Consider the following 56,016-nt stretch of genomic DNA (forward strand, 5'->3'; position numbering starts at 1 on the left):
CAGATGGTGCGCAATCCCGATATCCTTGCGACCATTGCCGGCCGGCCTGATCGCCCGTTCAGCGTGGGCTTCGCCGCCGAGACCGAGCACCTGCTCGACTACGCCACACGCAAGCTCAAGGACAAGAACCTCGACCTGATCGTCGCCAATGATGTGGCCAACCCCAGCATCGGCTTCAACAGCGAGGAGAACGCCCTGACCGTGATCGACCGCCAGCAGCACCAGACCCTCTTCGCGCAGACCAGCAAGGGCAAGATCGCCCGTCAGCTGGTTGCCTTCATCGCCGAACGGCTCAACCAGGTTCAATAAGTTACATGCACGCTCTTCAAGCCAAGATCCTCGACCCACGCCTGGGCACCGAATTCCCCCTGCCGCAGTACGCCACCCCCGGCTCCGCCGGCCTGGACCTGCGTGCCCTGCTCAAGGAGGACACCGTCCTCGAGCCGGGCCAGACCCTGCTGATCCCCACCGGCCTGTCGGTGTACATCGGCGACCCGGGCCTGGCAGCCATGATCCTGCCGCGCTCGGGCCTGGGCCATAAGCACGGTATCGTGCTGGGCAACCTGGTCGGCCTCATCGACTCGGACTACCAGGGCGAGCTGATGGTCTCCTGCTGGAACCGCGGCAACACCCCGTTCACCATCACCATCGGCGAGCGTATCGCGCAACTGATCCTGGTACCGGTGGTGCAGGCGCACTTCGACATCGTCGAGCAGTTCGACGAGACCCAGCGCGGTGCCGGCGGCTTCGGCCACTCCGGCACCCGCTGACCGTTCACGCCATGGATGGCGAACTCTCTGGTGATTCCACCGTCCAAGCGTTCAGTTTGTGCCTGCCCAGAAGCCCTTGACCTACGGAGCCCCAGAGATGAACGACATGGCCCACCTGGTACCCGCACTACCCGACAGCATCTTCCGCGCCTATGACATCCGTGGCGTGGTCGGCAAGAACCTGCACGCCGAAACCGCCTACTGGATCGGCCGCGCCATCGGCGCCCAGACCCTCGCCCAGGGCGAACCGCAGATCTCAGTCGGCCGCGACGGCCGCCTGTCCGGCCCGATGCTGGTCGAGCAACTGATCAAGGGCCTGGCCGACGCCGGTTGCCAGGTCAGCGACGTCGGCCTGGTACCGACGCCAGCGCTGTACTACGCCGCCAACGTGCTGGCCGGCAAGTCGGGGGTGATGCTCACCGGCAGCCACAACCCGTCGGACTACAACGGTTTCAAGATCGTCATCGCCGGCGACACCCTGGCCAACGAACAGATCCAGGCCCTGCTGACGCGCCTGAAAACCAACGACCTGACCCGCGGCGAAGGCCGGGTGCAGAAGGTCGAGATCCTCGACCGCTACTTCCAGCAGATCACCGGCGACGTGAAGCTGGCCAAGCGCCTGAAGGTGGTGGTCGACTGCGGCAACGGCGCCGCCGGCGTGCTCGCCCCGCAGCTGATCGAAGCACTGGGCTGCGAGGTGATCCCGCTGTTCTGCGAGGTCGACGGCCACTTCCCCAACCACCACCCGGACCCGGGCAAGCCCGAGAACCTGGAAGACCTGATCGCCAAGGTGAAAGAAACCGGCGCCGATATCGGCCTGGCCTTCGACGGCGACGGTGACCGCGTGGGCGTGGTGACCAACACCGGCAGCATCGTCTACCCCGACCGCCTGCTGATGCTGTTCGCCCAGGACGTGCTGGCGCGCAACCCGGGCGCCGAGATCATCTTCGACGTGAAGTGCACCCGCCGTCTCACCCCACTGATCGAGCAGCACGGCGGCCGCGCGCTAATGTGGAAGACCGGCCACTCGTTGATCAAGAAGAAGATGAAGCAGACCGGCTCGTTGCTGGCCGGCGAGATGAGCGGGCACATCTTCATCAAGGAACGCTGGTACGGTTTCGATGACGGTATCTACAGCGCTGCGCGCCTGCTGGAGATCCTCAGCAAGGCCGGCCAGGACGCCGAAACCCTGTTCGCCGCCTTCCCCAATGATATTTCCACACCGGAAATCAACATTGATGTGACCGACGAGGGTAAATTCAGCATCATTGATGCACTGCAACGCGACGCCGACTGGGGCGTGGCCAACCTGACCACCATCGACGGTGTACGGGTCGACTACCCGCACGGCTGGGGCCTGGTCCGCGCCTCCAACACCACACCGGTGCTGGTACTGCGCTTCGAGGCCGACAGCGAAGCAGAACTCGACCGAATCAAGGCTGTATTCCGCACGCAGTTGCTGCGAGTCCAACCAGACCTGCAACTGCCGTTCTGACGACTATCCGTTCCTTACCTGGAGCCCTGCATGACCCTCGATCGCGATGCCGCTTCCCATGTAGCCGAGGTTTTGTCCGAAGCACTGCCTTACATCCGCCGTTTCGTCGGCAAGACCCTGGTGATCAAGTACGGCGGCAACGCGATGGAGAGCGAGGAGCTCAAGACCGGCTTTGCCCGTGACATCGTGCTGATGAAGGCCGTGGGCATCAACCCGGTGGTCGTGCACGGTGGCGGCCCGCAGATCGGCGACCTGCTCAAGCGCCTGTCGATCGAGAGCCACTTCATCGACGGCATGCGCGTCACTGACGCGGCGACCATGGACGTGGTGGAGATGGTCCTGGGCGGCCAGGTCAACAAGGATATCGTCAACCTGATCAACCGCCACGGCGGCAGCGCCATCGGCCTGACCGGCAAGGACGCGGAGCTGATCCGCGCGCGCAAGCTCACCGTCACCCGCCAGACCCCGGAGATGACCACCCCGGAAATCATCGACATCGGTCACGTGGGCGAAGTGGTGAGCGTGAACACCGACCTGCTGAACATGCTGGTCAAGGGCGACTTCATCCCGGTGATCGCGCCGATCGGCGTGGGCGCCAACGGCGAGTCGTACAACATCAACGCCGACCTGGTAGCCGGCAAGGTGGCCGAAGCGCTGAAAGCCGAGAAGCTGATGCTGCTGACCAACATCGCCGGCCTGATGGACAAGCAGGGCCAGGTACTGACCGGCCTGACCACCGAGCAGGTCAACGAGCTGATCGCCGACGGCACCATCTATGGCGGCATGCTGCCGAAGATCAAGTGCGCGCTGGATGCGGTCCAGGGCGGCGTGAACAGCTCGCACATCATCGACGGCCGCGTACCCAACGCTGTGTTGCTGGAGATCTTCACCGACAGCGGCGTGGGCACCCTGATCACCAACCGCAAGCGTCACTGATCAGCCTTTCGGGCCTCTTCGCCGGCAAGCCGGCCCCTACAAGAACCGGCTTGCCGGCGAAGAGGCCCGAAACGGCAATGAAAAAGGCGACCGTTTGGGTCGCCTTTTTCATTGCCGAGCCGGAATCAGATCCCGTACTGCGCGCGATACGCCTCGACCGCCGGCAGGTGCTGCTTGAGCTGCGGATCGTCGGCCAGGAACTCCAGCACCTGCGTCAGCGACACGATGCTGACCACCGGGATGCCGAAATCGCGCTCGACTTCCTGGATCGCCGACAGCTCGCCATTACCACGCTCTTCGCGGTTCAACGCGATCAGTACACCAGCGGCCTTGGCCTGTTGATTGTTGATGATCTGCATCACTTCGCGGATGGCGGTACCGGCGGTGATCACGTCGTCGATGATCAGCACGTCACCGGCCAGCGGCGCGCCGACCAGGCTGCCACCTTCGCCGTGGTCCTTGGCTTCCTTGCGGTTGAAGCACCATGGCACGTCGAGCTGGTGCTGGTCTGCCAGGGCCACCGCCGTGGCCGCAGCCAGCGGGATGCCTTTGTACGCTGGGCCAAACAGCACGTCGAACGGGATCTTGCTGTCGACGATGGCCGCCGCGTAGCAACGCCCCAGCTGGGCGAGCGCAGAACCTGTGTTGAACAGGCCGGCGTTGAAGAAATATGGGCTGGTACGCCCCGATTTCAGGGTGAATTCACCGAAGCGCAGAACGCCGCGATCGATGGCAAAACGGATGAAGTCGCGCTGATACGGCTGCATGAAAGGTCCCGGACACCACGGATTTAGCTAAATGTGTTGAGCTCGGGTATCATACACGCACGAGATTTTTGGGGCCATTTATGCGGATCATCAGTGTGAACGTAAATGGCATTCAGGCTGCGGCCGAGCGTGGATTGCTCAGCTGGTTGCAAGCCCAGAATGCCGACGTCATCTGCCTTCAGGATACCCGCGCCTCGGCCTTTGAACTCGACGACCCAGCTTTCCAGCTCGATGGCTATTTCCTTTACGCCTGCGACGCGGAGGTGCCCACCCAAGGTGGCGTGGCACTGTACTCGCGCATGCAGCCCAAGGCAGTCATCACCGGCCTGGGCTTCGAGACAGCCGATCGCTACGGGCGTTATCTGCAAGCAGATTTCGACAAAGTCAGTATTGCTACCCTGCTGCTGCCTTCGGGCATGAACGGCGACGACGACTTGAACCAGAAATTCAAGTTGATGGACGACTTCGCCAAGTACCTGGACAAGCAGCGTCGCAAGCGACGCGAATACATCTATTGCGGCTCGTTCTACGTGGCGCAGCAGAAGCTCGACATCAAGAACTGGCGCGACAGCCAGCAGTCGGTCGGCTTCCTGCCGCCAGAGCGTGCCTGGATGGACGCCATCACCGGCGACATGGGCTATGTCGACGCGCTGCGCGAAGTCAGCCGCGAAGGCGACCAGTACAGCTGGTGGCCGGACAACGAACAGGCAGAAATGCTCAACCTGGGTTACCGGTTCGACTACCAGATCCTCACTCCAGGCCTGCGCCGCTTCGTGCGCAACGCCCGCCTGCCGCGCCAGCCGCGCTTCTCGCGCCATGCACCGCTGATCGTGGACTACGACTGGACCCTCACCATCTGAGGCCTCCAGATACAAGAAAGCCGACATGACGTCGGCTTTTTTGTATCTGCCAGAACGGTCAGTCGGCCAACGCGGCCTGCTGCAGCTCGAAGATCTCGCCCATGCCCTTCTGCGCCAACGCCAGCATGGCGTTGAAGTCTTCAGGCTGGAACGGCGCGCCTTCGGCGGTGCCCTGCACTTCGATGAAGCCACCGGCGCTGGTCATGACCACGTTCAGGTCGGTCTCGGCAGCGGAGTCCTCGAGGTAGTCGAGGTCGAGCACGGCCTCGCCCTGATACATGCCCACCGACACTGCGGCGATCATGTGCTTGAGCGGGTTGCCGCCCTTGAGCCCGCCACGCTTCTTGATCACTGCCAGGGCGTCACACAGGGCGACCATGGCGCCGGTGATCGACGCGGTGCGGGTGCCGCCGTCGGCCTGGATCACGTCGCAGTCGACGTACAGCGTGATGTCACCCAGCTTGCTCATGTCCAGCGCGGCGCGCAGGGAGCGGCCGATCAGGCGCTGGATCTCGAGGGTGCGGCCGCCTTGCTTGCCACGGCTGGCCTCGCGCTGGTTACGCTCGCCGGTGGAGCGCGGCAGCATGCCGTACTCGGCGGTCAGCCAGCCTTGGCCCTGGCCTTTGAGGAAGCGGGGAACACCATTTTCGACGCTGACCGTGCAGATGACCTTGGTGTCACCGAACTCGACCAGTACCGACCCCTCGGCGTGCTTGGTGTAGTTGCGGGTGATGCGGATCGAGCGGAGCTGATCGGCGGCGCGACCACTTGGACGTTTCATCTGGGATACCTGTACCGGGACTTTGAATCTGCCGAGCATTATAGGGCGCGACGCCCGGCGAGGACACGCCTATCGTCGCAGCCCGGGCAGTCTGTCGACTTTTCCCATCACCCCCCCGGTGCGCCTGTAGCATGGCTGGATTGGGCGCCCGGGCCGCACTGCGCTACAATCCTGCGCCTTGCAGCCGAAAGGCTTTCCCGCTCACCCGAATTACGCGAGGTACTCCCCATGGTGCACAGCATGACCGCTTTTGCTCGAGTCGAGCGCGCTGGCAGCCAAGGCACCCTGGTCTGGGAGCTGCGCTCGGTCAACCACCGTTATCTCGAACCGCACCTGCGCCTGCCCGAGGCCCTGCGCGATCTCGAGGGCGCGGTGCGTGAAGGCCTGCGCCAGGGCCTGTCGCGCGGCAAGGTCGAGTGCACGTTGCGGCTGAACGAGGATAGCACCGGCAAGCCGTTGCAGGTCGACCGCGAACGCGCCGCGCAACTGGTCGCCGCCGCCGAGGCCGTGGCCAGCCTGATCAAGCAGCCGGCCCCGCTCAACCCGCTGGAAGTGCTGGCCTGGCCAGGCGTGCTGGTGGCGGATGCCACCGACCCGCAGGCACTGAACGCCGAAGCCATCGCCCTGTTCGATGAAGCCCTGACCGAACTCAAGGCTGGGCGCCAGCGCGAGGGCGTCGAGCTGGCCCGCCTGATCAACGAGCGCCTGGACAACATGGCCACCGAGGTGGCGACCCTGCGCACCCTGGTACCACAGATGCTGGCCGTGCAACGGCAGAAGATCCTCGACCGCTTCAGCGACATGAAGGCCGAGCTCGACCCACAGCGCCTGGAGCAGGAGATGGTCCTGCTGGCCCAGAAAAGCGACGTCGCCGAAGAACTGGACCGCCTCAGCACCCACGTCACCGAGGTGCGCCGGGTGCTCAAGTCCGGCGGCGCCGCCGGCCGGCGCCTGGACTTCCTGATGCAGGAACTCAACCGCGAAGCCAACACCCTGGGCTCCAAGGCCTTCGACCCGCGCAGCACGCAAGCGGCGGTCAACCTGAAGGTGCTGATCGAACAGATGCGTGAACAAGTACAGAACATCGAGTAAGGCCACCCCCACCATGAACCACAGCAGCGGCACCCTCTACATCGTTTCCGCCCCTTCCGGCGCCGGCAAGACCAGCCTGGTCACGGCGTTGATCAAGGACGACCCGCGCGTCAGCGTTTCGGTCTCGCACACCACCCGCAACAAACGCCCGGGTGAAGAGCATGGCGTGAATTATCACTTCGTCAGCCACGACGAGTTCAAGGCGCTGATCGATCGCAACGACTTCCTCGAACACGCCGAAGTATTCGGCAACTTCTACGGTACTTCGCGCAGCGCGTTGCAAGAGGTGCTGGACAAAGGCAACGACCTGATCCTGGAAATCGACTGGCAAGGCGCCCGCCAGGTGCGCGAACTGATGCCGCAAGCTCGCTCGGTATTCATCCTGCCGCCCAGCCAGGAGGCACTGCGTCAGCGCCTGGACAATCGCGGCCAGGACAGCGAGGAGATCATTGCCGGGCGCATGAAGGAAGCGGTCAGCGAGATGGAGCACTACGACGAGTACGAGTACGTCATCATCAATGACAACTTCGACACGGCGCTGGAAGAGTTGAAGGCCGTGTTCCGCTCGAACCGCGAAGAGGGTGTGGATGCCGTGGCACGCGCCGAAACACTGAAACTGGAGAAACAGCAGCAGACGCACGGCGCCCTGCTGAAGCAGCTGATCGGCTGATGAACGCATCGCGGGGCAAGCCCGCTCCCACGCTGTGACTCGTGGGAGCGGGCTTGCCCCGCGATGGTTTCGAGGTTGTTATTCCTGCAACTGCAGCGTCGCCTGCTGACGCAGGGTAGCCCCCAGGAAATACGCCGGCGCCCGCAGGCGCGAGAGCATCATCAGCACGATCCCCAGCGCCGAGATGATCGCCGCGATCACGAACACCAGCCCCAGCCCACCCACATGCGAGCCGCTGCCGAAATCCGGCGAGGCGCTGTCGATTGCCGTGCGCACAAAGATCACCGACAGGATCACCCCACCCACCAGCGGGCACGCGCCGCGCATGAAGAAGTGGCGCAGGCTGTCGAACAGGCTGTGGCGGAAGTACCACACACAGGCGAACGCGGTCAGCGAGTAGTAGAAACAGATCATCATGCCCAGGGCGGTGATGGTATCGGCCAGCACGTTCTCGCTCAGGGTGCGCATGGTCACGTAGAACAGGCCAGCGGCGACACCGGCGCAGATGGTCGCGTAGCGCGGGGTCTGCGAACGCGGGCAGACCTTGGCGAAGCGCTGCGGCACGGCACCGTAGTAACCCATGGCCAGCAAGGTGCGCGCAGGCGAGACGAAGGTCGATTGCAGCGACGCTGCAGTACTGGCCAACACCGCGATCGACATCAGGATCGCCAGCGGCCCCATGACCGGACCGGCCAGGTGGGCGAAGACGTTTTCCTGGATGCGCGGGTTGTTCAGGCCCAGGCCATCCTCGCTGATCCCGGCGAATTGCAGGGTGGCGATGGCGGTGAGCAGGTACAACCCAAGGATCAGCAGTACGGTCCAGGTGGCGGCCTTGCCCGGCACCTCTTCACTGCCGACCGACTCTTCGCTGACGGTCAGGCACACGTCCCAGCCCCAGAAGATGAAGATCGACAGCGAAAGGCCCGCAGCGAACGCCGAGAACGACTCGACGCCGAACGGGTTGAACCAGGCAAGATCGAACGCCAGCGGCGGCGGCGCCGTGGTCTCGCTGAAGGCGGCGAACGCAAAGCCGATCAGCACCAGCAGCTGCAAGGCCACCAGCCCGTACTGCACGGTCATGGTGGTGGCCATGCCCCGGCAACAGATCCACACCGCCAGGGCGATGAACACGCAACACGTGACGACGTTGATCAACAAGTTGTCCGCCAGGGCCGCCAGCTCCTGGTTGCCGGTGATCTGGGCGATGAACAGGTAGAAGAAGTCGACCGCCACCCCCGCGAGGTTGGACAGCACGATGGTGGTGGCGACCACCAGGCCCCAGCCGCCGATCCAGCCGATCATCGGGCCGAAGGCACGGGCCGACCAAGTGAATGACGTGCCACTGTCAGGCTCCGCCGAGTTCAGCTCGCGGTAGCCGAGGGCGACCAGCAGCATCGGCAGGAAGCCGACGATGAACACCGCCGGCAGGTGCGCGCCGACCTCGCGCACGGTCGGGCCGAGCGCGCCGGTCAGGGTATAGACCGGGGCGATGGTGGAAATGCCCAGCACCACGCTGGCCAGCAGGCCGAGACGGCCTTTGGCCAGGCCCTTGCCACGCTGGATGCTGCCCGAGTCGGCCGCGTCGGGTGGGCGGCCGGCTTCTGTGTATTCGTTCATGAGTCTGTGCCGTAACTATTGGAATTGTTCTCACAGGCCCGCCGTAGAGGGCCCACTTTCACTCATTGAAAGCTTGCAATGGGGGCACGGTCATCCAGGACCTTCGGCTAACGTCACACTGTTATCGGACGCACACCTTCCCGTGCAGCATGGGCAATGCAGGCCTCGCGGAACGCCTCGAACAGGCGCAGCGAAACCGGGTTTTCGGCGAAACGCCATTCAGGGTGCCACTGCACGCCGAGTACAAAGCCCGGCGCATCAGGCATCGACACCGCTTCGATCAGGCCATCCGGGGCCCGTGCCTCGACGCGCAGGCCCGGGGCCAGGCGGTCGATGCCCTGGCTGTGCAGCGAGTTGACCTCGAACCGCGCAGCCAGGCCCAGGCGCTCGAACATCCCGCCCGGCTCGATAGCGACGGGATGACGAGGGCCGTATTGCACCTCCAGGGGTGCATCCTCAGGTTCACGGTGGTCCAGGTAGCCGGGCAATTCCTGCACGCGCTGGTGCAGGCTGCCGCCAAGGGCCACGTTCAGTTCCTGGAAGCCACGACAGACGCAGAACACCGGCACGCCGGCGGCAATCGCCGCCTGCAGCAGCGGCAAGGTCAGACGGTCACGGGCAAGATCGTGCCGGGTGCCTTCCGCGCTGGGCGCGCCATTGTAATGATGCGGCTCGACATTTGAAGGCGAACCGGTAAAAAGAATGCCATCCAGGTGCGCCAGCAGCGCCTGCGGGTCGCTGCCGCGATCACGCGCCGGCAGGATCAGCGGCAGCCCGGCAAAGCCCGCGGCCTCGACATACTTGTCGCCCACCGTGTGCGACGAGTTCTTCCCCACCTGCTGGCGGCAGGCGCTGACACCGATCAAGGGGACCGCAATTGCGCTCATGGGCTTACACCGTGTGCAGGTACCAGTTGTACTCGAGGTCGGAGATCGACACTTCGAACTCGGCCAGCTCGCTCTCCTTGCAGGCCACGAAGATATCGATGTAGTCCGGGCTGATGTATTGGTTGAGGACTTCACTGTCGTCCAGCGCGCGCAGGGCATCGCGCAGGTTGTTCGGCAGGCTCTGTTCCAGCTGTTCGTACGAATTGCCTTCGATCGGCGCATCCGGCTCGACCTTGTTGGTCAGGCCGTGGTGGATGCCGGCGAGGATCGCCGCGAGCATCAGGTACGGGTTGGCGTCGGCGCCGGCCACGCGGTGCTCGATGCGCACGTTCTCGCTGCTGTCGGTTGGTACGCGGACCGCCACGGTGCGGTTGTCCAGGCCCCAGCTCGGCGCGTTGGGCACATAGAACTGGGCGCCGAAGCGGCGGTAGGAGTTGATGTTCGGGCACAGGAAGGCCATCGACGCCGGCATGGTCTCCAGCACGCCGCCGATGGCGTGGCGCAGGGTGTCGCTCTGCTGCGGGTCCTCTTGGGCGAAGATGTTCTTGCCGGTCTTCTTGTCCAGCAGCGAGATGTGCACGTGCAGGCCGTTACCCGCCTGGCCCGGGTAGGGCTTGGCCATGAACGTGGTGTCCATCTCATGGTCGTAGGCGACGTTCTTGATCAGGCGCTTGAGCAGGATCGCGTAGTCGCAGGCCTTCAGCGGGTCGGCGACGTGGTGCAGGTTCACCTCGAACTGCGCCGGGGCGCTTTCCTTGACGATGGCATCGGCCGGCAGGCCCTGCTCCTTGGCCGCTTCGAGCATGTCCTGCAGACAGTCGGCGTATTCGTCGAGGTCGTCGATCAGGTACACCTGAGTGGACTGCGGGCGCTTGCCCGAGATCGGCGAGCGCGGCGGCTGCGGGCGTCCGTTGAGGTTGTCCTGGTCGATCAGGTAGAACTCCAGCTCGAACGCGGCGCAGATATCCAGGCCGAGATCGTCGAACTTGCTCACCACCTGGCGCAGCACTTCCCGCGGGTCGGCGAAGAACGGCGCGCCGTCCAGCTCATGCATGGTCATCAGCAACTGCGCGGTCGGGCGCTTCTGCCACGGCTCGTCCGACAGCGTGCCGGGGATCGGGTAGCAGATGCGGTCGGCGTCGCCAATGTCCAGGCCCAGGCCGGTGCTCTCGACCGTCGAGCCATTGATGTCCAGGGCGAACAGCGAGGCCGGCAGATTGATGCCCTTCTCGTACACCTTGTGCAGGCTGGCGCGCTCGATGCGCTTGCCGCGCACCACGCCGTTCATGTCGGAGATCAGCAGGTCGACGTATTGGGTATCCGGATGGGCATCCAGGAATTCATTCATCTCGCGGGAAGAACTGGCGCACGGAGAGACCGACGTCATGGCTGTACATCCTTTGATTCGGAGCGGCGATGTGGGGGCTACGGCTGACGCCTCGAAGGGCGACGATGGAATTGCTGTTGTTCTTTTCACTGACCCATCGTGGGGGCTGGTTGCCGACCGGCTGCATTGATTCCCGGGGGCCGTTCCACTATAAAATGGCCTCCACGCAACAGACATTGGCATTTCGGCAAGCAGAGCGTGCATCAATGCAATATCAGATCAACCACGCCGACCTCTCCCTGGTCCTGGCACTGGAGCGCGGCCGCTCGCTGGCAAAGGCCGCCGAACTGCTCAAGGTCGACGTTTCCACGGTGTTCCGCTCGATCCGGCGACTGGAGTCGGCGCTGGGCACCGCCTTGTTCGTCAAGAGCCGCAAGGGCTACCTGCCCACCGACACCGCCCAGGCCCTCGCCGAGCAGGCCGAGCGCGCCGAGCAGGCACTGGATGCGGCGCGCATCGCGCTGACCAGCGGCGAGCAGGTGGTCAGCGGCACGGTCCGCGTGACCTGCACCGAAGCCGTCCTGCACAGCCTGCTGCTGCCGGCGCTGGCCGAGTTCATGCCCAACTACCCCGCGCTGTCGCTGGAAATGGGCACTTCCAACACCTTCGCCAACCTCAGCCGGCGCGATGCCGACATCGCCCTGCGCCTGACCAACACGCCGCCTGAGCACCTGGTCGGCCGCTGCCTGGGCTCGACGTCCTACGTGATCTGTGGCCGCCCGGAGCTGCGCGAACGGCTCCAGGCTTCTGCCACCAGCGTGCCGTGGATCGCCCCCGACGACTCCATGCAGGACCATGCCACCGTGGTCTGGCGCAACCAGCATCACCCCGGGCTGGTACCGCGCTACCAATGCAGCGGCATGTCGACCATCGCCCAACTGGTGACCACCGGCCTGGGCGTGGCGGCGCTGCCCGACTACATGGTTCACGACCTGCCGGACGTGGAAGCGTTGAGCGGCCCGTTGCCCGGCTGCGACACGCAACTGTGGCTGCTGACCCGGCCGGATTGCCGAGCGTTGCGCTCGGTGCAGACGCTGTTCGAGGAGCTGACCCCACGCCTGCGCGACGCAATGTTGCGTTAACGCGCCAAGGCCGGTTGTTTTCGGGTAACAGGAACCGTTATCGTCGGCAGCAAGGCTGAGTATTGTGTGGGCCTTGTCGCGGGTAAACCCGCTCCCACAGGGACCGCGTAGCGCTCAAGGGGCATCAAATCTGTGGGAGCGGGTTTACCCGCGAATGGCCTCACTGCACGACCTGGGCAGGCACCCGACAAAACAGCCCTTCCCTATTGGCTGGTGATTTTTTAAACTATCGAGTCCGCCTGCCCATTCTGGGCGCACGCCTATCGCATTTGCTACTGAGGAAGACCATGGCCCGCGTAACTGTTGAAGACTGCCTGGAACACGTGGATAACCGCTTCGAGCTGGTCATGCTCTCGACCAAGCGCGCCCGCCAGCTCGCTACCGGCGGCAAAGAACCACGCGTTGCGTGGGAAAACGACAAGCCAACCGTCGTCGCCCTGCGTGAAATCGCCGAAGGCATCGTCACTCCAGAGTTCATCGCCGCCGAAGAGATCGTCACCGAGGATCCGGTATTCGCCGCGTTCGAGGACGAGAACAACGAGGCCGTCTGATTGATGCCCAGTCGACACCGTGCGGCGCAAGGCCCTCTTCTTCAGCAAGAGGTGAAACCATGCCGGGTATAGAAGCCCTCGCCGAACGGCTGTCGACTTATCTGGGCCCCGAACAGGTCAACCTGGTCCGGCGCGCCTACTTCTACGCCGAGCAGGCCCACGATGGCCAGCGCCGCCGCAGCGGCGAGCCCTACGTGACCCACCCGCTGGCGGTCGCCAGCATCCTCGCCGACATGCACATGGACCATCAAAGCCTGATGGCGGCCATGCTGCACGACGTGATCGAAGACACCGGCATCGCCAAGGAAGCCTTGAGCCAGCAATTCGGCGAGACCGTCGCCGAGCTGGTCGACGGGGTCAGCAAGCTGACCCAGATGAACTTCGAGACGAAAGCCGAGGCGCAAGCCGAAAACTTCCAGAAGATGGCCATGGCCATGGCCCGCGACATCCGCGTGATCCTGGTCAAGCTGGCGGACCGCCTGCACAACATGCGCACCCTGGAAGTGCTGTCCGGCGAAAAACGCCGGCGCATCGCCAAGGAAACCCTCGAGATCTACGCCCCCATCGCCAATCGCCTGGGCATGCACACCGTGCGCGTGGAGTTCGAGGACCTGGGCTTCAAGGCCATGCACCCGATGCGTTCGTCGCTGATCCACCGGGCGGTCAAGAGCGCGCGTGGCAACCGCAAGGAAATCGTCGCCAAGATCGAGACTTCGCTGGCCAACTGCCTGGCCGCCGACGGCATCGAGGGCGAAGTCAGCGGCCGGCAGAAACACCTCTATGGCATCTACAAGAAGATGCGCGGCAAGCGCCGCGCCTTCACCGAGATCATGGACGTGTACGCCTTCCGCATCATCGTCGACAAGGTCGACACCTGCTACCGCGTGCTCGGCGCCGTGCACAACCTGTACAAGCCGCTGCCGGGCCGGTTCAAGGACTACATCGCGATCCCCAAGGCCAACGGCTACCAGTCGCTGCACACCACGCTGTTCGGCATGCACGGCGTACCCATCGAGATCCAGATCCGCACCCGCGAAATGGAAGAGATGGCCAACAACGGCATCGCCGCGCACTGGCTGTACAAATCGAACGAGGAAGAGCAGCCCAAGGGCAGCCATGCCCGCGCCCGCCAGTGGGTCAAGGGCATCCTCGAACTGCAACAGCGCGCCGGCAACTCGCTGGAATTCATCGAGAGCGTGAAGATCGACCTGTTCCCGGACGAGGTCTACGTGTTCACCCCCAAAGGCCGGATCATGGAGCTGCCCAAAGGCTCCACCGCCGTCGACTTCGCCTACGCGGTACACACCGACGTCGGCAACAGCTGTATCGCCTGCCGCATCAACCGCCGCCTGGCGCCGCTGTCCGAACCGCTGCAGAGCGGTTCGACCGTCGAGATCGTCAGCGCCCCGGGCGCGCGCCCCAACCCGGCTTGGCTCAACTTCGTGGTCACCGGCAAGGCGCGCACGCACATCCGCCACGCCCTCAAGCAACAGCGCCGCTCCGAGTCGATCAGCCTCGGCGAGCGCCTGCTGAACAAGGTGCTGACCGGCTTCGACAGCAGCCTGGAACAGATCCCCCAGGAACGCATCCAGGGCATCCTCACCGAGTATCGCCTGGAACTGGTCGAAGACCTGCTCGAGGACATCGGCCTGGGCAACCGCATGGCCTATGTGGTCGCCCGCCGCCTGCTGTCGGCCGAAGGCGAACAACTGCCGGCGCCGGAAGGCCCGCTGGCGATCCGTGGCACCGAGGGCCTGGTGCTCAGCTACGCCAAGTGCTGCACCCCGATCCCGGGCGACCCGATCGTCGGCCACCTGTCGGCGGGCAAGGGCATGGTCGTGCACCTGGAAGACTGCCGCAATATCAGTGAAGTCCGCCACAACCCGGAGAAGTGCCTGCAACTCTCCTGGGCCAAGGACGTCACCGGCGAGTTCAACGTCGAACTGCGCGTCGAGCTGGAGCACCAGCGCGGCCTGATCGCCCTGCTGGCCAGCAGCGTCAACGCCGCCGACGGCAACATCGAAAAAATCAGCATGGACGAACGCGACGGCCGTATCAGCGTGGTCCAACTGGTGGTCAGCGTGCACGACCGCGTGCACCTGGCCCGCGTGATCAAGAAACTGCGTACCTTGACCGGCGTGGTCCGCATCACCCGGATGCGTGCGTAGTCCGCCAACCGCAAGGAGTCATCATGAGCAAGACTGTCATCAACAGCGACAAGGCCCCTGCCGCCATCGGCACCTACTCGCAGGCGATCAAGGCCGGCAACACCGTGTACATGTCGGGCCAGATTCCGCTGGACCCGAAAACCATGGAGCTGGTCGAAGGCTTCGAAGCCCAGACCGTGCAGGTGTTCGAGAACCTGAAGTCGGTTGCAGAGGCTGCTGGCGGTTCGTTCAAGGACATCGTCAAGCTGAACATCTTCCTCACCGACCTGAGCCACTTCGCCAAGGTCAACGAGATCATGGGCCGCTATTTCGAGCAGCCCTACCCGGCACGCGCCGCCATCGGCGTGGCAGCCCTGCCCAAGGGCGCCCAGGTCGAGATGGACGCCATCCTGGTCCTCGAGTGACACTTGGGTGACGGGCCCCACGCCCGTCACCACCCCTTCCTGCCCCAAGGTTTCCACCATGCGCCACGCACTGCCTCTCGCGCTGGCAGCCCTGCTCCTGGGCGGCTGCGCCAGCCACAAACCCGAAGACTTCAACGGTACCTGGATCAACCAGGCCGCCATCGACGCCGCCGCCAAAGGCACCAGCCTGCGCCAGGCCCTGAACGATCACGGGCCGGTGCTCGAATGGAAGATCGACGTCAAGAACCAGCAAGCCAGCTTCAGCAACGGCTTCGAAGCTGCTGAAGGCCGCCTGAGCGCCAACGAGAAAGACTGGCAGGTCAGCTTCGAGGGCGGCCTGAACGAGCAGCTCAAGCTTGATGGCAATGAACTGCAGGCTATAGACCCCTCGGGCCACGAACAGGTCTTTGTCCGCGCCAAGCCTGAGGACAGCAACGCGCCTCTGGGTGGCAGCTTCGAAAGAGCGCTGTACAAAACCTACCTGGGTGGCGACTGGAAGATCGTCGAGGGTCAGGGCAAAGGTGCCGTTGTGCGTTTCAGCGACACCGGCGGCGTGACCGGCCTGCCCGGCCCGGATCGCTTTGCCCTGTGCCTGGCCGGTGATTGCGCGACCATGGGCGACGGCAACGACAGCCTGTGGCTGGAACGCAACCAACGCGGTGCGCCGTGGATCTTCAAGCGCGACGGCGACACCCTGGAGATCTTCCAGGCGGTGAACCGTGCGCAGCCTGACGAGATGCCGCAACTGGCCGCAGGTGCGCGGCAGTGGGTACTGGAGAAGGACTGAAGCGCACACGATCCCTGTAGGAGCGGCCTGTGCCGCGAAAGGGCCGCAAAGCGGCCCGAAGACTCAAGGGTCGCGGCACAAGGCCGCTCCTACAGGGGGCGTATCAACCCTTGAAGGTTAGTTTTTACCCTCAAGAATCGCGGCATACCCCTCTTTATAGCTCGGATACTGCGGCACCCAGCCCAGCGCCCGCGCCCGTGCATTGCTGCAGCGCTTGCTGCCAGTGCGCCGCACGCGCTGCTCATCCGACCATTCGGTTACCCCAAGATACCCGCGCAACCAGGCCACCACGTCCGCCAGCGGCGCCGGGTCGTCATCCACACCGATATAGCAATCATCGAGCACCACACCCTGGGCATCAGACTGCAGCAAATGCGCCAGCAGACTCGCGGCATCCTCGGCATGGATCCGGTTGCCATACAGAGGCGGCTCCTCGGCTACGCGGTAGCCCTGACGAACCTGACTCAGCAGCCACTCACGGCCCGGGCCATAGATACCGGTCAGGCGCACGATGCTGGCAGGGATGCCACTTTCGAGGGCCAGGCGCTCCGCTTCCAGCATCACCTTGCCGGAATAGCCTTCAGGCGCGGTACTCGCAGTTTCGTCGATCCACTCGCCATCCTGCTGCGCATAGACACTGCTGCTGGAAACGAACAGCAGGCGACGGGGCGCCTGGCCGTTACGCTCAAGCCACCCCAGCACATGGCATAGGCCCTCGACATAGGCGGCCCGGTAGCCGGCCTCGTCATGCTGGCTGGCCGCCACGCAATACACCAGATAGTCAGGCGCGCGCTCGGGCCAGGCCTCAGGCTGGCGCCGGTCGGACAGATCGGCGGCAATCGGCCGAACCCCTTCGGGCAGCTGATCGACCGAACGCCGCAAGCCGCTGACCTGCCAGCCTTGAGCAAGCAGTTGGCGGGCCAGGCGACTGCCCACATCACCGCAACCCACGATCAAAGCTGAAACGTCTGACATACCAAATCTCCTAATTCGAAAGACGCAGGCTATCGGTTTAGCGCGATAACCGGCTATACCAAGGTCAAAAAAAGCAATCACATTACTTTTGTTAACAAGAATTACTTGCAATAATGGCCGCCTTGTCTGTTCTCGGCCCGCCTCGAGGCCTCGAAGAACTCAACCCATTTCTCTTCATCAGGTCCGGCCAGCATGACACGCACTCAACCTTCCGCTTCGCCTACCCCGTCGCGCGCCTGGCGCGCCATCGCCGCGCTGATGTTCAGCCTGGTGCTGGCCCCGGCAGCCATGGCCGATGAGCCAGCCGCCCAAACCGCCACCCCGGCCGCCGCCACTGCCCCGGCCACCGAGGGCCAGGCTCCGGTGCCCGAGCTGACGCCTGAAGCCCAGGCGCTGGTCGACAACCTGCAGAAGTCCGCTGAAGCCGTGATCGCCGAAAACACTTCGCTGGGCATGGCCCACGACCTGTCCCCATGGGGCATGTACAAGAACGCCGACGTGGTGGTGAAAGCCGTGATGATCGGCCTGGCCCTGGCCTCGATCATCACCTGGACCATCTGGATCGCCAAGGGCTTCGAACTGATGGGCGCCAAGCGCCGCCTGCGTGGCGAAATCGTCGCCCTGAAGCGCTCCGTGAGCCTGAAGGAAGCCAGCGACGTCTCGAACAAGGAAGGCACTCTGGCCCACACCCTGGTCCACGACGCCCTCGAAGAGATGCGCCTGTCGGCCAACGCCCGCGAGAAAGAAGGCATCAAGGAGCGCGTCAGCTTCCGCCTGGAACGCCTGGTCGCCGCCAGCGGCCGCACCATGAGCAGCGGCACCGGCGTGCTGGCCACCATCGGCTCCACCGCCCCGTTCGTCGGCCTGTTCGGCACCGTGTGGGGCATCATGAACAGCTTCATCGGCATCGCCAAGACCCAGACCACCAACCTGGCCGTAGTCGCCCCAGGTATTGCTGAGGCCCTGCTGGCCACCGCGCTGGGCCTGGTCGCGGCAATCCCGGCCGTGGTCATCTACAACGTCTTCGCTCGCTCCATCGCCGGCTACAAGGCGCAGGTCTCCGACGCCTCCGCCCAGGTACTGCTGCTGGTCAGCCGCGATCTGGACCATCAGGGCAGCGAGCGCGCCGCCCCGCACATGGTGAAAGTGGGGTAAGCCATGGGCCTGCATCTCAACGAAGGTGGCGACGACCTCGCCGAGAACCACGAAATCAACGTCACGCCGTTCATCGACGTGATGCTGGTGCTGCTGATCATCTTCATGGTCGCGGCGCCACTGGCCACGGTCGACATCAAGGTCGACCTGCCCGCCTCGACCGCGAAACCCGCCCCGAGGCCCGAGAAGCCGGTGTTCGTCAGCGTCAAGGCCGACAAGAAGCTGTACGTCGGTGATGACCCGGTGGCCCAGCCCGACCAGCTTGGCGCGATGCTCGACGCCAAGACCAAGGGCGACAAGGAAACCACCATCTTCTTCCAGGCTGACAAGGGCGTCGACTACGGCGACCTGATGGAAGTGATGAACACCATGCGCGCGGCCGGCTACCTCAAGGTCGGTCTGGTCGGACTCGAGACGGCAGCCAAGAAATGACGAAAACGCGCTCGAACATGGCGCGCTACGGCATCGGCCTGGCCATCGTGCTGGGCGTGCACGTGGCCGCTGTGATGCTGACGCTCAACTGGTCGGTGCCCCAGGCCATCGAGCTGCCCCCGGCAGCGATGATGGTAGAGCTGGCGCCGCTGCCGGAGCCCGCGCCACCGCCACCGCCCAAGGCCGTCCCCAAGCCGCCGACGCCGGTCGAGGAGCCGCCACTGCCTAAGTTGGCGGAGGCCCCCAAGCCGAAGATCGCCATCGCCAAGCCGCCCAAGCCCAAGGCCAAGCCGCAGCCGCCCAAGCCTGAGAAAAAGCCCGAGCCGCCGAAGGACGAGCCACCGGCCAAGGACGATGTGGCGGATACGCCACCAAGCAACGCACAGCCGCAGAAATCGGCCGCACCGACACCAAGCATCGCCGCCAACAGCAATGCCCTGCCCAGCTGGCAGAGCGACCTGCTGCGCCACCTGGCCAAGTACAAGAAGTACCCGGAAGACGCTCGCCGTCGTGGCCTGCAGGGCATCAACCGCCTGCGCTTCGTGGTCGACGCCGAGGGCAAAGTGGTCTCGTACTCGCTGGCCGGAGGCTCGGGTAGCGCGGCCCTGGACCGGGCGACCCTGGAGATGATCCGTCGCGCCGGCACGGTACCGAAGCCACCAGCAGAGCTGCTGAACAATGGCACGATCGAAGTCGTGGCACCGTTCGTCTATTCCCTGGACCGACGCTGACGCTTTTGTTTCTGTCACAAAACGGCAAGTCTGATAACGTGCGTCTATCGATTGCAGCCGCTATGCTGGGGCCGCAACTTCATGGACGCACGTTATGACCCTCACCGAACTTCGCTACATCGTCACCCTCGCCCAGGAGCAGCACTTCGGCCATGCGGCCGAGCGCTGCCACGTCAGCCAGCCCACGCTGTCGGTCGGCGTGAAGAAGCTCGAGGACGAGCTGGGCGTGCTGATCTTCGAGCGCAGCAAGAGCGCCGTGCGCCTCACGCCGGTCGGCGAGAGCATCGTCGCCCAGGCGCAGAAGGTGCTGGAACAGGCCCAGGGCATTCGTGAACTGGCCCAGGCCGGCAAGAACCAGCTCACCGCCCCGCTCAAGGTAGGCGCCATCTATACCGTCGGCCCCTATCTGTTCCCGCACCTGATCCCGCAACTGCACCGCGTGGCGCCGCAGATGCCGCTGTACATCGAAGAGAACTTCACCCACGTGCTGCGCGAGAAGCTGCGCAACGGCGAACTGGACGCGGTGATCATCGCCCTGCCGTTCAACGAAGCCGATGTGCTGACGCTGCCGCTGTACGACGAGCCGTTCTGCGCGTTGATGCCAGCCGACCACCCCTGGACCCAGAAAGACACCATCGACACGGCCATGCTCAACGACAAGAGCTTGCTGCTGCTGGGCGAAGGCCACTGCTTCCGCGACCAGGTGCTGGAAGCATGCCCGACGCTCAACAAGGGCGGCGAAGGCTCGAAACACACCACAGTCGAATCCAGCTCGCTGGAAACCATCCGGCACATGGTTGCCTCGGGCCTGGGTGTATCCATTCTTCCGCTGTCGGCGGTGCACAGCCACCACTATGCGCCCGGTGTCATCGAGGTCCGCCCGCTGACTGCGCCGGCGCCGTTCCGCACCGTGGCCATCGCCTGGCGTGCCAGCTTCCCGCGGCCGAAGGCCATCGAGATCCTCGCCGACTCGATCCGCCTCTGCTCGGTGGCCAAGGCGCCCGTGGAACAACCGGCCTGAGCCCATGACCGAGCTGTCGAACGTCCCGGTCACGGCGCTCAAGGGCGTTGGCGATGCCATGGCGGAAAAACTCGCCAAGGTCGGCCTGGAGAACCTGCAGGATCTGCTGTTCCACCTGCCGCTTCGCTATCAGGACCGTACCCGCGTGGTCCCCATCGGCCAGTTGCGGCCCGGCCAGGACGCCGTCATCGAAGGCGTGGTCAGCGGCGCCGACGTGACCATGGGCAAGCGCCGCAGCCTGGTGGTGCGCCTGGGCGATGGCACCGGTGTGCTGAGCCTGCGCTTCTACCACTTCAGCAATGCGCAGAAAGAGGGCCTCAAGCGCGGCACTCATCTGCGTTGCTATGGCGAGGCCCGCCCCGGCGCCTCGGGGTTGGAGATCTACCACCCCGAGTACCGGGCGCTCAATGGCAGCGAGCCGGCGCCGCCGGTCGAACAGACGCTCACACCGATCTACCCGACCACCGAAGGCCTCACGCAACAGCGCCTGCGCCTGCTGTGCCAGCAGAGCCTGGGCCAGCTCGGCCCGCGCAGCCTGCCCGACTGGCTGCCTGACGAGCTGGCCCGCGACTACCAGCTGGCGCCGTTGAGTGATGCGATCCGCTACCTGCACAACCCGCCGTCCGACGCCGATCTGGACGAACTCGCCGAAGGCCATCACTGGGCCCAGCATCGCCTGGCCTTCGAAGAATTGCTCACCCACCAGCTTTCGCAGCAGCGCCTGCGCGAAAGCCTGCGTAGCCTGCGCGCTCCGGTGCTGCCCAAAGCCAGCCGCCTGCCCGCGCAGTACCTGGCCAACCTCGGTTTCAGCCCGACCGGCGCCCAGCAGCGCGTGGGCAACGAAATCGCCTACGACCTCAGCCAGCCCGAACCGATGATGCGCCTGGTTCAGGGCGACGTGGGCGCCGGCAAAACCGTGGTTGCCGCCCTCGCGGCCCTGCAGGCGCTGGAAGCCGGTTACCAGGTCGCCTTGATGGCGCCCACCGAGATCCTCGCCGAGCAGCACTACATCACCTTCAAGCGCTGGCTCGAACCGCTGGGTATCGAAGTCGCCTGGCTGGCCGGCAAGCTCAAGGGCAAGGCCCGCGCCAGCGCCCTGGAGCAGATCGCCAGCGGCACACCGATGGTGGTCGGCACCCACGCGCTGTTCCAGGACGAAGTGCAGTTCAAGCACCTGGCCCTGGCGATCATCGACGAACAACACCGCTTCGGCGTGCAGCAGCGACTGGCCCTGCGCAAGAAGGGCGTGATGGGCCAGCTGTGCCCGCACCAGCTGATCATGACCGCCACCCCCATCCCACGCACCCTGGCCATGAGCGCCTACGCCGACCTGGACACCTCCATCCTCGACGAGCTGCCACCCGGCCGTACGCCGGTCAACACTGTGCTGGTCGCCGACAGCCGCCGCTTCGAAGTGGTCGAGCGGGTCCGTGCCGCCTGCGCCGAAGGGCGACAGGCCTATTGGGTGTGCACCCTGATCGAAGAGTCCGAGGAATTGACCTGCCAGGCCGCTGAGAGCACCTTCGAGGAGCTCGGCAGCGCCCTTGGCGAACTGCGGGTGGGGCTGATCCACGGGCGCATGAAACCGGCGGAGAAGGCTGCGGTGATGGCCGAGTTCAAGGCCGGTGAACTGCAACTGCTGGTCGCCACCACGGTGATCGAGGTGGGCGTGGACGTCCCCAACGCCAGCCTGATGATCATCGAAAACCCCGAGCGCCTGGGCCTGGCCCAGTTGCACCAGCTGCGTGGCCGGGTTGGCCGGGGCAGCGCGGTCAGCCATTGCGTGCTGCTGTATCACCCACCGCTGTCGCAAATCGGCCGCGAGCGCCTGGGCATAATGCGGGAAACCAACGATGGATTCGTCATAGCAGAGAAGGACCTGGAGTTGCGCGGCCCCGGCGAAATGCTCGGCACCCGCCAGACCGGCCTGCTGCAGTTCAAGGTCGCCGACCTGATGCGCGACGCCGACCTGCTGCCCGCCGTGCGCGATGCCGCCCAGGCGCTGCTGGCACGCTGGCCGGGCCACGTCAGCCCGCTGCTCGACCGCTGGCTGCGCCACGGCCAGCAATATGGCCAGGTGTGACGCTCGTCCCAATATGGATCCAGCTTGTCGGTCAGGCTGGTTATACTTCGCGTTTAAAAGAATGATTGGATACAGACCATGACTGAAGTTGCCCTGGATACCGCAACCCCAACCGCACCGTCTGTCATCCGGCTGTTGCTCGACAAACTCGGCGTAACCTATCGCGAGGTGCCCGATCACCCGCAACAGCCTGCCGCCTCTCGGGTGCAGGCAGCCCTGCTCGACGATGAGATCGGCGCCATGCTGGTGCTGTTCCCGCAGAGCCAGCTGCTGGACCTCAAGCGCTTTGAAGAGCTGACCGGCCGCAACCTCACGGCGGTGCCGTTGAAGCGTCTGAACCAGATGCTCGACAAACACCACCTCAAGACGCTACCGGCCATCCCTGCCCTGACCAGCTCGCCCTGCCAGTATGAAAAATGCCTGCTCGACAACGACAAGCTGCTGATCCAGTCCGGTGAAACCGGGGTGTTGCTGGAAATCGAACGGGCCGCCTTCCGCAAGCTGCTCGCCAAGGCCAGCGCCAGCTCGTTCGGCCAAGAGGTGAAGGACATCCGCCCGAACCTCGACCGTCCGCATGACGACTCCCAGGAAATCACCAAGGCGGTGCAAGAGTTCACTGCCCGGCGCATCCAGAAGCGCCTGGAAGAAACCATCGAGATCCCGCCACTGGCCGACACCGCGCAGAAGATCATCAAGCTGCGCGTCGACCCCGACGCGAGCATCGACGACATCACCGGCGTGGTGGAAACCGACCCGGCCCTGGCCGCCCAGGTGGTCAGCTGGGCGGCATCGCCCTACTACGCCTCGCCGGGCAAGATCCGTTCGGTGGAAGATGCCATCGTCCGCGTGCTGGGCTTCGACCTGGTGATCAACTTGGCCCTGGGGCTGGCGCTGGGCAAGACCCTCAGCCTGCCAAAGGATCATCCGCAGCAAGCCACACCATACTGGCAGCAGTCGATCTACACCGCGGCGGTAATCGAAGGCTTGACCCGCGCGATGCCGCGCGCCGAGCGCCCGGAGGCCGGCCTCACCTACCTGGCCGGGCTACTGCACAACTTCGGTTATTTGCTGCTGGCCCATGTGTTCCCGCCACACTTCTCGCTGATCTGCCGCCATCTGGAGGTTAACCCGCACCTGTGCCACAGCTATGTGGAGCAGCATTTGCTGGGGATCAGCCGCGAGCAGATCGGCGCCTGGTTGATGAAACTGTGGGACATGCCCGATGAGCTGACCACCGCGCTGCGCTTCCAGCACGACCCATCCTACGACGGCGAACACGCGGCGTTCCCCAACCTGGTGTGTCTGGCCATCCGCCTGCTGCGAACCCGGGGGATCGGCTCGGGGCCGCAGGACGATATCCCTGAAGCGCTGCTCGATCGCCTGGGGCTGACCCGCGAAAAGGCCGATGAAGTGGTGAACAAGGTACTGGAGGCCGAAGCGTTGCTGCGTGAGCTGGCTTCGCAGTTCCAGATGCCGCATTCGCATTAAGACCGCCCTGTAGGAGCGGCTTAAGCCGCGATCACCCGCAAAGCGGGTGCCAGAAACCGCGGTGCCTGCATCGCGGCTAAAGCCGCTCCTACACTTTCTTCTTCGGCTTCAGGTACTTCATCAAGCCTTGGAACCAGATCACCAGCGCCGGGTTGCCTTTGATCTGGATGCTCTTGTCCTGAATCCCCTGCATGAACGCCAGCTGCTTGTTACCGGCCTGCAGCGTGGCGAAGCCGTAGGCGGCGTCCTTGAAGGCGATGGCGAAAGCCGGCTGCGGGTGCAGTCCACCCTTGCTGCTGATGCGTTGGTTGCTGACGATGAAGTGCCGGGCAACCTTGCCGTCGAGCGTCTGCATCTGGAAGACCAGGTCCTTGTCCTGCAGTTGCTGCTGGAACGCCGGGTTGTTGCGGCTGGCCTTGGCCATCAGCAAGCCCATGGCCCAGAGAAGAAAACGAAACTTCATCAACGCGCCTCGAATGAAAAATGACTGAGGCACGCAGTTTATCCGTTTCCCGAACTATTTATGCAAGTTCGCCACATTTGATTACCAGAAACGCAACGGGCGCCTCTCGGCGCCCGTCAGGGTGACTGGTCGATCACTTTTTCTTGGCAGGCTTGGCCGGGGCGTTGACACTGTCGCGCAGGTTCTTGCCCGGTTTGAAGGCAACAGTGTTGCTGGCCTTGATCTTGACTGGCTCACCGGTCTGCGGGTTCTTGCCTGTGCGGGCGCCACGGTGGCGCTTTTCGAAGGTACCGAAACCGACCAGGGTGACGGTATCCTTGTCGAGCGCGCCGGTGATGCTATCGAGAATCGCGTTCAGGACAGTGTTGGCCTTTTCCTTGGTCAGATCGGCCTTTTCGGCGATGACGGCGGCGAGTTCTGGTTTACGCATAGTGAAGCCTCTTTGACGGAATTCTTGTTGTTATGCCGTGCTGCCGAAGGAAGCAGCGCTCAAGGCACCGCAGGCTCTAGTCTGCGGTAGACGCCAGTGAGAATGGCACGCCGTCCGGGGCCGCGCCAGTGTCTGGGCGGCCATTGTCGCGGCAAGAACAGGATAAATCCGACAGAACGCCCGCTATTTACGCCATCAGGGCTGGCAACTGCTTGTTCAGCGCCAGTTTCTCCATCACCGCACCGCCGGTCAGCGCGTAGCCCAGCAACTGGCCGTCGGCACCGTGGCAGAGCACCTTGAGGTCGGCGCCCTGGCCTTCCACTTGCCAGGTTCCCTCTTGGCCATAAGGGGGTGGCGACACCACCAGCGGGCAGGCTGGTGTCTTCACGGTGACGGGCATCGGCCCGTAGCTGACCGCCGTCGGGTTGCCGGCCAGGGTCTGGGCCAGGGCGCGGGCGCAGGTCATCAGCGGCATGACGTACAGCAGGTTGATGCCCTCGACCTCGGCGCAATCCCCCAAGGCGAAAATATTGGCATGGGAGGTGCGCAGCTGGCGGTCGACCACCACGCCGCGGTTGACCTGCAGGCCCGCAGCGGCGGCCAGGTCAGTGCGCGGGCGCAGGCCGATGGCCGAGACCACCAGGTCGCAGGCGATCACACGGCCATCTGACAGGTGTGCTGCGAGTCCCTTCCCGGCGTGCAGCAGGCGGGTCAACACCGGGCCCAAGTGGAAGCGTACGCCCAACCCCTCCAGGCCGGCCTGCACGGCAGCGGCGGCGGCTGGGTGCAACAGGGTCGGCATGACCTGCTCACACGGGGCGACAACTTCGCATTGCAACCCACCCAGGGTCAGGTCGTTGGCAAACTCGCAGCCGATCAGGCCAGCCCCCAGGATCAGTACGCGTTGCTTGCCTGCGGCGGCAGCGCGGAAGCGTGCGTAGTCTTCAAGGTCGTTGATCGGGAAGATCAACTCGCCGGCATCGCCTTCAACCGGCACCTGCACGGTCTGTGCGCCCCAGGCCAGCACCAGGTCGCGGTACTCGACCGCTTCCTCGCCGATCCACAGGCGCTTGTGGCCCGGGTCGATGCCGCTGATACGGGTATGGGTGCGGATCTCGGCCTTGAGCTGCTCGGCCATGGCACCGGGCTCGGCCATGCACAGGCCGTCGGCGTCCTTCTGCTTGGCGAAGCCGGTCGAGAGCATGGGCTTGGAGTAGGAACGACCGTCGTCGGCGGTGATCAGCAACAAAGGCGTCTCGCCGTCCAGCTTGCGAAACTCTCGCGCCAGGTTGTAGCCGGCCAGGCCGGTACCGATGATCACCACGGGGGACGTCATGTCGTTTCTTCCTTAGTTCAGGTCAGGGGTTCGATCAGCCGATGGCGATCATTTCGAAGTCGCTCTTGCCCACGCCGCAGTCGGGGCACAGCCAGTCTTCCGGCACATCTTCCCAGCGGGTACCTGGGGCGATCCCATCATCCGGCCAACCTTCGGCTTCGTCATAGATCAGCCCACAGACAATGCATTGCCACTTTTTCATTTACTGCTTTTCCTCGGTCAGGCCTTTCTGGTGCGTTGTCGCTGATGGCCTCTTCGCGGGCAAGCCCGCTCCTACAGGGGACGCGCAGATCCCGAAGGCTGCGCTGTACTTGTAGCAGCGTGCTTGCCCGCGAAGGGGCCACCGCGCAATTCGTGTGGGCTTTGTACTGGCCCTGCCAGCAGTATGCAAGCAGTCGGGGCAAACATGCTAAGCTCGCCGCCTCTCTGGCCTGTATCAAGCATACCCACGTGCCGTACGAAACCCCGCAAGCAGCCGCTGTCGCGTGGCTGCCGTATCCACAGCTGGCGACCACCCTCGACCAGCCAACCCTCGACTGGCTGTTCGACGAGGGCTCCCTGACCCGCCGCCTGACCCGCCTCTCCCACGACCACTTCAGCGTCACGCCCCTGTTCGAGGGCTGGCAACCGCTGCGCGACGACGAGTGCGCCGCCCTGGGCCTGGCGCCCGGCGAGGAAGGCTGGGTGCGCGAAGTCTACCTGCGTGGCCATGGCCAACCTTGGGTGTTCGCCCGCAGCGTGGCCGGGCGCAGCGTGCTGGAACGTGGCGGCCTGGACCTTGAAACACTCGGCAGTCGCTCGCTGGGCGAGCTACTGTTCTGCGACCAGGCGTTCATCCGCCACCCCCTCGAGGCCTGCCGTTATCCACAAGCCTGGCTGCCCACCGAAGTGGCCCATGAAGGATTGTGGGGGCGGCGCTCGCGCTTCGAGCGCAACGGCCTCGACCTGCTGGTGGCCGAGGTGTTCCTGCCAGCGCTCTGGCAAGCGGCCAAGGAGGAAACCCGCTGATGTACCTGCAACTGCTCAAGTCGCTCAACCGCCTGCATCCGCGGGCCTGGGACTTCGTCCAGCTGAGCCGCATGGACCGACCGATCGGCATCTACCTGCTGCTGTGGCCGACGCTGGTGGCGGTCTGGATCGCCGGCAACGGTTCACCTAGCCTGAAGAACGTGCTGATCTTCGCTTTGGGCGTGGTGCTGATGCGCGCCGCCGGCTGCTGCATCAACGACTTCGCCGATCGCAAGGTGGACGGCCACGTCAAGCGCACCGCCGACCGACCGCTGGCCAGTGGCCGGGTCAAGCCACGCGAGGCCGTGATGTTGTTCGCCTTGCTGGTGGGGGTGAGCTTCCTGCTGGTGCTGTGCACCAACGCCACGACCGTGTGGCTGTCGTTCGGCGCCGTGGCCCTGGCGTTCTGCTACCCGTTCATGAAGCGCTACACCTACTACCCGCAAGTGGTGCTGGGCGCGGCCTATTCCTGGGGCATCCCCATGGCCTTCACCGCCGCGGGCGGCGAGCTGCCGGCCAGTGCCTGGCTGCTGTACATCGCCAACCTGCTGTGGACGGTGGGCTACGACACCTACTACGCCATGGTCGACCGCGACGATGACCTGAAGATCGGGGTGAAGTCCACGGCGATCCTGTTCGGCGAAGCTGACCGGGTGATCATTCTGACCTTGCAGTTGCTGTCGCTGGGTTGCCTGCTGCTGGCGGGCAATCGCTTCGACCTGGGCGGTTGGTTCCACCTGGGGCTGCTGGCGGCGGCGGTGTGCTTTGCCTGGGAGTTCTGGTCGACGCGCAAGCTGGACCGTGAGGCGTGCTTCAAGGCGTTCCTGCACAACCATTGGGCGGGGATGCTGATCTTCATCGGGGTGGTACTGGACTACGCCTTGCGTTGAGCGTCACGGCCCCTGTGGGAGCGGGTTTATCCGCGAATGCGTCGGTGAACCCACCATTGTATTCGCAGGTAAACCCGCTCCCACAGGTTACAAGGCGCTCTCAGGGCTTGGCCACGTGCCAGACACCCTTCATGCCATCGCCGGTCATGTCCCCGGCCTTCTTGTCCTTGACGAAGGTGTACAGCGGCTTGCCGTCGTAGGCCCACTGCATGGAACCATCGTCACGCTTGATCTGCGACCACTTGCCGTCTGCCTTTTCGCCATCCTGGACCTTCAGCGGCGGCCAGTTGCCGGCGCAGTCGCCGTTGCACATCGACTTGCCGCCGGCATCCTTGTCGAAGGTGTACAGCGTCATGCCGTTTTGATCGACCCACATGCCGTCTTTTTCCATGGCGTGATGAGCCGACGCCACCCCCGGCACTGCCAGCGCAGCGCAAAGGGCCATCCAGCTCAGCGTATGTCGTGTCATTGGAATCACCATTGTTTCGGGGGTTCGGAGGGGTTCAACCGCCGCTCGGGCGGTCCCCTGAAGCCTAGTCCAGTCACGCAATGTCGCCAGAACGGCCAACACCCTGTCACACAGCTGCAATAATTCCGTTATCTAATGCGGGCCAAGACACCGTTCCTGGGAGAGGTAATTGAGCATGGTTGGCAGAAACATTCTGATCGTCGACGACGAAGCGCCTATCCGCGAGATGATCGCCGTTGCATTGGAAATGGCCGGCTATGACTGCCTCGAGGCCGAGAACTCGCAGCAGGCCCACGCGATCATCGTCGACCGCAAGCCGGACCTGATCCTGCTCGACTGGATGCTCCCCGGCACTTCGGGCATCGAACTGGCCCGCCGCCTCAAGCGCGACGAGCTGACCGGCGACATCCCGATCATCATGCTCACCGCCAAGGGCGAAGAGGACAACAAGATCCAGGGCCTGGAAGTCGGCGCCGACGACTACATCACCAAGCCGTTCTCCCCTCGCGAGCTGGTGGCCCGGCTCAAGGCCGTGCTGCGCCGCACCGGCCCTAGCGACAGCGAAGCGCCGATCGAGGTCGGCGGCCTGCTGCTCGACCCGATCAGCCACCGCGTGACCATCGACGGCCGCCCCGCCGAAATGGGCCCCACCGAATACCGCCTGCTGCAGTTCTTCATGACCCACCAGGAGCGCGCCTACACCCGCGGCCAACTGCTCGACCAGGTCTGGGGCGGCAACGTCTACGTCGAGGAGCGCACCGTCGACGTGCACATCCGCCGCCTGCGCAAGGCGCTGGGTGAGGCCTACGAAAATCTGGTACAAACCGTCCGCGGCACCGGCTACCGCTTCTCGACCAAGAGCTGATCGAGCCCGAGCATCCGCTGTACAAGGACTGTCAATTGAACCCGAACTGGCACGCGACCCTGATTCGCCACATGCTCCTGCTGATCACCGCCTGCCTGATCGGCGGGCTGGTCAGCGGCTACTACGGCTGGAGCCTGGCCATCGGCCTGGCGTTCTACCTGGGCTGGACGCTCAAGCAGTTGCTGCGCCTGCACGACTGGCTGCGCAACCATCAGCCCGACGAGGCCCCGCCCGACGGCTACGGCCTGTGGGGCGAGGTGTTCGACAGCATCTACCACCTGCAACGCCGCGACCAGCGCGTGCGCGGCCGCCTGCAGGCGGTGATCGACCGGGTCCAGGAGTCCACCGCGGCCCTGCGTGACGCGGTGATCATGCTCGACAGCGACGGCAACCTGGAATGGTGGAACCGCGCCGCCGAAACACTGTTGGGCTTCAAGACCCCGCAGGACGGCGGCCAGCCGGTCACCAACCTGGTACGCCACCCCCGGTTCAAGGAGTACTTCGAGTCGGAGAACTACGCCGAGCCGCTGGAGATCCCCTCCCCGATCAACGACCGCCTGCGGGTGCAACTGCACCTGACCCGCTACGGCAACAACGAGCACCTGATGCTGGTGCGCGACGTCACCCGCATCCACCAGCTCGAGCAGATGCGCAAGGACTTCGTCGCCAACGTCTCCCACGAGCTGCGCACGCCGTTGACGGTGATTACCGGCTACCTGGAGACGCTGCTGGACAACGTCGAGGACGTGAACCCACGCTGGAGCCGCGCCCTGCAGCAGATGAGCGCGCAAGGTTCGCGCATGCAGACCCTGCTCAACGACCTGCTGCTGCTGGCCAAGCTCGAAGCCACCGACTATCCGTCGGACAACCAGCCGGTGCTGGTCGACACCCTGCTCAGCGCCATCAAGAACGACGCCCAGGCCCTGTCAGGCCCGCGCAACCAGCGCATCACTCTCGAAGCCGCGCCTGGCATTCGCCTGAAGGGCAGCGAGTCGGAGCTGCGCAGCGCGTTTTCCAACCTGGTGTTCAACGCGGTCAAGTACACCCAGGACGAAGGCAACATCCGTATCCGCTGGTGGGCCGACGAACAGGGTGCACACCTGTCGGTGCAGGATTCAGGGGTGGGCATCGAGGCCAAGCACCTGCCGCGCCTGACCGAGCGCTTCTACCGGGTCGACTCCAGCCGCGCCTCCAACACCGGCGGCACCGGGCTGGGGCTGGCGATCGTCAAGCACGTGCTGATGCGCCATCGCGGGCGCCTTGAGATCAGCAGCGTGCCGGGGCATGGCAGCACCTTCACCTGTCACTTTGCGCCGGCACAATTGGCGGTGAGCAAGGCCTGAGCCCGCGAAGGGCCGCAAAGCGGCCCCATTAAGACCACGGCCCTTTGCTTTTGCGGCTTCAGCCGCTACATTGGATCCCCTGTGCCAGCCATCGCTGGCACTTTTTTTCTCCCTTTCTCAAAGACGGACCCCGTAAAAACCCCATCATGGACCCTTCCCCTGGTATCAGCCTCACCTCGTTGTTCGCCGATTTCGGCATGATTCTCTTTGCCCTGTTCCTGGTGCTGCTCAACGGCTTCTTCGTGGCCGCCGAGTTCGCCATGGTCAAGCTGCGTTCCACCCGGGTCGAATCCATCGCCGAGCTGCACGGCTGGCGTGGCAGCATCCTGCGCAAGGTACACAACCAACTCGACGCCTATCTCTCGGCCTGCCAGTTGGGCATCACCCTGGCTTCCCTGGGCCTGGGTTGGGTCGGCGAGCCGGCCTTCGCCCACCTGCTCGAGCCGTTGCTGGCCGCCGTGGGCGTGGATACCCCCGAGTTGATCAAGGCGATCTCGTTCTTTGTCGCCTTCTTCGTGATCTCGTACCTGCACATCGTGGTCGGCGAACTGGCCCCCAAATCCTGGGCCATCCGCAAGCCTGAGCTGCTGTCGCTGTGGACTGCGGTGCCGCTGTACCTGTTCTACTGGGCGATGTACCCGGCCATCTACCTGCTCAACGCCAGCGCCAACACCATCCTGCGCATCGCCGGGCAGGGTGAGCCTGGCCCGCACCACGAACACCACTACAGCCGCGAGGAGCTCAAGCTGATCCTGCACTCCAGCCGTGGCCAGGACCCGAGTGACCAAGGCATGCGCGTGCTGGCCTCGGCCGTGGAAATGGGCGAACTGGAGGTGGTCGACTGGGCCAACTCCCGCGAGGACATGGTCAGCATCGACGCCCATGCTCCGCTCAAGGAGATCCTGGCACTGGTGCGCCGGCACAAGTTCAGCCGCTACCCGCTGTACGACGCCGAGCGCGAGGAGTTCACCGGCCTGCTGCACATCAAGGACCTGCTGCTGGAGCTGGCCGAACTGGAGCACTTGCCCGAGACCGTCGACCTCGACGACCTGGCCCGCCCGCTGGAGCGTGTGTCGCGGCACATGCCGCTGGCGCAGTTGCTGGAGCAGTTCCGCAAAGGTGGCGCGCACTTCGTGCTGGTCGAGGAAGCCGACGGCAAGGTCATCGGCTACCTGACCATGGAAGATGTGCTGGAAGTGCTGGTGGGCGATATCCAGGACGAGCACCGCAAGACCGAGCGCGGCATCCTCGCCTACCAGCCGGGCAAGCTGCTGGTGCGCGGCGACACACCGCTGTTCAAGGTCGAGCGCCTGTTGGGCATCGACCTGGACCACATCGAGGCGGAAACCCTCGCCGGGTTGATCTACGAGACGCTCAAGCGCGTGCCCGAGGAAGAGGAAGTGCTGGAAGTCGAAGGCCTGCGCATCATCATCAAGAAGATGAAAGGGCCGAAGATCGTGCTGGCCAAGGTGCTCAAGCTCGATTGAGCACCGGTACGCCGGCTTTGCCGGCGTACCTCACGGATTCCCCGCCGTGAAATTCGGCAACCCGCCGATCGGCCGGTCGAACTGGAACGGGATCGACTCCAGCGCCAGTCCCACGTTGCGCTGCACCACGAAATGCAGGTGCGGCCCGGTGCTGTTGCCGGTGTTGCCCGACTTGGCCAGCGCCTGCCCCAGCACCACCCGCTGCCCCTCTGCCACCACCACCGAGCCACGCATCAGGTGCAGGTACACGCCCATGGTGCCGTCCGGGTGGAGGATGCGCACGAAGTTACCCGACGGGTTGGTGCCCCGCCCGCTCTGGCTGTTCTCGATCTTCACCACCACACCGCCGCGCGCCGCGATGATCGGCGTGCCCTCGGGCATGGCAATGTCCATGGCATAGCGGCCCTTGGGCCCGAAATGGCTGAAGCGACCGTTGGGCCCCTGAGTCAGGCGGAATGGCCCGCCCTTCCACGGGAATGGGTAGCGATAGCCCTCGGAACGCTGGATCGGGTCGCCCATGGCGTAGTTGAACGTGCTCGAATACTTCAACGGCCCACCCGGGGCGGCCAGCACCACGCTGAGCACCTTGCTCGAGCGCGGCCCGATCACGCGCCGCACGACGCGCGGGGCGTTGCCGCCAAAAGCGTTGGCCAGCTTGTCCACGCGCAGTTCCACTTCCAGCGGCACGTACAGCTCGTTGCGTGCAATGAAGCGCACACCACCGGGGAAAGGTTCGGCCTGCAGGCGCACCTGGCGGTCCAGGCGCTCGACCATCGGCTCACGGAAGATGAACGGCTTGGCACCCGGGCTTGGGCGATCGGAATAGGAGACCACGCCGAAGTTGTCGGTGGTCTTGTAGATGGTCATGGCCAGGCTCGGCGCCGAGGTCATGAACAAGGCACATAACAGCAGCAGGCGGGCGGGCATGATGGTGGCTTTTTGACAGGTATGGTCTGTCGAAGCCTAGCAGCCCGAATAAAGACAAGTTGTGACAGCTGGTCGGAAGTTTTTAGAGCCCTCTGTAGGAGCGGCTTCAGCCGCGATGCAGACAACGCGGTGCCTGGCACCCGCTTCGCGGGTGATCGCGGCTAAAGCCGCTCCTACAGAGTGTGCAGCTACATCAAGGCGATCAGGCGCCGGGGGTGAAGTGCTTCTGCGTGGTCCCACGGGCAATCAAGCGCGACAGGTAGTCGAGCTTCTGCGCATCCTGGTCGACGAACTTGAAGGTCAGCTGCAGCCAGTCGCTCTCAGGCTTGGGCTCCAGCGCGGCGATGGCGTGCAGGTAGCCGTTCAAACGTGCCACCTCGGCGTTCTCGCCCTGCTCCAAGTCCAGCACCGCGCCTTCGAGCACTTGTGGCAGGTTGGCGCTGCGGCGCACCACCAGCAGGGCTTCCTTCAGGCTCAGGGCCTTGATCACGCAAGGCTGGGTGCCGCTGGACAGGCGCAGCTGGCCTTGGCCACGACCCGCCTGGGCCGCGGCGGCGGCGGTCTTCGGCGTGGGCGCATTGATCAGTGGCTTGGCCGCTGCTGCCACAGGCGCGGCGGCGGGCGCAGCCACCTTGGCCGCTTCCGGGCGACCGCCAGTCAGCGCGCTGAGCGAGTCGTTGGCGAACGCCGAGTTGACCCGCGCCGGTGCGCTGGACATCAAGGCGTCGAGCTTGCCGATCTTGGTCAGCGACTTCTTCACCTTGGTCAGCAGTTGCTCGTTGGTGAACGGTTTACCGACAAAATCGGAAACGCCGGCCTGAATGGCCTGGATCACGTTCTCCTTGTCACCACGGCTGGTCACCATGATGAACTGCATGGTCTTCATCTCTTCCTGCTGGCGGCACCAGGTCAGCAGTTCGAGGCCCGACATCTCGGGCATCTCCCAGTCGCACAGGACCAGGTCGAAACGTTCCTTGCTGAGCATCGCCATGGCCTTGCGACCATTGACCGCGTCCTCGATTACCACGCCGGGGAAGGCGTTACGCAGGCACTTCCTCACCAGGTCGCGGATGAACGGGGCATCGTCCACGACCAGCACATTCACTTTACTCATCGATATTCCTCTTGAATCCCGGCTAGCATACCGCCGACTGATGGCCATTTGCCAAACCACTGGTCACGCCGGGACTTCTCACACGGTTCGCGGGTGCCTGCTGGTGCTCGACCGCAAACGAAAACGCCCGGCGATTGCCGGGCGTTCGTGCTCGGGAGCAATTCTATTTATCGTCCGGTTCGGCCGGAACATTAGCGATTTCACCCTCGTCGAAGGCCTCGCCTTTCACTTCGGCTTTCATGCGCTTGAGGCCCATGTGGCGCACGTCGGTACCGCGCACCAGGTAGATCACCAGCTCAGAGATGTTGCGCGCGTGATCGCCGATACGCTCCAGCGAACGCAGGGCCCAGATCACGCTCAACACGCGGGAGATCGAACGCGGATCTTCCATCATGTAGGTGACCAGCTCGCGCAGCGCGGTCTTGTACTCGCGGTCGATGGTCTTGTCGTACTGGGCCACCGACAACGCCAGGTCGGCGTCGAAGCGGGCGAAGGCGTCCAGCGCGTCGCGGACCATGTTGCGCACCTGGTCGCCGATGTGGCGCACCTCGACGTAGCCCCGCGGCGACTCGCCTTCCTCGCACAGCTGGATGGCGCGGCGGGCGATCTTGGTGGACTCGTCACCGATGCGCTCCAGGTCGATCACCGACTTGGAGATGCTGATGATCAGGCGCAGGTCGGAGGCCGCCGGCTGGCGACGGGCGAGGATGCGCACGCATTCCTCGTCGATGTTGCGCTCCATCTGGTTGATCTGTTCATCGACCTCGCGCACCTGCTGGGCCAGGCCCGAGTCGGCCTCGATCAGCGCGGTGACGGCGTCGTTCACCTGTTTCTCGACCAGCCCGCCCATGGCCAGCAGGTGGCTGCGCACCTCCTCGAGCTCGGCGTTGAACTGCTGGGAGATGTGGTGGGTAAGGCTTTCTTTGTTGATCATCGTTTCGCTCCGCGAAGCAGCTGCACGCTTCTAGTCGTTCGTATCGTTCCCTGGCAAGAAGAATCCATTGTGGGGGCCTGCCCCCACGGGTCGACCACTAGCCGTAGCGCCCGGTGATGTAGTCTTCGGTCTGCTTCTTCGCCGGGTTGGTGAACAGGGTGTCGGTGTCACCGAATTCGACCAGTTTGCCCATGTACATGAAGGCGGTGTAGTCCGAAACCCGGGCCGCCTGCTGCATGTTGTGGGTCACGATGACGATGGTGTACTTGGATTTCAATTCGTAGATCAGTTCCTCGACCTTCAGCGTCGAGATCGGGTCCAGTGCCGAGCACGGTTCGTCGAGCAGCAGCACTTCCGGCTCCACGGCGATGGTGCGGGCGATCACCAGACGCTGCTGCTGGCCACCGGACAGGCCCAGCGCCGAGTCGTGCAGACGGTCCTTGACCTCGTCCCACAGGGCCGCGCCCTTCAACGCCCACTCCACCGCTTCGTCGAGCACGCGCTTCTTGTTGATGCCCTGGATACGCAGGCCGTAGACCACGTTCTCGTAGATGGTCTTGGGGAACGGGTTGGGCTTCTGGAACACCATGCCCACGCGGCGGCGCAGCTCGGCCACGTCCTCGCCCTTGCGGTAGATGTTGTTGCCGTACAGGTTGATGGCGCCTTCCACCCGGCAGCCGTCGACCAGGTCGTTCATGCGGTTGAAGGTGCGCAGCAGGGTGGACTTGCCGCAGCCGGAGGGGCCGATGAAGGCGGTCACACGCTGCTTGGGAATGTTCATGCTGACGTCGAACAGCGCTTGCTTGTCGCCGTAGAACAGGGACAGCCCGGGTACTTCGATGGCCACGGTCTCTTCGGCCAGGCGCAGGCTCTGCTTGTCGCGGCCCAGGGCCGACATGTCGATGCCGTGGGTATGAGCTTCGTGTTGCATGTTCTTACTCCTTTTGTAGCTGCAAGCTATCAGCTGCAAGCTGCAAGTTTGAGCAAAGCGGCGAGCAGCTTGGTGCTTGCCGCTTATGGCTTAAAGCTTGGAAATCAGTGGTCGAGGGCCTTGTACTTCTCGCGCAGGTGGTTACGGATCCACACCGCCGAGAGGTTGAGGATGGCGATCACCAGCACCAGCAGCAGCGCGGTGGCGTACACCAGCGGCCGCGCGGCCTCGACGTTGGGGCTCTGGAAGCCGACGTCGTAGATGTGGAAGCCCAGGTGCATGATCTTCTGGTCCAGGTGCAGGTACGGGTAGTTGCCGTCCACCGGCAGCGATGGCGCCAGCTTCACCACACCCACCAGCATCAGCGGGGCCACTTCGCCGGCGGCGCGGGCCACGGCGAGGATCATGCCGGTCATCATGGCCGGGCTGGCCATCGGCAGGACGATCTTCCACAGGGTCTCGGCCTTGGTCGCGCCCAGGGCCAGCGAGCCCTCGCGCACGGTGCGCGGAATGCGCGCCAGGCCTTCCTCGGTGGCCACGATCACCACCGGCACCGCCAGCAGCGCCAGGGTCAGCGAGGCCCACAGCAGGCCAGGCGTGCCGAGGGTCGGCGCCGGCAGCGACTCGGGGAAGAACAGCCGGTCGATCGAGCCGCCGAGCACGTAGACGAAGAAGCCCAGGCCGAACACGCCGTAGACGATCGCCGGTACGCCGGCCAGGTTGTTCACCGCAATGCGGATCAACCGGGTCACCGGGCCCTGCTTGGCGTATTCGCGCAGGTAGACCGCCGCCAGCACGCCGAACGGGGTGACGATCACGGCCATGATCAGGGTCATCATCACGGTGCCGAAGATAGCCGGGAAGATACCGCCTTCGGTGTTGGCCTCACGCGGGTCGTCGCTGAGGAATTCCCACACCTTGCTGAAGTAGGCGCCCATCTTGGTCATGCCGGACATCGCGTTCGGCTGGATGGCGTGGACCACCTTGCTCAGGTTGATCTCCACTTCGCGGCCGTTGCCGTCGCGGGCCACCAGGCTGTCGCGGGCGAAGGCCTGGTGCAGGCCGGTCAGGCGCTCCTCGACGGCCTTGTAGCGGTTGTTCAGCTCGGCGCGCTCGGCGTCCATGTCGGCCTGGGCAGCGGCGTCCAGCTTGCCGTCCAGTTCCAGCTTGCGGCCGTGCAGGCGCAGGCGCTCCAGGCCATGGTTGATGGCACCGATGTCCTTCTTCTCCAGCTTCACCAGCTGGTCGTTGAGTTCGCTGGCGCGCTTGAGGCGGGCCTGCAGCTCGTTCCAGGCTTCCGGGCCCTGGGCAACCACCCGGCCTTCTTCCTTGACGCTGACCAGGTAGCCATAGAAGTTGCCCCACTCGCGGCGCTCCAGGGCGATCAGGTCGACCGGCTTGCGCTGGTCCACCAGCCACTCACCCACCACCCAGGTGAAGTCGCTGCCGTTGAGGTCGCGGTTACCGACCTTGATCAGCTCGCGGGTCATGAACTCCGGGCCCTGGTCGGGCACCGGCAGGCCGGCACCCTTGAGGCGTTCGCGGGGTACTTCTTCCTTCTGTACCACTTCACCGATGACCACGTGGTCGGCCTGGCCCGGCACCTTGTAGGTGGCCTGGACCAGGTCGGCCGGCCAGAAGTGGCCGAGGCCGCGCACAGCGATCACGGCCAGCAGGCCGACGGTCATGATGACCGCCATGGCGACCGCGCCACCACTGATCCAGACGCCGGGGGCGCCGCTCTTGAACCAGCCTTTGAGGGAATCCTTTTTCACGGATCTCTACCTTTCTATCAAAGCGACGAGTATTTCTTGCGCAGGCGCTGGCGAATCAGCTCGGCCAAGGTGTTCATCACGAAGGTGAACAGCAGCAGCACGAGGGCGGCGAGGAACAGCACACGATAGTGGCTGCCGCCGACTTCCGATTCGGGCATTTCCACGGCCACGTTGGCGGCCAGGGTGCGCATGCCCTCGAACAGGTTCAGCTCCATCACCGGGGTGTTGCCGGTGGCCATCAGCACGATCATGGTCTCGCCCACCGCACGGCCCATGCCGATCATCAGCGCCGAGAAGATGCCCGGGCTGGCGGTGAGGATGACCACGCGGGTCAGGGTCTGCCACGGTGTGGCGCCCAGCGCCAGCGAACCCAGGGTGAGGCTGCGCGGCACGCTGAACACGGCGTCCTCGGCGATGGAGTAGATGTTCGGGATGACCGCGAAGCCCATGGCGATACCGACCACCAGGGCGTTGCGCTGGTCGTAGGTGATACCCAGGTCGTTGGTGATCCACAGGCGCATGTCGCCGGCGAAGAACCAGCTCTCCAGGAACGGGCTCATGTACAGGGCAAACCAACCGATCACCAGGATCACCGGGATCAGGATCGCCGCTTCCCAACCATCGGGAATGCGCAGGCGGATCGACTCCGGCAGGCGGCTCCAGCCGAAGCCCGCGAGCAGGATGCCGACCGGCATGATGACGAACAGGCTGAACACGCCCGGCAGGTGGCCTTCGAGATACGGCGCGAGGAACAGGCCGGCGAAGAAGCCGAGGATCACCGTCGGCATCGCTTCCATCAGCTCGATCACCGGCTTGACCTTGCGGCGCATGCCCGGGGCCATGAAGTAGGCGGTGTAGATGGCGGCAGCGATGGCCAGCGGGGCGGCCAGGATCATCGCGTAGAACGCGGCCTTGAGCGTACCGAAGGTCAGCGGCGACAGGCTCAGCTTGGGTTCGAAGTCGGTGTTCGAGGCGGTCGATTGCCAGACATATTTAGGCTCGTCGTAGTTCTCGTACCAGACCTTGCCCCACAGCGCGCTGAAGGAGATCTCCGGGTGCGGGTTGCGCAGGCTCAGGGGCAGCAGCTTGCCGCCTTGCTCGATGACGATGCGGTTGGCCCGCGGCGACAGGGCCAGGATGCCAGCGCCTTCGGCGACCGGCTCGACCAGCAGGGTGCGGTGCGCGGTGCTGTGGAACACACCCAGCTTGCCTTCGCTGTCCAGGGCGACGAAGCCCTTGCGGCGCTCTTCGGCGTCGATCTGCACCACTGGGGCCTTGCCCAGCTGGAAGCTGCGGATCAGCTTGAAGCGCGACTCACCGTCCGGGTCGCGGGCCATGAACCACTGGCTCAGGCCACCCTTGGAGTCACCGAAGATCAGCGAGATGCCGCCGACCAGTTGGGCGGTCGCGGTGATCTCGGCGTTGCCGTCCTCCAGCAGCTTGTAACGGCCGTTGAGGCTCTTGTCGCGCAGGCTGAACACGTCGGCGGTGGCGCGGCCGTTGACCACGTACAGCCACTGCTGGCGCGGGTCGATGAAGATGTTCTTCACCACCTCGGTCATCTGCGGCAGCTCGATGCGGTTCTGCTCGATGGTGACCTCGTCGGTCATCATGTTCTCGGTGCGCGACAGCTCGATCACCTGCAGGTGCGCGCCGGTGGAGCCGGCCAGCAGCAGGGTATCGCCGTTGACGTTGACGCTGACGTGCTCCAGCGCGCGGCCTTCGCTGTCCAGGGTGAACAAGTCCTGACCGTAGGGGTAGTCGATACCCGGCTCGATGGTCTTCTTGTTGTCCGGGTAGGTGATCTTGTAGGTGTGGTGGAACACCAGCGCCTGGCCGTTGGACAGGCCCAGCACCACCAGCGGGCTGCCGGGCTGGTCGGTGCTGATCGAGCTGACCTGGGTGCCGGCGGGCAGCGGCAGGTCGACGCGTTTCAGTTCGCCACCGGTCTTGGTGTCGAAGAACAGGGCCTGGCCCTTGTCGGAAACGCGCATGCCCACGAGGTTCTGTTCCTCGAGGGCGATCATCAGGGGTTTGCCGGCATCCTGCTGCAGCCAGGTCGGCTCCAGGGCCTTCTTGCTGGTCAACTCGGCGCCCTGGAACAGCGGCAGCACCACATAGGCCAGGTAGAAGAAGATCAGCGTGATCGCTGCCAGCACGGCAAGGCCGCCCACCAGGACGTACCAGCGGGTCAGGCGGTCCTTCAGGGCGCGCATGCGGCGCTTGCGTTGCAACTCGGGCGTATTGAAGTCAATGCGCACGGGAGGAGAATTTTGGGTCATTGTGGAGTTGGCCAGATCATTCATGCGCACACCCTAGCGGTCCCGTATGACAAAAACATGACAGTGCAGTGACGCAAAAAAGCCCGCCGCTCAGGAGCCCTGGCTTCGGACTAAGGAATTCGTGGAAGAGGCCGGCATGATAGTCGCCGGCCTCATCCTCAGTTACTTACTTCTTTGCAACGTTACCCGCGTGGGACAGGCCCAGGTCGGCCAGGGTCTTGTCGACCACTTTGGCTGGCAGCGGGATGTAGCCGTCCTTCACGACCACTTGCTGGCCGGCCTGGGACAGGACCAGCTTGACGAACTCGGCTTCCAGCGGGGCCAGAGGCTTGTTCGGCGCCTTGTTGACGTAGACGTACAGGAAGCGCGACAGCGGGTAGGTGCCGTTCAGGGCGTTGGCTTCGTTGTCTTCGACGAAGGCGCCGCCTTCTTTCTTGGCCAGGGCCACGGTCTTGACGCTGGCGGTCTTGTAGCCGATGCCCGAGTAGCCGATGCCGTTCAGCGAGGAACTGATCGACTGCACGACCGAGGCCGAGCCAGGCTGTTCGTTGACGTTAGGCTTGAAGTCGCCTTTGCACAGGGCTTCTTCCTTGAAGTAGCCGTAGGTGCCCGACACCGAGTTGCGGCCGAACAGCTGGATTGGCTTGTTGGCCAGGTCGCCGGTCACGCCGACGTCGCCCCAGGTCTTGATCTCGCTCTTGCCACCGCACAGGCGGGTGGAGGAGAAGATGGCGTCGACCTGAGCCATGGTCAGGCCCTTGATCGGGTTATCCTTGTGCACGAACACGGCCAGGGCGTCGACGGCGACCGGGATGGCGGTTGGCTTGTAGCCGTACTTCTGCTCGAAGGCCTGCAGCTCGACGTCCTTCATCTTGCGGCTCATCGGGCCCAGGTTGGCGGTGCCTTCGGTCAGCGCGGGTGGCGCGGTGGAGGAGCCGGCGGCCTGGATCTGGATGTTTACGTTCGGATATTCCTTCTTGTAGGCCTCGGCCCACAGGGTCATCAGGTTCGCGAGGGTGTCGGAACCGACGCTGGAGAGGTTGCCCGATACACCGGTGGTCTTGGTGTAGGTCGGGATTGCTGGGTCGACGGCGGCGACCGCATTGGCGGCAGCGACGCCAGCGGCGGCAAAGGTCAGGGCCGCCATCAAACGCTTCAGTTTCATGCCTTGCTCCTAGCAGGAATATCGTGGGGTTTGTGATGGAACGGGCCCAAGTATCTGCAGGCCGCATGAACACTCTATGACTCGAATATGACAATTGGATGAAAGGCCATCACCGGATATCCGGGATGGCCTTTCAAGATGTTTCTGGAGAGGTGCGGAGCACACCCCTGTAGGAGCGGCCTTGCGCCGCGAAAGGGCTGCAAAGCAGCCCCGACGGTATTGCATGAGGCCAAGATCCCGGGGCTGCTGCGCGCCCCTTTCGCGGCACAAGGCCGCTCCTACAGGTCCGCGTTATTTGCTCGGATCAGCGCTTGTTGGCCAGCAGATAGATACCGACCAGCAGACCAACGGCACACAAGCAAGCTACATAGTAAGCAGGCGCCATGGGGCTGAACTTCAGCAGCGCGGTAACCACCATCGGCGTCAACCCACCGAAGATCGCGTACGCGAGGTTGTAGGAGAACGACAACCCGCTGAAACGCACCACCGGCGGGAACGCCTTGACCATCACGTAGGGCACGGCACCGACGATGCCCACGCACAAGCCGGTCAGCGCATACAGCGGGAACAGCAGGTCCGGGCGAGTCGGCAGGCTGTGGTAAAAAGCCCAGGAAGACGCCAGCAACGCCAGGCTCCCCACGATGAATACGCGCCCTGCACCAAAGCGGTCGGCCAGGCTGCCAGCTCCGATACAGCCCAGGCTGAGCAGCACGATGGCCAGGCTGTTGGCCTTGAGCGAATCCGTTGGGCTCACGTGGTAGAGGCTTTGCAACAATGCCGGAGTCATGAGGATGATCACCACGATGCCAGCCGACAACAGCCAGGTGAGCAGCATCGACAGGATGATCGCGCCGCGGTGGTCGCGCAGCACCGCGCGCAGCGGCAGCTCTTCGGCCAGCGCCTTGCGCGCCTGCATCTCGGCGAACACCGGGGTTTCATGCAACCAGCGGCGCAGGTAGACCGCGAAGAAACCGAACACCCCACCCAGCAGGAACGGAATACGCCAGGCGCAGTCCGCCACTTCTTCAGGGCTGTAGATCGTGTTGATCAGCGTCGCCACCAACGAACCAAGCAGGATGCCCGATGTCAGGCCGGCGGTGAGCGTGCCGCAGGCATAGCCGGTATTGCGCGCCGGCACGTGCTCGGAGACGAACACCCAGGCACCCGGCACCTCGCCACCAATGGCCGCGCCCTGGATCACCCGCATCAGCAGCAGCAGGATCGGCGCCCACAGGCCGATCTGTGCATAAGTCGGCAGCAGGCCCATCACCAGGGTCGGCACCGCCATCAGGAAGATGCTCAGGGTGAACATCTTCTTGCGCCCGAGCAGGTCGCCGAAGTGGGCCATGACGATGCCACCCAGGGGCCGCGCCAGGTAGCCGGCGGCGAAGATGCCGAAGGTCTGCATCAGGCGTAGCCATTCGGGCATGTCGGCGGGGAAGAACAGCTTGCCGACCACGGTGGCGAAGAACACGAAGATGATGAAGTCGTAGAACTCCAGCGCACCGCCCAGGGCGGACAGCGAAAGGGTCTTGTAGTCACTGCGGGACAACGGCCGGGACGGCTGCTCGATACTGCTCTGCACGGAGGTCATCGCTGTTGTTTCTCTTATAGGTCTGCGGACCGCTTGGCATGCGGCTTCTGGGTAGGTCAGGCAGCGAAGATAGCAAATTGCCGAGCCGCGCTCATAGCGGTACAAAATCCGTACAGATATTCATCAATGTACGGTCGTCGCTGGCTGTGTGGGTATATATACTGCCCGCTCGTAGGAAAAGGTTGCTTGTATCAAGGGATATTGTGCGAAAACGTCGGTCAGAATCGTCGGACTGTTTCGCAGAGTCTCCCTTTGGCCGCCCCTGAAGCGAAATCAGCGTAGTATGTGTGTTGCTGAATCGTTTTTATGGCGTCCTTCACTGCGCCACCCACGAAGCGTCACGGGTCAGAGGCCCCACGGCATGATTGAGCTCGAACAAGAAGATCCTATCCCGCAAGGCGACCTGGCCCTGCAGATCACCGCACTGCCGCGCGAAACCAATGGTTTCGGCGATATCTTCGGCGGCTGGCTGGTCGCCCAGATGGACCTGGCCGGCACCGCCATGGCCAGCCGCGTCGCCGGTGGCCGGGTGGCCACGGTAGCCATCGACCGTATGGCCTTCCTGGTGCCGGTGGCCGTTGGCGCGCAACTGTCCTTCTATACCCAGACCCTGGAGATCGGCCGCAGCTCGATCCAGATGATGGTCGAGGTGTGGAGCGACGACCCGCTGTCCAGCGAATGGCGCAAGGTCACCGAAGCCGTGTTCGTGTTCGTCGCCATCGATGGCAGTGGCCGCACCCGCTCCGTGCCTCGTCGCTGAGCCACGCGGGCGTTAAACTCATGGCAGGTCACCGGGTCCAACGGCCCGACAGGCAACCAATGAGACGAGTGCAATGGCTAACTTCCAGGTCGACACCGAGCAACACGGCGAACTCAACTGCTGGCGCATTACCAGCGAACACGCCGAACTGCTGATCGCCCAGCAGGGCGCGCAGGTCCTCAGCTACCAGCGGATCGGCGAGCCGCCACTGCTGTGGCTGAGCGACCAGGCCATCTTCCGCCAGGGCAAGTCGGTGCGCGCCGGCGCGCCGGTGTGCTGGCCGTGGTTCGGCATCTTCGAACGCAACCCCGCTTCGGTCAAAGCCATGTACAAGGGCGAGCAACCGCCGGCCCACGGCCTGGTGCGCGGCCGCGACTGGCAGTTGCTGGGTGTCGAGGAAGCCGGCGACACCTTGCGCATCGAGTTCGCGCTGCCCGAAGCTCAGGGCGATCTGCCGGGCTGGCCGCACGAAGTGGAGCTCAAGCTTGTGGTGGAGCTGGGCCAACAGCTGAAGCTGACCCTCACCAGCTATAACCTCGGCAACACCGATGTCACCCTGAGCCAGGCCCTGCACAGCTACTTTGCCGTGAGCGACGTGCGCCAGGTGCAGGTGGAAGGCGTGGACGGGCTGACCTACATCGAAACCCTGGCCAACTGGGAGCAGCGCCAGCAGCAGGGCAATCTGGGGTTCGCAGGCGAGACCGACCGCATCTACCTGAACGCCCCTGAGCGCCTGGCCATCGTCGACCCGCACTGGAACCGGCGCATCACCCTGCAGGCCGGCGGCTCACGCACCGCGGTGATCTGGAACCCCTGGACCGATCGCGCCCGCGACCTGCCGGACATGGCGGACGATGGCTGGCAACGCATGTTGTGCATCGAGACGGCGAATGTGATGGATGACGTGGTGACGCTCAAGCCGGGGGCCAGCCATTCGATGAGCGTGGCGATCGGTAGCGAACCGCTCTGATCTGAAGTTTCCAGGGCCCGTGCCGGCCCTTTCGCGGGTAAACCCGCTCCCACAGGTTATCGGCTCCTGCAGGTACAGCGCTGAACCAGAGGTCAGCATGCTCCCTGTGGGAGCGGTTTTACCCGCGAAGAGGCCGGCACAGGCGAAATCAGAGATCAGCATCCTCCACCACCCTCACCTGCCCCGCATCCAACGCATACGCCGCATCCGCCAGGTCATTGCTGACCGTCTCCACCTTCAACAGGCCGGTCACCCACAACGGCGTATAGATATCGTCGATCTTCAACCCTTTCGGATAACGCACCAGCACCAGCTGGTTCGGCGGCGGCGGCGGCACGTGGATGCAGGCGCCCGGGTACGGCACCAGGAAGAACAGCGTGCTGTTGCCCTTGGCATCGTTCTCCAACGGCACCGGATACCCGCCCAGGCGGATCTGCTTGCCGTTCATCGCGGCCACGGTCTTGGTCGAGTACATCACCGCCGGCAAGCCCTTGCTCTGCTTCAGGCCGCCCTTGGCGGTAAAGGTCCCTTGGGCTTCCGGGGAATCGTGGTCGATCTCGGGCATCTGCTCGAGGGCTTTCTGGTCCGACTTGGGCATCAGCTCCAGCCAGTCGGTCTCGGGCAATTCGGCATGGGCCAGGGCGCTGGCCAGCAGCAGGGGAACCAGGAATAACACACGCATGGGAATGCTCGGCAACTCGGGGATTGAATTGCCGGGCATTCTAACGTGTGTTCAGCTCTTCTTGATGAAGCCGTAGATCACCAGGAGGATGATCGCGCCCACCAGGGCTCCGAAGAAGCCTGCGGCCTGGCCGGCCTGGTAGATGCCAAGGGCTTGCCCGCCATAGGTGGCGGCCAGGGAGCCGGCGATGCCGAGGAGGATGGTCATGATCCAGCCCATGCTGTCGTCACCCGGTTTCAGGAAACGCGCCAGCAGGCCGACGATCAAGCCGATGAAGATGGTTCCAATGATGCCCATGGCAAACCCTCTGTGATGAACATGAAACATGCCAAAGCCTAGTCAGCGCTTTGGCATGTTGCCATCTCAGAGCGGCATTGCCGGCCAGAAGTTCGCTCAGCCGGCGATCAACGCCTCTACTTCGGCAATCTTGGCCTTGAGGGTGGCCATGTCCTGGCACCGCAGGGTGGCGTGGCCGACCTTGCGTCCGACCTTGAAGGCTTTGCCATAGTGGTGCAGGTGGCAGTCGTCGATGGCGATGACCTTGTCGACCGCCGGCACTTCGCCGATGAAGTTGAGCATGGCGCTCTCACCCACCTTGGCGGTCGAACCCAGCGGCAGGCCGGCCACGGCGCGCAGGTGGTTCTCGAACTGGCTGCATGCGGAGCCTTCGATGGTCCAGTGCCCGGAGTTGTGCACGCGCGGGGCGATCTCGTTGGCCTTCAGGCCACCGTCGACTTCGAAGAACTCGAACGCCATCACACCGACATAGTCCAGCTTCTGCAGCACGCGGCCGACGTAGTCTTCGGCCAGGGCTTGCAGCGGATGTGCATCACTGGCCACCGACAGTTTCAGGATGCCGCTTTCGTGGGTGTTGTGCACCAGCGGGTAGAAGCGGGTTTCGCCATCGCGGGCGCGCACGGCCACCAGCGACACTTCGCCGGTGAACGGCACGAAGCCTTCCAGCAGGCACGGCACGCTGCCCAGTTCGGCGAATGTATCGACCACGTCTTCGGGCTTGCGCAGAACCTTCTGGCCCTTGCCGTCATAACCCAGGGTGCGGGTCTTGAGCACGGCCGGCAGGCCGATGCTGGCGACAGCGGCGTCCAGGTCTGCTTGCGAAAGAATGTCGGCGAAGGCCGGGGTCGGAATCCCCAGGTCGCGGAACATGCTCTTCTCGAACAGGCGGTCGCGGGCGATGCGCAGCGCTTCGGCGCTCGGGTAGACCGGCACGAACTGCGAGAGGAAGGCGACGGTTTCAGCCGGCACGCTCTCGAATTCGAAGGTCACCAGGTCGACCTCGTCGGCCAGCTGGCGCAGGTGGTCCTGGTCGCCGTAGTCAGCGCGCAGGTGCTCACCCAGCGGCGCGGCGCAAGCGTCCGGGGCCGGGTCGAGGAAAGCGAAGTTCATGCCCAGCGGGGTGCCCGCCAGGGCCAGCATGCGGCCCAGCTGGCCGCCACCGATTACACCGATCTTCATAGCGTCAACCTCAAGCCTGGCGCGGGTCTGGATTGTCCAGCACGGTGTCGGTCTGTTCCGTGCGGAACTGCTTGAGCGCCGCGTGGAACTGCGGGTACTTGGCGCCCAGGATGCTCGCCGACAGCAGCGCGGCGTTGATCGCGCCGGCCTTGCCGATGGCCAGGGTGGCTACCGGCACGCCGGCCGGCATCTGCACGATCGACAGCAGCGAGTCGACACCCGACAGCATCGACGACTGCACCGGCACGCCCAGCACCGGCAGGTGGGTCTTGGCGGCGCACATGCCTGGCAGGTGGGCGGCGCCACCGGCACCGGCGATGATCACCTCGATGCCGCGGCCGTCGGCCTCCTCGGCGTACTGGAACAGCAGGTCCGGGGTACGGTGGGCGGAAACCACCTTCACCTCGTAGGGAATGCCGAGTTTTTCCAGCATATCGGCGGTGTGGCTAAGGGTGGACCAATCGGACTTGGAGCCCATGATCACGCCAACCAGTGCACTCATCGTCGAGCCTCTTCGCTTGTGCGCCCGCAGGCGCGTCAAAAAACAACAAGCCACGCGGGACGACCGGCGTGGCTTGTTTGCTGATCTGGACCGGAGCTGTCCGGTCGAAAGGCCGCGCAGTATACCGCAAGGGAGTGCGTTTAAGGCACCCCGGCGACCAACTGTCGCCCTTATTTTTCGGGGGTTTGGCTGACTTTCGGGTCAACTGAACCACCCTCCAGCTTGCGCCACAGCAACCGCACGTTGGCCTTGCGCACCAGGGCGCAACGATAGAGGCGGATTTCCAGCGGCACATGCCATTGGCTGCCGCCACAGATCACCAGTTCGCCACGCTCCAGCTCGCCGCGCATCGACAGCTTCGGCACCCAGGCAATGCCCATGCCTTCGAGCGCCATGCTCTTGAGACTGTCGGCCATCGCGGTTTCATAGACAGTGGTATAGCGCAGGTTGCGCTGGCGCAGCAGCAGGTTGACTGAACGGCCGAGGAAAGCGCCGGCACTGTAGGCCAGCAACGGCACGCTGCCCTCGCCTTCCAGGTCGAACAAGGGCTTGCCGTCCGGCCCCACGGCGCACACCGGCAGCATCTCGGTGTCGCCCATGTGCAGAGAAGGGAAGATTTCGGCATCCATCTGCAATGCCGCGTCCGGGTCATAGAAGGCCAGCATCAGGTCGCAACCACCCTCGCGCAAGGCATGCACCGCATCACCGACGTTGGTGGCCACCAGGCGGGTGGCGATGTTCAAGCCGTCGTTGCGTAACTGGGCCACCCAACGGGGGAAGAAGCCCGAGGCCAGGGAGTGTGCCGCCGCCACCTGGATCACCTCGCCCTGCCCGCCTTCGAGGTGATGCAAATGGCGAAGAACTTCGCTCAACTGGTCGACAACGGTGCGCGCGGTGACAAGAAATAGCTGACCGGCCTCGGTCAGTTCGATGGGCGTGCGGGAACGATTCACCAAGGTCAGCCCCAGCGCCGCTTCCAGGCTTCTGATGCGTCGGCTGAACGCCGGCTGGGTGACGAAACGGCGCTCGGCCGCCTGCGAGAAACTGCGGGTGGAGGCCAGGGCACTGAAGTCCTCCAGCCATTTGCTTTCGAGGTTCATCGACTACTCCGCAACGCGTGCACCAAAATGGAACACGCTCGATTGTCAATCGGCGTCACATCAAACCGTATGCCGTTTGCGCATAGGTTAGCGTGCAACAGCATTGGCTGCAAAATCCGGGCAGCCCTAGGATTGGCGCCATTCCGGCAGGTGCCGGGTCAAAATCGAGATGATATCCATCATGTCCTCCGCTGCATCGTTCCGCGTCGAAAAAGATCTGCTTGGTACCCTTGAAGTCCCTGCCGATGCCTACTACGGCATCCAGACCCTGCGCGCTGCCAACAACTTCCACCTCTCCGGCGTTCCGCTGTCGCACTACCCGAAACTGGTAGTGGGCCTGGCGATGGTCAAGCAGGCTGCTGCTGACGCCAACCGTGAGCTGGGGCACCTGAGCGATGCCAAGCACGCTGCCATCAGCGCAGCCTGCGCCCGACTGATCAAGGGCGACTTCCACGATCAGTTCGTCGTGGACATGATTCAAGGCGGTGCCGGCACCTCCACCAACATGAACGCCAACGAAGTCATCGCCAACGTTGCGCTGGAGCACATGGGCCACCAGAAAGGTGAGTACCAGTACCTGCACCCGAACAACGACGTGAACATGGCGCAGTCGACCAACGACGCCTACCCGACCGCGATCCGTCTGGGCTTGCTGCTGGGCCACGACGCCCTGCTGGCCAGCCTCGACAGCCTGATCCAGGCCTTCGCCGCCAAAGGTAAAGAGTTCGACCACGTACTGAAGATGGGCCGCACCCAGCTGCAGGACGCCGTACCCATGACCCTGGGCCAGGAATTCCGCGCCTTCGCCACCACCATGACCGAAGACCTGCAGCGCCTGCGCTCGCTGGCCCCGGAACTGCTGACCGAAATCAACCTGGGCGGCACCGCCATCGGTACCGGCATCAACGCCGACCCGGGCTACCAGGCCCTGGCCGTGCAGCGCCTGGCCACCATCAGCGGCCAGCCGCTGGTGCCCGCCGCCGACCTGATCGAAGCCACCTCCGACATGGGCGCCTTCGTGCTGTTCTCCGGCATGCTCAAGCGCACCGCGGTCAAGCTGTCGAAGATCTGCAACGACCTGCGCCTGCTGTCCAGCGGCCCGCGCACCGGCATCAACGAGATCAACCTGCCGGCGCGCCAGCCAGGCAGCTCGATCATGCCAGGCAAGGTCAACCCGGTGATCCCGGAAGCCGTCAACCAAGTCGCCTTCGCCATCATGGGCAACGACCTGGCCCTGACCGTCGCCGCCGAAGGTGGCCAGCTGCAGCTGAACGTGATGGAACCGCTGATCGCCTACAAGATCTTCGACTCGATCCGCCTGCTGCAACGCGCCATGGACATGCTGCGCGAGCACTGCATCGTGGGTATCACCGCCAACGAACAGCGCTGCCGTGAACTGGTCGAGCACTCAATCGGCCTGGTCACCGCCCTGAACCCGTACATCGGCTACGAAAACGCCACCCGTATCGCCCGCGTCGCCCTGGAAACCGGCCGCGGCGTGCTGGAACTGGTGCGCGAGGAGAAGCTGCTGGACGAAGCGATGCTCAACGACATCCTGCGTCCGGAAAACATGATCGCTCCCCGTCTGGTTCCGCTGAAGGCGTAACCCAGACCACTGCAAAACGTCTCACCAGGTCGAGGGACTAGACACCTCTCAACCTTTCAAGGGCCCGAGCGCACGCTCCGGGCCCTTTTTTTATATCAAGTTCAGGGGGTCCGACGGATCGCTCTCGGCATCGAGCATGGCGAGGATCTCGTCGAAGGACACTTTGATTATCGGTGGCTCGCTTAAGGGTAGTTCGGCGGGGACCATGGCAAGCTGCTCTTCACGGTTGTTCACGTCATGGGCGTGCCAGCGGGCGAGTACGGTTTCGAGTTCGGGGTGATTGGCGAGCGAGCCGTAGACCTGGGCTGCGGTAACGGTGGTGGTGGCGAGTGCAGAAAGTCGCGTCAGGGTGGCTTCGAGGCGGCGGCGCTCCTCCTGCATGATTTGCAGCCGGTTTTCGAGTTGGCGACGGTGTGGATCCGCCTGCTTGATCGACGCCTGCCTACGCTGGAGCTGGTCATCGAATGAAACCAGCAGTGCGCGGATCAGCGATAGTTCACGGCGGGTGACAGGGGGCGTGTTGGCCAGCAGGACCTCCTGATGGCGGCGTAATGCGGCCCAGCAAGCGGGAAGATACGCAACCATGAAATGGTCACCGATCCTGAACAGTTGATCCATGAAATCCATACGTTCGGGCAGGCCGTATTCGTGCCGCAGCATGCGGTTGCAAAGCGCTTGCTCGGTGATGGTGCGGCAGCCGGGCGTCCACAGCACGGCGGATTGACGGCCCGGTGCGAAGGGAATGCTCATGAAATGGCGCAATTCACCATGGTGTTCGTAGGACTCGGCCAGCTCGAAACCGAGGCTGGTGAGAACCGTCTTGACGCCCAAGGGCGCTTGCATATGAGCCTGTGCGACATCCTGGCGGACCCGCTCGAAGGGGCGGTGCATCCAGCTGCCTGGGAGACTGGGGACCGGGTCGTTGTCGTTGACGATGCGGTGATGGACCAGATCGGCGGCGCCTTGCATGAAGGTGGTGTCGCCAGCACGGGGGGCGCCGTAGGTGTAGAGTTGGATGTCGATACCTTCTGTTTGGCGGCGAAGCATTTCTGCGAGAAGCAAGGCGACCGCACCACCAAGGCTGTGGCCGCAGATGACCAGTTGTTGATCGGTATGGAACCTGTCCATGTACTCCCGGACGAAATCATAGGCTTGCGTGGCGGATTCATAGAATCCTCGATGAACTCGACCTTCCCCTTCACTGAACTCCACCTGTAACGCATCTGCATCTCGAAGCGCATCGGCCATGAATTCGCTGGTACCCCGGATTGCTATCAACATCTGATCAGGCGTGTGAACAATAAATGCTTGAGTATCCGTTGCGTTGAACCGATTTCTGTCATCAAGAAAATGAAGCTTGGCGGGATGCTCTTGAAGATCTCTCTGTTCCGGATGGTTGTAGGGATACAGGTCGGGATCAAAAGGCGCGATTTCCCATCGCTGCGAGTACGGTACGTCTTCATAAAACGGGTAGAACGACTGCGTCAGTTTCGTATCGACCCTCCAGATCTCCCTGAATGCACTCAGCGACTCGGCAAACCAGTTGCCAACGCTGGGCTCAAGGGGAAAGCTGACCGTCGATGCCCGGACCGGGTGCCCCTCCGGTTCTTGCCCGAACGGCGAATAGCTCAGCGTGGCCATGAGTGCCAGCTGATACATATTCAACACACAAAAACCTGGATCCTTCGAAAGCGCCAACCGCAAGGCGCGCAGGGGGCGGACTTCCAGCACCGTGTGCTGGTTGGGCCTCAGGCACACGCCGTGGGCACCATGCCCGCGCATGAGTTTTTTTGCGTGTTTCTCAGGAGGAAAGTTAGATTTCGTCGCAGGTGGTAGATGACAGGTGTACTGAACGAGGTCACGCACCTCCACTTGGAGAAAGTGGTCGCACAAGGCTTGAGCTGGGTTGTCCAAGAACCGTGAGCCATCTTCACGTCTGAACCGAGTAGCTTCTGCACGAACTTGCAGCTCCGTAATTTTTAAAGGGTAAAATTTTCTCTCGGTCAAAGTCGTATAAACTTCATCGACACCGATATAGCTTGTCAAAAGTGTAACAACCAACCCTCCACTATAGTGCGCTATAACAGTACCCTTCCCTTGAACATCCAGCACCCCTTGATAAGTCACTCCCTCCCGATCGATTGCTTCATAGCCTAGCCCTGCATATGGCTCGCCTTGTCCAAACTCATCGACTAGCTGAAAGCTGGTCCGGCAGTCCTGTATAGGGCAAGCGAAAATTTTCGAGTTAATGGGTAATGACAATTCGCCCACGACATCTTTCATAATAACTGCTACTCCTTACACCCAGGATGAATTGTGCAAATTTCGCCATTCGGCCCCGTAAAATGACTGAAATCAGATGTATTACCTCTGCAAAAGGCATAAGGATCTTCAAAACCTTTACCCATGCATCTTTTCCACCCGTTTGGAAATTTGACCCACCTCCCGCCTTCGCCCGGCTCCTCCTCTTCAAGCAAACGAACATTCATTTTTATGGTCTTCCCCGGTAATTGATCCAATGTATAAGCGGCATACACTATCCCTAATCCGATTTCTCCACGACTGACATCCTGCCGACAACTCAGCATCTTTCTTAATTGTCGTTTTTTACCCATCGTTCTGAATTTCCAATGACACTCACCATAAAAAGTATCTTCATAGTTATTTTTTAATTCGCGTTTGTTTTTACCTTCGTACTCCGCGTAAATATGCATACCCGCACGCGTAGAGCTATCCGTCCTATTGACTCGGGTTGCCTCTGACCACCGTGCAAATATCTTTATCTCGACAGTTTTCAAGACCATCTGACAGCCCTTTATCAGGGTGCGTATTTGAATCTCTATTTCTGGTTTGTACTCTCCCAGCCAAGGCCGGTTATATTCCGGCATGGTGCGTGTCCAGTCTGTGACGGTACATGGGGTACCGGGCTCCGGTTCATAGAGTGCGCCCGCCCAATAAGAAAAATTCGGTGGTAACTCCCCCACCAGCGTGAAGGTATTCGGTTGCCATTCAGAGCAGCTGGTCTGCAGTAATGCAGCCGCTACAACAACTCCTCGCTTCCTCCAAGACTTCATTTCACGTTCTCCCTTGCTCTAATGGCGCAATCCGTCGCATTCGCTGAAAATGTGCCTCGGGCGTTTCCTCCGGCCACCGCACCCAATCCTCCCCGACCCTGAACCCCGGCGAGCGCAGGCTACTGAGCAACAGAAACTCCAACTGCGCGGACGTCTCCCAACCCCAGGCGTTGGCCTGCTCCAATCGCCTCCCAAGCCAGGCTTCGTGGTCCTGTTCGCTCGCCAGTTGCAGATAGCGTTCGTAGTCATGCCTGACCAGGTAGCGGTCAGCATTCACAAACAGCGTCACCTCGGCGGCAGGTGCCGGCACCTGCAGCCAGGCCGGTTCGGAGGGCACGGGGTAGCTACCGGGGGCCGGGTTATCCACAACCCGCCAGACATCCGTTTGCCAGTAACAGAGGCTGAGGGTCGGCCCGAGGTAGGCCGGCAGTTCAGCCGGAGCCAAGACATCCAAGGCACGAGCCAGCACACGGTTGTCGTGAAAGCGGTACAGCCCGTGCCCAACCATCAGCCGTGCCCGCCAATGACTGAGCCAGCCCGCCCAGTCGCCGGGCGCCAGGCTCGCCAGCCAACCCCAATGCGTCTGCGGCGCCGAAAGGTCCGGCTCGGCCAGGCGCAGTTCGGCATCGCCCACCAGGAACGCGACCGGCCCGGCACCGGCCAACTGGGCTGCCGGTGTCTGGTTGTACAAGGCACTCCAACGGTCGCTGCCCAACGTCGCCATCAACACTTGCCGAGTGCGAGCTTCGCCATCCAGCAGTAGGGCAACCTCGCGGCCCTGGGCACGTTGCGCGGCCATCCACAGCCACGGATCCTGATTGCTCATCGAACACCTCCAAGCGGCGGGCACTGGCCATTGGCGCAGGCCTCGCAGAGCGGGCAGTAGTCCTGGTCGGCCTGCTTGCTTGCAGCGACCAGGGCCAGCATCACTGGCGCCACCACCTTGGGCAGCGCGGCTGGCCCTTGGCTGCCCGCCAGCTCGGGCGGCAGCGGTGCCACCGGCTGGCTGGCCGCCGGCGCCCCACCGATCTGGATCGGGCTGCTGCAGAAGATGCCCGCGCCATTGACCACCAGGTGCTGCCCGCCAACCTTGAGGGTGATGCTGGCACCGCCCTCCACCACCACCTCGCCGTCCGCCGACACCTGCACCTGACGCCCGGCATGCTGCACCAGCACCGTGCCCACACGGGTCTGGCTGCCCTGCTCCACCACCAGGTGGTCGCTGGCCCGCACCAGCACCTGCCGATGCCCACCGACGGTGCGCTGCTCCTCGGCCTCCAGGGTGACCCGGCTGGCCCCTTTCACCCGCACCTCGCGCCGGCCGCCGATCGCCTCGTGGCTGTCGTTGCCCACCTGCCGCTCGTAGTCGCGCTGGGCGCGCAGGTACAGCAGCTCCTGCCCCGCGCGGTCCTCCATGGCCAGTTCGTTGTAGCCCCCGCCACCACCCAGGCTGCGGCTGCGCAACACCGTGCGACTGCGGTATTCGGGCAAGGCATAGGGTGGCGGGTGCAGGCTGTCGGGCAGGCAGCCGCTGACCACGGGCTGGTCGGGGTCGTTGTCGAGGAAGCTGACCACCACCGCCATGCCCACCCGGGGCAGCGTGACCGCGCCGTACCGGTCGCCGGACCAGCTGGACAGCACCCGCAACCAGCAACTGGTGTGTGCGTCGCCGCGGCCTTCGCGGTCCCAGTGGAACTGCACCTTGACCCTGCCCAGGGCGTCGCAATACACCTCCTCGCCGGGCGGGCCGGTAACCCTGGCCACCTGGCAGCCGGGCACCTGCGGCCTGGGCCGGCTCAGCGGCGGGCGGAACAGCACGTCCCAGGGGATGGCGTCGAAGGTGTTGCTGTAGCGCGTCTGCGCGTCGGCTGTGGCGTGCTCCTCGAGCACCTGGGGCTGGTGGCCCTCGTGGTGGACGTGGGTGAGCAGCCACAGGTCGTTCCAGGCCTCGCGGGGATGGTCGGTCAGTTGCAGCAGGTGGCCGCTGAGCAGAAACGCCGCGTCGCTGGCCCCTTCGGCCAGGCAATGGTTGAAGCGACAGCGCTGCAACGCGCGCTTGCTCAGCGATGCGCCCCGCTGCTGGTCGAGGGTCTGGCGCAAGCCGCCGGGGTAGGCGTAGTGCTCCAGGGGCAGCACCTGGGCCTCGCCGGTGCTGCTCGGGTAGGCCAGTGGCAGCGCGGCCTTGCGAAAGTCGTGGTCACGCAGCTCCACCTGGTTGACCGCGGTGCGCACGCTCACGCCGAACTGGCTGACCACCTGGGTGTCGGCCCGCAGGCCGGTGGGGGGATGAAAGCCCAGGGCGCGCCCGAGGCGGGGGAAGTGCGACTGGTGGTCGGCGAACACCACGCCGTGGCCCTGGCGTGAATGCGTGAAGTGGTAGTGGATGCCGTCTTCCTGGCACAGCCGTTCGATGAACGCCAGGTCGCTCTCGCCGTACTGCACGCAGTACTCGCGCGGTGGGTAGGGTTCTTCGAGGAGGAAGCGGTAGCTGTCACCCAGCAGCCCGTGCTCTTCGAGCACCTGGCCGATGATCTGCGCCACCGTGCGTTGCTGGAAGACCCGCTGGTTGGTGCGCAGGCCCAGCCGCGCCAAGCGTGGCTCCAGCCGGGCGTGGTAGTGCGTGAGGCGGTCGCCGATGACGCCCTGGCGAAAACGGCTGATGACACCGTGGATACCGCAGTCCAGGCCATCGAA

At 63.9% G+C, this 56,016-nt stretch carries 53 protein-coding genes and 1 pseudogene (2 of these 54 running past the window's edge); 26 read left to right on the forward strand and 28 right to left on the reverse strand.

The window, feature by feature from the left end; translation table 11 throughout:
* From coaBC to argB, 4 genes and pseudogenes are all read left to right on the forward strand, one after another.
* A protein-coding gene (gene coaBC / locus JYG34_RS25695; RefSeq protein WP_213658901.1) for a bifunctional phosphopantothenoylcysteine decarboxylase/phosphopantothenate--cysteine ligase CoaBC crosses the window boundary here: on the forward strand, positions 1–309 show its end. The gene continues 903 nt to the left of window position 1, outside the view; 309 of the gene's 1,212 nt are visible here — the last part of the coding sequence; its start codon lies off the left edge, out of view; its stop codon occupies positions 307–309.
* 5 nt (positions 310–314) lie between these two features.
* The gene (gene dut, locus JYG34_RS25700) at positions 315–770 is read left to right on the forward strand and encodes a dUTP diphosphatase (protein WP_213658902.1); all 456 of its coding nucleotides are present in this window, start codon (positions 315–317) and stop codon (positions 768–770) included.
* 121 nt (positions 771–891) lie between these two features.
* Positions 892–2,265: pseudogene (locus tag JYG34_RS25705) on the forward strand (phosphomannomutase/phosphoglucomutase); the annotation flags it as partial.
* A 30-nt stretch (positions 2,266–2,295) separates the two neighbouring features.
* Complete coding sequence (gene argB, locus JYG34_RS25710; protein ID WP_011536400.1) at positions 2,296–3,201, forward strand: acetylglutamate kinase; 906 nt, start codon at positions 2,296–2,298, stop codon at positions 3,199–3,201.
* A 125-nt stretch (positions 3,202–3,326) separates the two neighbouring features.
* Here argB and pyrE read toward each other — a convergent pair whose 3' ends face one another.
* Positions 3,327–3,968, reverse strand: a complete 642-nt coding sequence (pyrE, locus tag JYG34_RS25715) for an orotate phosphoribosyltransferase (protein WP_213658904.1) — start codon at positions 3,966–3,968, stop codon at positions 3,327–3,329.
* A gap of 80 nt (positions 3,969–4,048) precedes the next feature.
* On the opposite strand from pyrE, the gene JYG34_RS25720 reads away from it, so the two are divergent.
* Entirely contained in the window at positions 4,049–4,828 is a 780-nt protein-coding gene (locus JYG34_RS25720; RefSeq protein WP_011536402.1) for an exodeoxyribonuclease III, read from the forward strand.
* 58 nt (positions 4,829–4,886) lie between these two features.
* Here the strand turns inward: JYG34_RS25720 and rph are convergent, their stop codons facing one another.
* Positions 4,887–5,609 carry a ribonuclease PH gene (gene rph, locus JYG34_RS25725; protein ID WP_011536403.1) on the reverse strand — a complete coding sequence of 241 codons (723 nt, stop codon included), beginning with the start codon at positions 5,607–5,609 and terminating at the stop codon, positions 4,887–4,889.
* 228 nt (positions 5,610–5,837) lie between these two features.
* Between rph and JYG34_RS25730 the strand changes: the two genes are divergently transcribed.
* The gene (locus tag JYG34_RS25730) at positions 5,838–6,701 is read left to right on the forward strand and encodes a YicC/YloC family endoribonuclease (protein WP_213658905.1); all 864 of its coding nucleotides are present in this window, start codon (positions 5,838–5,840) and stop codon (positions 6,699–6,701) included.
* Positions 6,702–6,714: 13 nt separating this feature from the next.
* The gene (gmk, locus tag JYG34_RS25735; RefSeq protein ID WP_213658906.1) at positions 6,715–7,371 is read left to right on the forward strand and encodes a guanylate kinase; all 657 of its coding nucleotides are present in this window, start codon (positions 6,715–6,717) and stop codon (positions 7,369–7,371) included.
* A 78-nt stretch (positions 7,372–7,449) separates the two neighbouring features.
* On the opposite strand, the gene JYG34_RS25740 is transcribed toward gmk, so the two are convergent.
* The 3 genes from JYG34_RS25740 to JYG34_RS25750 form a co-directional block, all read right to left on the reverse strand.
* Positions 7,450–8,988, reverse strand: coding sequence for an APC family permease (locus JYG34_RS25740; RefSeq protein WP_213658907.1), 1,539 nt, complete (start codon positions 8,986–8,988; stop codon positions 7,450–7,452).
* Positions 8,989–9,101: 113 nt separating this feature from the next.
* Positions 9,102–9,875: a gamma-glutamyl-gamma-aminobutyrate hydrolase family protein gene (locus JYG34_RS25745; RefSeq protein ID WP_213658908.1), complete on the reverse strand. Its 774-nt coding sequence runs from the start codon at positions 9,873–9,875 to the stop codon at positions 9,102–9,104.
* 4 nt (positions 9,876–9,879) lie between these two features.
* Positions 9,880–11,262, reverse strand: coding sequence for a glutamine synthetase family protein (locus tag JYG34_RS25750; RefSeq protein WP_213658909.1), 1,383 nt, complete (start codon positions 11,260–11,262; stop codon positions 9,880–9,882).
* Between the two features lie 206 nt (positions 11,263–11,468).
* Here JYG34_RS25750 and JYG34_RS25755 point away from each other — a divergent pair, with 206 nt between their 5' ends.
* From JYG34_RS25755 to JYG34_RS25775, 5 genes are all read left to right on the forward strand, one after another.
* Positions 11,469–12,344, forward strand: a complete 876-nt coding sequence (locus JYG34_RS25755) for a LysR family transcriptional regulator (RefSeq protein WP_213658910.1) — start codon at positions 11,469–11,471, stop codon at positions 12,342–12,344.
* Positions 12,345–12,631: 287 nt separating this feature from the next.
* The gene (rpoZ, locus tag JYG34_RS25760; RefSeq protein WP_008091595.1) at positions 12,632–12,895 is read left to right on the forward strand and encodes a DNA-directed RNA polymerase subunit omega; all 264 of its coding nucleotides are present in this window, start codon (positions 12,632–12,634) and stop codon (positions 12,893–12,895) included.
* A 59-nt stretch (positions 12,896–12,954) separates the two neighbouring features.
* On the forward strand, positions 12,955–15,063 hold the full coding sequence (gene spoT, locus JYG34_RS25765) for a bifunctional GTP diphosphokinase/guanosine-3',5'-bis pyrophosphate 3'-pyrophosphohydrolase (RefSeq protein WP_011536410.1): 2,109 nt from the start codon (positions 12,955–12,957) through the stop codon (positions 15,061–15,063).
* Between the two features lie 23 nt (positions 15,064–15,086).
* Entirely contained in the window at positions 15,087–15,467 is a 381-nt protein-coding gene (locus tag JYG34_RS25770) for a RidA family protein (RefSeq protein ID WP_011536411.1), read from the forward strand.
* 58 nt (positions 15,468–15,525) lie between these two features.
* Positions 15,526–16,254 carry a hypothetical protein gene (locus JYG34_RS25775; RefSeq protein WP_213658911.1) on the forward strand — a complete coding sequence of 243 codons (729 nt, stop codon included), beginning with the start codon at positions 15,526–15,528 and terminating at the stop codon, positions 16,252–16,254.
* A 117-nt stretch (positions 16,255–16,371) separates the two neighbouring features.
* Here the strand turns inward: JYG34_RS25775 and JYG34_RS25780 are convergent, their stop codons facing one another.
* Positions 16,372–17,229 carry an SDR family oxidoreductase gene (locus tag JYG34_RS25780; protein ID WP_213658912.1) on the reverse strand — a complete coding sequence of 286 codons (858 nt, stop codon included), beginning with the start codon at positions 17,227–17,229 and terminating at the stop codon, positions 16,372–16,374.
* 192 nt (positions 17,230–17,421) lie between these two features.
* Here JYG34_RS25780 and exbB point away from each other — a divergent pair, with 192 nt between their 5' ends.
* From exbB to JYG34_RS25810, 6 genes are all read left to right on the forward strand, one after another.
* Entirely contained in the window at positions 17,422–18,384 is a 963-nt protein-coding gene (gene exbB, locus JYG34_RS25785; protein WP_213658913.1) for a tonB-system energizer ExbB, read from the forward strand.
* 3 nt (positions 18,385–18,387) lie between these two features.
* Positions 18,388–18,816, forward strand: coding sequence for a TonB system transport protein ExbD (exbD, locus tag JYG34_RS25790; RefSeq protein ID WP_011536415.1), 429 nt, complete (start codon positions 18,388–18,390; stop codon positions 18,814–18,816).
* A complete protein-coding gene (locus JYG34_RS25795; RefSeq protein ID WP_213658914.1) occupies positions 18,813–19,547 on the forward strand; it encodes an energy transducer TonB in 735 nt (244 codons plus the stop codon). The genes exbD and JYG34_RS25795 overlap by 4 nt, the downstream gene beginning before the upstream one ends.
* A gap of 94 nt (positions 19,548–19,641) precedes the next feature.
* Entirely contained in the window at positions 19,642–20,568 is a 927-nt protein-coding gene (locus tag JYG34_RS25800) for a hydrogen peroxide-inducible genes activator (protein ID WP_011536417.1), read from the forward strand.
* 4 nt (positions 20,569–20,572) lie between these two features.
* Positions 20,573–22,651, forward strand: coding sequence for an ATP-dependent DNA helicase RecG (gene recG / locus JYG34_RS25805; RefSeq protein ID WP_011536418.1), 2,079 nt, complete (start codon positions 20,573–20,575; stop codon positions 22,649–22,651).
* Positions 22,652–22,729: 78 nt separating this feature from the next.
* On the forward strand, positions 22,730–24,139 hold the full coding sequence (locus JYG34_RS25810) for an HDOD domain-containing protein (RefSeq protein WP_213658915.1): 1,410 nt from the start codon (positions 22,730–22,732) through the stop codon (positions 24,137–24,139).
* Positions 24,140–24,227: 88 nt separating this feature from the next.
* Here the strand turns inward: JYG34_RS25810 and JYG34_RS25815 are convergent, their stop codons facing one another.
* The 4 genes from JYG34_RS25815 to JYG34_RS25830 all read right to left on the reverse strand — a co-directional run bounded on the left by JYG34_RS25815 (position 24,228) and on the right by JYG34_RS25830 (position 26,570).
* Positions 24,228–24,602: a helicase gene (locus JYG34_RS25815; RefSeq protein ID WP_213658916.1), complete on the reverse strand. Its 375-nt coding sequence runs from the start codon at positions 24,600–24,602 to the stop codon at positions 24,228–24,230.
* A 133-nt stretch (positions 24,603–24,735) separates the two neighbouring features.
* Complete coding sequence (locus JYG34_RS25820; protein ID WP_213658917.1) at positions 24,736–25,032, reverse strand: HU family DNA-binding protein; 297 nt, start codon at positions 25,030–25,032, stop codon at positions 24,736–24,738.
* Between the two features lie 187 nt (positions 25,033–25,219).
* On the reverse strand, positions 25,220–26,368 hold the full coding sequence (locus JYG34_RS25825) for an NAD(P)/FAD-dependent oxidoreductase (protein ID WP_213658918.1): 1,149 nt from the start codon (positions 26,366–26,368) through the stop codon (positions 25,220–25,222).
* A 34-nt stretch (positions 26,369–26,402) separates the two neighbouring features.
* Positions 26,403–26,570, reverse strand: coding sequence for a rubredoxin (locus JYG34_RS25830; RefSeq protein ID WP_011536423.1), 168 nt, complete (start codon positions 26,568–26,570; stop codon positions 26,403–26,405).
* A 248-nt stretch (positions 26,571–26,818) separates the two neighbouring features.
* Between JYG34_RS25830 and JYG34_RS25835 the strand changes: the two genes are divergently transcribed.
* Together JYG34_RS25835 and ubiA are read left to right on the forward strand one after the other, a co-directional pair.
* Positions 26,819–27,376, forward strand: coding sequence for a chorismate--pyruvate lyase family protein (locus JYG34_RS25835; RefSeq protein ID WP_213658919.1), 558 nt, complete (start codon positions 26,819–26,821; stop codon positions 27,374–27,376).
* On the forward strand, positions 27,376–28,266 hold the full coding sequence (ubiA, locus tag JYG34_RS25840) for a 4-hydroxybenzoate octaprenyltransferase (protein WP_213658920.1): 891 nt from the start codon (positions 27,376–27,378) through the stop codon (positions 28,264–28,266). The genes JYG34_RS25835 and ubiA overlap by 1 nt, the downstream gene beginning before the upstream one ends.
* Positions 28,267–28,366: 100 nt before the next feature.
* Here the strand turns inward: ubiA and JYG34_RS25845 are convergent, their stop codons facing one another.
* Complete coding sequence (locus JYG34_RS25845; protein ID WP_213658921.1) at positions 28,367–28,735, reverse strand: COG4315 family predicted lipoprotein; 369 nt, start codon at positions 28,733–28,735, stop codon at positions 28,367–28,369.
* Between the two features lie 175 nt (positions 28,736–28,910).
* Between JYG34_RS25845 and phoB the strand changes: the two genes are divergently transcribed.
* From phoB to JYG34_RS25860, 3 genes are all read left to right on the forward strand, one after another.
* A complete protein-coding gene (gene phoB, locus JYG34_RS25850; RefSeq protein ID WP_011536427.1) occupies positions 28,911–29,600 on the forward strand; it encodes a phosphate regulon transcriptional regulator PhoB in 690 nt (229 codons plus the stop codon).
* 71 nt (positions 29,601–29,671) lie between these two features.
* Positions 29,672–30,943, forward strand: coding sequence for a phosphate regulon sensor histidine kinase PhoR (gene phoR, locus JYG34_RS25855; protein WP_249746302.1), 1,272 nt, complete (start codon positions 29,672–29,674; stop codon positions 30,941–30,943).
* A 146-nt stretch (positions 30,944–31,089) separates the two neighbouring features.
* Positions 31,090–32,430: a hemolysin family protein gene (locus JYG34_RS25860; protein WP_213658923.1), complete on the forward strand. Its 1,341-nt coding sequence runs from the start codon at positions 31,090–31,092 to the stop codon at positions 32,428–32,430.
* A gap of 30 nt (positions 32,431–32,460) precedes the next feature.
* Here the strand turns inward: JYG34_RS25860 and JYG34_RS25865 are convergent, their stop codons facing one another.
* The 8 genes from JYG34_RS25865 to JYG34_RS25900 form a co-directional block, all read right to left on the reverse strand.
* Entirely contained in the window at positions 32,461–33,357 is an 897-nt protein-coding gene (locus JYG34_RS25865; RefSeq protein WP_213658924.1) for a peptidoglycan DD-metalloendopeptidase family protein, read from the reverse strand.
* A gap of 202 nt (positions 33,358–33,559) precedes the next feature.
* Complete coding sequence (locus JYG34_RS25870; RefSeq protein ID WP_213658925.1) at positions 33,560–34,471, reverse strand: response regulator; 912 nt, start codon at positions 34,469–34,471, stop codon at positions 33,560–33,562.
* 163 nt (positions 34,472–34,634) lie between these two features.
* A complete protein-coding gene (gene phoU, locus JYG34_RS25875; RefSeq protein ID WP_011536432.1) occupies positions 34,635–35,405 on the reverse strand; it encodes a phosphate signaling complex protein PhoU in 771 nt (256 codons plus the stop codon).
* Positions 35,406–35,502: 97 nt separating this feature from the next.
* Complete coding sequence (gene pstB / locus JYG34_RS25880; RefSeq protein ID WP_134689168.1) at positions 35,503–36,336, reverse strand: phosphate ABC transporter ATP-binding protein PstB; 834 nt, start codon at positions 36,334–36,336, stop codon at positions 35,503–35,505.
* A 104-nt stretch (positions 36,337–36,440) separates the two neighbouring features.
* On the reverse strand, positions 36,441–38,111 hold the full coding sequence (pstA, locus tag JYG34_RS25885; RefSeq protein ID WP_213658926.1) for a phosphate ABC transporter permease PstA: 1,671 nt from the start codon (positions 38,109–38,111) through the stop codon (positions 36,441–36,443).
* A gap of 17 nt (positions 38,112–38,128) precedes the next feature.
* Entirely contained in the window at positions 38,129–40,417 is a 2,289-nt protein-coding gene (locus JYG34_RS25890) for an ABC transporter permease subunit (RefSeq protein WP_213658927.1), read from the reverse strand.
* A gap of 142 nt (positions 40,418–40,559) precedes the next feature.
* A complete protein-coding gene (locus tag JYG34_RS25895) occupies positions 40,560–41,558 on the reverse strand; it encodes a phosphate ABC transporter substrate-binding protein PstS (RefSeq protein WP_011536436.1) in 999 nt (332 codons plus the stop codon).
* A 304-nt stretch (positions 41,559–41,862) separates the two neighbouring features.
* Positions 41,863–43,152, reverse strand: coding sequence for an MFS transporter (locus JYG34_RS25900; RefSeq protein ID WP_213658928.1), 1,290 nt, complete (start codon positions 43,150–43,152; stop codon positions 41,863–41,865).
* Positions 43,153–43,513: 361 nt separating this feature from the next.
* Between JYG34_RS25900 and JYG34_RS25905 the strand changes: the two genes are divergently transcribed.
* The gene (locus JYG34_RS25905) at positions 43,514–43,912 is read left to right on the forward strand and encodes an acyl-CoA thioesterase (RefSeq protein ID WP_003253317.1); all 399 of its coding nucleotides are present in this window, start codon (positions 43,514–43,516) and stop codon (positions 43,910–43,912) included.
* Positions 43,913–43,985: 73 nt separating this feature from the next.
* A complete protein-coding gene (locus tag JYG34_RS25910; protein WP_213658929.1) occupies positions 43,986–44,882 on the forward strand; it encodes a D-hexose-6-phosphate mutarotase in 897 nt (298 codons plus the stop codon).
* A 148-nt stretch (positions 44,883–45,030) separates the two neighbouring features.
* Here JYG34_RS25910 and JYG34_RS25915 read toward each other — a convergent pair whose 3' ends face one another.
* The 5 genes from JYG34_RS25915 to JYG34_RS25935 form a co-directional block, all read right to left on the reverse strand.
* Positions 45,031–45,564: a DUF3299 domain-containing protein gene (locus JYG34_RS25915; RefSeq protein ID WP_213658930.1), complete on the reverse strand. Its 534-nt coding sequence runs from the start codon at positions 45,562–45,564 to the stop codon at positions 45,031–45,033.
* A gap of 51 nt (positions 45,565–45,615) precedes the next feature.
* Entirely contained in the window at positions 45,616–45,861 is a 246-nt protein-coding gene (locus JYG34_RS25920) for a GlsB/YeaQ/YmgE family stress response membrane protein (protein ID WP_011536441.1), read from the reverse strand.
* Between the two features lie 96 nt (positions 45,862–45,957).
* Entirely contained in the window at positions 45,958–47,040 is a 1,083-nt protein-coding gene (locus JYG34_RS25925) for a 5-(carboxyamino)imidazole ribonucleotide synthase (RefSeq protein ID WP_213658931.1), read from the reverse strand.
* Positions 47,041–47,050: 10 nt separating this feature from the next.
* Complete coding sequence (gene purE / locus JYG34_RS25930) at positions 47,051–47,542, reverse strand: 5-(carboxyamino)imidazole ribonucleotide mutase (protein ID WP_011536443.1); 492 nt, start codon at positions 47,540–47,542, stop codon at positions 47,051–47,053.
* 170 nt (positions 47,543–47,712) lie between these two features.
* Complete coding sequence (locus JYG34_RS25935) at positions 47,713–48,642, reverse strand: LysR substrate-binding domain-containing protein (protein WP_011536444.1); 930 nt, start codon at positions 48,640–48,642, stop codon at positions 47,713–47,715.
* Between the two features lie 181 nt (positions 48,643–48,823).
* Between JYG34_RS25935 and aspA the strand changes: the two genes are divergently transcribed.
* Positions 48,824–50,248, forward strand: coding sequence for an aspartate ammonia-lyase (gene aspA / locus JYG34_RS25940; RefSeq protein WP_186652961.1), 1,425 nt, complete (start codon positions 48,824–48,826; stop codon positions 50,246–50,248).
* A 90-nt stretch (positions 50,249–50,338) separates the two neighbouring features.
* Here aspA and JYG34_RS25945 read toward each other — a convergent pair whose 3' ends face one another.
* The 4 genes in view from JYG34_RS25945 to JYG34_RS25960 are tightly spaced (at most 8 nt apart) and all read right to left on the reverse strand, a layout consistent with a single transcriptional unit that may run on beyond the window.
* Entirely contained in the window at positions 50,339–52,531 is a 2,193-nt protein-coding gene (locus tag JYG34_RS25945) for a lipase family protein (protein WP_213658932.1), read from the reverse strand.
* Positions 52,532–52,539: 8 nt separating this feature from the next.
* A complete protein-coding gene (locus JYG34_RS25950) occupies positions 52,540–53,322 on the reverse strand; it encodes a hypothetical protein (RefSeq protein ID WP_213658933.1) in 783 nt (260 codons plus the stop codon).
* 1 nt (position 53,323) lies between these two features.
* Complete coding sequence (locus JYG34_RS25955; RefSeq protein WP_213658934.1) at positions 53,324–54,148, reverse strand: DUF4123 domain-containing protein; 825 nt, start codon at positions 54,146–54,148, stop codon at positions 53,324–53,326.
* Positions 54,145–56,016, reverse strand: the 3' portion of a protein-coding gene (locus tag JYG34_RS25960) for a type VI secretion system tip protein VgrG (RefSeq protein WP_213658935.1). 186 nt of this gene lie beyond the right edge of the window; only the last 1,872 of its 2,058 coding nucleotides appear in the window; its start codon lies beyond the right edge, outside the window; the stop codon is at positions 54,145–54,147. Before JYG34_RS25960 ends, JYG34_RS25955 begins: the two co-directional genes overlap by 4 nt.

The organism is Pseudomonas entomophila (assembly GCF_018417595.1).
Lineage (GTDB): Bacteria > Pseudomonadota > Gammaproteobacteria > Pseudomonadales > Pseudomonadaceae > Aquipseudomonas > Aquipseudomonas entomophila_C.

What these genes read in the sequence shown, in the direction of transcription:
- JYG34_RS25925 (WP_213658931.1), bottom strand. Translation starts at nt 47,040, where the DNA reads ATGAAGATCGGTGTAATCGGTGGCGGCCAGCTGGGCCGCATGCTGGCC.
- phoB (WP_011536427.1), top strand. Translation starts at nt 28,911, where the DNA reads ATGGTTGGCAGAAACATTCTGATCGTCGACGACGAAGCGCCTATCCGC.
- JYG34_RS25935 (WP_011536444.1), bottom strand. Translation starts at nt 48,642, where the DNA reads ATGAACCTCGAAAGCAAATGGCTGGAGGACTTCAGTGCCCTGGCCTCC.
- JYG34_RS25905 (WP_003253317.1), top strand. Translation starts at nt 43,514, where the DNA reads ATGATTGAGCTCGAACAAGAAGATCCTATCCCGCAAGGCGACCTGGCC.
- JYG34_RS25755 (WP_213658910.1), top strand. Translation starts at nt 11,469, where the DNA reads ATGCAATATCAGATCAACCACGCCGACCTCTCCCTGGTCCTGGCACTG.
- JYG34_RS25860 (WP_213658923.1), top strand. Translation starts at nt 31,090, where the DNA reads ATGGACCCTTCCCCTGGTATCAGCCTCACCTCGTTGTTCGCCGATTTC.
- JYG34_RS25830 (WP_011536423.1), bottom strand. Translation starts at nt 26,570, where the DNA reads ATGAAAAAGTGGCAATGCATTGTCTGTGGGCTGATCTATGACGAAGCC.
- rpoZ (WP_008091595.1), top strand. Translation starts at nt 12,632, where the DNA reads ATGGCCCGCGTAACTGTTGAAGACTGCCTGGAACACGTGGATAACCGC.
- JYG34_RS25740 (WP_213658907.1), bottom strand. Translation starts at nt 8,988, where the DNA reads ATGAACGAATACACAGAAGCCGGCCGCCCACCCGACGCGGCCGACTCG.
- pyrE (WP_213658904.1), bottom strand. Translation starts at nt 3,968, where the DNA reads ATGCAGCCGTATCAGCGCGACTTCATCCGTTTTGCCATCGATCGCGGC.
- recG (WP_011536418.1), top strand. Translation starts at nt 20,573, where the DNA reads ATGACCGAGCTGTCGAACGTCCCGGTCACGGCGCTCAAGGGCGTTGGC.
- phoU (WP_011536432.1), bottom strand. Translation starts at nt 35,405, where the DNA reads ATGATCAACAAAGAAAGCCTTACCCACCACATCTCCCAGCAGTTCAAC.
- spoT (WP_011536410.1), top strand. Translation starts at nt 12,955, where the DNA reads ATGCCGGGTATAGAAGCCCTCGCCGAACGGCTGTCGACTTATCTGGGC.
- argB (WP_011536400.1), top strand. Translation starts at nt 2,296, where the DNA reads ATGACCCTCGATCGCGATGCCGCTTCCCATGTAGCCGAGGTTTTGTCC.
- dut (WP_213658902.1), top strand. Translation starts at nt 315, where the DNA reads ATGCACGCTCTTCAAGCCAAGATCCTCGACCCACGCCTGGGCACCGAA.
- exbB (WP_213658913.1), top strand. Translation starts at nt 17,422, where the DNA reads ATGACACGCACTCAACCTTCCGCTTCGCCTACCCCGTCGCGCGCCTGG.
- JYG34_RS25775 (WP_213658911.1), top strand. Translation starts at nt 15,526, where the DNA reads ATGCGCCACGCACTGCCTCTCGCGCTGGCAGCCCTGCTCCTGGGCGGC.
- JYG34_RS25730 (WP_213658905.1), top strand. Translation starts at nt 5,838, where the DNA reads ATGGTGCACAGCATGACCGCTTTTGCTCGAGTCGAGCGCGCTGGCAGC.
- JYG34_RS25795 (WP_213658914.1), top strand. Translation starts at nt 18,813, where the DNA reads ATGACGAAAACGCGCTCGAACATGGCGCGCTACGGCATCGGCCTGGCC.
- JYG34_RS25720 (WP_011536402.1), top strand. Translation starts at nt 4,049, where the DNA reads ATGCGGATCATCAGTGTGAACGTAAATGGCATTCAGGCTGCGGCCGAG.
- JYG34_RS25750 (WP_213658909.1), bottom strand. Translation starts at nt 11,262, where the DNA reads ATGACGTCGGTCTCTCCGTGCGCCAGTTCTTCCCGCGAGATGAATGAA.
- JYG34_RS25825 (WP_213658918.1), bottom strand. Translation starts at nt 26,368, where the DNA reads ATGACGTCCCCCGTGGTGATCATCGGTACCGGCCTGGCCGGCTACAAC.
- JYG34_RS25810 (WP_213658915.1), top strand. Translation starts at nt 22,730, where the DNA reads ATGACTGAAGTTGCCCTGGATACCGCAACCCCAACCGCACCGTCTGTC.
- JYG34_RS25745 (WP_213658908.1), bottom strand. Translation starts at nt 9,875, where the DNA reads ATGAGCGCAATTGCGGTCCCCTTGATCGGTGTCAGCGCCTGCCGCCAG.
- JYG34_RS25895 (WP_011536436.1), bottom strand. Translation starts at nt 41,558, where the DNA reads ATGAAACTGAAGCGTTTGATGGCGGCCCTGACCTTTGCCGCCGCTGGC.
- JYG34_RS25770 (WP_011536411.1), top strand. Translation starts at nt 15,087, where the DNA reads ATGAGCAAGACTGTCATCAACAGCGACAAGGCCCCTGCCGCCATCGGC.
- JYG34_RS25920 (WP_011536441.1), bottom strand. Translation starts at nt 45,861, where the DNA reads ATGGGCATCATTGGAACCATCTTCATCGGCTTGATCGTCGGCCTGCTG.
- JYG34_RS25910 (WP_213658929.1), top strand. Translation starts at nt 43,986, where the DNA reads ATGGCTAACTTCCAGGTCGACACCGAGCAACACGGCGAACTCAACTGC.
- gmk (WP_213658906.1), top strand. Translation starts at nt 6,715, where the DNA reads ATGAACCACAGCAGCGGCACCCTCTACATCGTTTCCGCCCCTTCCGGC.
- JYG34_RS25780 (WP_213658912.1), bottom strand. Translation starts at nt 17,229, where the DNA reads ATGTCAGACGTTTCAGCTTTGATCGTGGGTTGCGGTGATGTGGGCAGT.
- JYG34_RS25900 (WP_213658928.1), bottom strand. Translation starts at nt 43,152, where the DNA reads ATGACCTCCGTGCAGAGCAGTATCGAGCAGCCGTCCCGGCCGTTGTCC.
- exbD (WP_011536415.1), top strand. Translation starts at nt 18,388, where the DNA reads ATGGGCCTGCATCTCAACGAAGGTGGCGACGACCTCGCCGAGAACCAC.
- JYG34_RS25950 (WP_213658933.1), bottom strand. Translation starts at nt 53,322, where the DNA reads ATGAAGTCTTGGAGGAAGCGAGGAGTTGTTGTAGCGGCTGCATTACTG.
- aspA (WP_186652961.1), top strand. Translation starts at nt 48,824, where the DNA reads ATGTCCTCCGCTGCATCGTTCCGCGTCGAAAAAGATCTGCTTGGTACC.
- JYG34_RS25820 (WP_213658917.1), bottom strand. Translation starts at nt 25,032, where the DNA reads ATGCGTAAACCAGAACTCGCCGCCGTCATCGCCGAAAAGGCCGATCTG.
- ubiA (WP_213658920.1), top strand. Translation starts at nt 27,376, where the DNA reads ATGTACCTGCAACTGCTCAAGTCGCTCAACCGCCTGCATCCGCGGGCC.
- purE (WP_011536443.1), bottom strand. Translation starts at nt 47,542, where the DNA reads ATGAGTGCACTGGTTGGCGTGATCATGGGCTCCAAGTCCGATTGGTCC.
- JYG34_RS25870 (WP_213658925.1), bottom strand. Translation starts at nt 34,471, where the DNA reads ATGAGTAAAGTGAATGTGCTGGTCGTGGACGATGCCCCGTTCATCCGC.
- JYG34_RS25890 (WP_213658927.1), bottom strand. Translation starts at nt 40,417, where the DNA reads ATGAATGATCTGGCCAACTCCACAATGACCCAAAATTCTCCTCCCGTG.
- JYG34_RS25845 (WP_213658921.1), bottom strand. Translation starts at nt 28,735, where the DNA reads ATGACACGACATACGCTGAGCTGGATGGCCCTTTGCGCTGCGCTGGCA.
- rph (WP_011536403.1), bottom strand. Translation starts at nt 5,609, where the DNA reads ATGAAACGTCCAAGTGGTCGCGCCGCCGATCAGCTCCGCTCGATCCGC.
- JYG34_RS25800 (WP_011536417.1), top strand. Translation starts at nt 19,642, where the DNA reads ATGACCCTCACCGAACTTCGCTACATCGTCACCCTCGCCCAGGAGCAG.
- JYG34_RS25945 (WP_213658932.1), bottom strand. Translation starts at nt 52,531, where the DNA reads ATGAAAGATGTCGTGGGCGAATTGTCATTACCCATTAACTCGAAAATT.
- JYG34_RS25815 (WP_213658916.1), bottom strand. Translation starts at nt 24,602, where the DNA reads ATGAAGTTTCGTTTTCTTCTCTGGGCCATGGGCTTGCTGATGGCCAAG.
- pstB (WP_134689168.1), bottom strand. Translation starts at nt 36,336, where the DNA reads ATGCAACACGAAGCTCATACCCACGGCATCGACATGTCGGCCCTGGGC.
- phoR (WP_249746302.1), top strand. Translation starts at nt 29,672, where the DNA reads ATGCTCCTGCTGATCACCGCCTGCCTGATCGGCGGGCTGGTCAGCGGC.
- JYG34_RS25955 (WP_213658934.1), bottom strand. Translation starts at nt 54,148, where the DNA reads ATGAGCAATCAGGATCCGTGGCTGTGGATGGCCGCGCAACGTGCCCAG.
- JYG34_RS25915 (WP_213658930.1), bottom strand. Translation starts at nt 45,564, where the DNA reads ATGCGTGTGTTATTCCTGGTTCCCCTGCTGCTGGCCAGCGCCCTGGCC.
- JYG34_RS25865 (WP_213658924.1), bottom strand. Translation starts at nt 33,357, where the DNA reads ATGCCCGCCCGCCTGCTGCTGTTATGTGCCTTGTTCATGACCTCGGCG.